Source organism: Luteimonas viscosa (assembly GCF_008244685.1).
Lineage (GTDB): Bacteria > Pseudomonadota > Gammaproteobacteria > Xanthomonadales > Xanthomonadaceae > Luteimonas > Luteimonas viscosa.
Window position 1 is genome coordinate 915,793 of sequence record NZ_VTFT01000001.1, and the last position, 56,028, is coordinate 971,820.

Annotated in this window: 51 protein-coding genes and 4 pseudogenes (2 of these 55 cut by a window edge); 15 read left to right on the plus strand and 40 right to left on the minus strand. The window is 68.2% G+C overall.

The window, feature by feature from the left end:
• Positions 1-263 carry the 3' portion of a lipid-A-disaccharide synthase N-terminal domain-containing protein gene (locus tag FZO89_RS04175; protein ID WP_149102073.1) on the plus strand. It extends 106 nt beyond the left edge of the window, so only the last 263 of its 369 coding nucleotides appear in the window; its start codon lies beyond the left edge, outside the window; its stop codon occupies positions 261-263.
• 89 nt (positions 264-352) lie between these two features.
• On the opposite strand, the gene FZO89_RS04180 is transcribed toward FZO89_RS04175, so the two are convergent.
• The 5 genes and pseudogenes from FZO89_RS04180 to FZO89_RS18440 form a co-directional block, all read right to left on the minus strand.
• The gene (locus FZO89_RS04180; RefSeq protein ID WP_222928085.1) at positions 353-685 is read right to left on the minus strand and encodes a thioredoxin family protein; all 333 of its coding nucleotides are present in this window, start codon (positions 683-685) and stop codon (positions 353-355) included.
• Complete coding sequence (locus FZO89_RS04185; protein ID WP_149102074.1) at positions 682-1,083, minus strand: host attachment family protein; 402 nt, start codon at positions 1,081-1,083, stop codon at positions 682-684. The genes FZO89_RS04180 and FZO89_RS04185 overlap by 4 nt, the downstream gene beginning before the upstream one ends.
• Before the next feature lie 281 nt (positions 1,084-1,364).
• Positions 1,365-2,264, minus strand: a pseudogene (locus FZO89_RS04190) (manganese catalase family protein); the annotation flags it as partial.
• Between the two features lie 315 nt (positions 2,265-2,579).
• Complete coding sequence (locus FZO89_RS04195) at positions 2,580-2,768, minus strand: hypothetical protein (RefSeq protein WP_149102076.1); 189 nt, start codon at positions 2,766-2,768, stop codon at positions 2,580-2,582.
• 12 nt (positions 2,769-2,780) lie between these two features.
• On the minus strand, positions 2,781-2,942 hold the full coding sequence (locus FZO89_RS18440) for a hypothetical protein (RefSeq protein WP_187471036.1): 162 nt from the start codon (positions 2,940-2,942) through the stop codon (positions 2,781-2,783).
• A 447-nt stretch (positions 2,943-3,389) separates the two neighbouring features.
• Between FZO89_RS18440 and FZO89_RS04200 the strand changes: the two genes are divergently transcribed.
• A complete protein-coding gene (locus FZO89_RS04200) occupies positions 3,390-4,652 on the plus strand; it encodes a tetratricopeptide repeat protein (protein ID WP_149102077.1) in 1,263 nt (420 codons plus the stop codon).
• 36 nt (positions 4,653-4,688) lie between these two features.
• On the plus strand, positions 4,689-5,018 hold the full coding sequence (locus FZO89_RS04205; protein WP_149102078.1) for a DHCW motif cupin fold protein: 330 nt from the start codon (positions 4,689-4,691) through the stop codon (positions 5,016-5,018).
• A gap of 89 nt (positions 5,019-5,107) precedes the next feature.
• Here the strand turns inward: FZO89_RS04205 and FZO89_RS04210 are convergent, their stop codons facing one another.
• The gene (locus FZO89_RS04210; protein WP_149102079.1) at positions 5,108-6,538 is read right to left on the minus strand and encodes an MFS transporter; all 1,431 of its coding nucleotides are present in this window, start codon (positions 6,536-6,538) and stop codon (positions 5,108-5,110) included.
• A 405-nt stretch (positions 6,539-6,943) separates the two neighbouring features.
• On the opposite strand from FZO89_RS04210, the pseudogene FZO89_RS18735 reads away from it, so the two are divergent.
• The 4 genes and pseudogenes from FZO89_RS18735 to FZO89_RS04225 form a co-directional block, all read left to right on the plus strand.
• A pseudogene (locus tag FZO89_RS18735) lies at positions 6,944-7,346 on the plus strand (PAS domain-containing protein); the annotation flags it as partial.
• Between the two features lie 68 nt (positions 7,347-7,414).
• Positions 7,415-8,344, plus strand: a pseudogene (locus FZO89_RS04215) (sensor histidine kinase); the annotation flags it as partial.
• The gene (locus FZO89_RS04220) at positions 8,341-8,706 is read left to right on the plus strand and encodes a response regulator (RefSeq protein ID WP_149102081.1); all 366 of its coding nucleotides are present in this window, start codon (positions 8,341-8,343) and stop codon (positions 8,704-8,706) included. The pseudogene FZO89_RS04215 and the gene FZO89_RS04220, both read left to right, overlap by 4 nt.
• Positions 8,707-8,762: 56 nt before the next feature.
• A complete protein-coding gene (locus FZO89_RS04225; RefSeq protein WP_149102082.1) occupies positions 8,763-8,957 on the plus strand; it encodes a hypothetical protein in 195 nt (64 codons plus the stop codon).
• A gap of 27 nt (positions 8,958-8,984) precedes the next feature.
• Here FZO89_RS04225 and FZO89_RS04230 read toward each other — a convergent pair whose 3' ends face one another.
• Both FZO89_RS04230 and FZO89_RS04235 read right to left on the minus strand, forming a co-directional pair.
• Positions 8,985-10,667: an ATP-binding protein gene (locus FZO89_RS04230; RefSeq protein WP_262378519.1), complete on the minus strand. Its 1,683-nt coding sequence runs from the start codon at positions 10,665-10,667 to the stop codon at positions 8,985-8,987.
• The gene (locus tag FZO89_RS04235) at positions 10,654-12,168 is read right to left on the minus strand and encodes an ATPase domain-containing protein (protein ID WP_149102083.1); all 1,515 of its coding nucleotides are present in this window, start codon (positions 12,166-12,168) and stop codon (positions 10,654-10,656) included. Before FZO89_RS04235 ends, FZO89_RS04230 begins: the two co-directional genes overlap by 14 nt.
• A 355-nt stretch (positions 12,169-12,523) precedes the next feature.
• On the opposite strand from FZO89_RS04235, the gene FZO89_RS04240 reads away from it, so the two are divergent.
• The 3 genes from FZO89_RS04240 to FZO89_RS04250 all read left to right on the plus strand — a co-directional run bounded on the left by FZO89_RS04240 (position 12,524) and on the right by FZO89_RS04250 (position 14,752).
• Positions 12,524-13,255: a hypothetical protein gene (locus FZO89_RS04240; protein WP_187471037.1), complete on the plus strand. Its 732-nt coding sequence runs from the start codon at positions 12,524-12,526 to the stop codon at positions 13,253-13,255.
• Between the two features lie 76 nt (positions 13,256-13,331).
• The gene (locus tag FZO89_RS04245; protein WP_149102085.1) at positions 13,332-13,811 is read left to right on the plus strand and encodes a transporter substrate-binding domain-containing protein; all 480 of its coding nucleotides are present in this window, start codon (positions 13,332-13,334) and stop codon (positions 13,809-13,811) included.
• Positions 13,808-14,752: a cation efflux transmembrane domain-containing protein gene (locus FZO89_RS04250; protein ID WP_149102086.1), complete on the plus strand. Its 945-nt coding sequence runs from the start codon at positions 13,808-13,810 to the stop codon at positions 14,750-14,752. Before FZO89_RS04245 ends, FZO89_RS04250 begins: the two co-directional genes overlap by 4 nt.
• Before the next feature lie 160 nt (positions 14,753-14,912).
• Here the strand turns inward: FZO89_RS04250 and FZO89_RS04255 are convergent, their stop codons facing one another.
• From FZO89_RS04255 to FZO89_RS04265, 3 genes are all read right to left on the minus strand, one after another.
• Entirely contained in the window at positions 14,913-15,221 is a 309-nt protein-coding gene (locus FZO89_RS04255; protein ID WP_149102087.1) for a hypothetical protein, read from the minus strand.
• 130 nt (positions 15,222-15,351) lie between these two features.
• Positions 15,352-16,677, minus strand: coding sequence for a DUF2254 domain-containing protein (locus tag FZO89_RS04260; protein WP_187471038.1), 1,326 nt, complete (start codon positions 16,675-16,677; stop codon positions 15,352-15,354).
• Positions 16,678-16,857: 180 nt separating this feature from the next.
• Positions 16,858-17,493, minus strand: coding sequence for an HD domain-containing protein (locus FZO89_RS04265; protein WP_149102089.1), 636 nt, complete (start codon positions 17,491-17,493; stop codon positions 16,858-16,860).
• A 221-nt stretch (positions 17,494-17,714) separates the two neighbouring features.
• Between FZO89_RS04265 and FZO89_RS04270 the strand changes: the two genes are divergently transcribed.
• Positions 17,715-17,963 (plus strand): hypothetical protein, encoded by a 249-nt coding sequence (locus FZO89_RS04270; protein WP_149102090.1) that lies wholly within the window; start codon positions 17,715-17,717, stop codon positions 17,961-17,963.
• A 46-nt stretch (positions 17,964-18,009) separates the two neighbouring features.
• Here FZO89_RS04270 and FZO89_RS04275 read toward each other — a convergent pair whose 3' ends face one another.
• The 7 genes from FZO89_RS04275 to FZO89_RS18740 all read right to left on the minus strand — a co-directional run bounded on the left by FZO89_RS04275 (position 18,010) and on the right by FZO89_RS18740 (position 23,191).
• Positions 18,010-18,243, minus strand: coding sequence for a hypothetical protein (locus tag FZO89_RS04275; RefSeq protein WP_222928086.1), 234 nt, complete (start codon positions 18,241-18,243; stop codon positions 18,010-18,012).
• 103 nt (positions 18,244-18,346) lie between these two features.
• Positions 18,347-18,853 carry a YciE/YciF ferroxidase family protein gene (locus FZO89_RS04280; RefSeq protein ID WP_149102091.1) on the minus strand — a complete coding sequence of 169 codons (507 nt, stop codon included), beginning with the start codon at positions 18,851-18,853 and terminating at the stop codon, positions 18,347-18,349.
• Positions 18,854-19,157: 304 nt separating this feature from the next.
• Entirely contained in the window at positions 19,158-19,691 is a 534-nt protein-coding gene (locus FZO89_RS04285; RefSeq protein WP_222928087.1) for a glycine zipper domain-containing protein, read from the minus strand.
• Positions 19,692-19,902: 211 nt separating this feature from the next.
• Entirely contained in the window at positions 19,903-21,441 is a 1,539-nt protein-coding gene (locus FZO89_RS04290; protein ID WP_149102093.1) for a peptidoglycan-binding domain-containing protein, read from the minus strand.
• A 12-nt stretch (positions 21,442-21,453) separates the two neighbouring features.
• Positions 21,454-21,975, minus strand: a complete 522-nt coding sequence (locus FZO89_RS04295; RefSeq protein ID WP_149102094.1) for a hypothetical protein — start codon at positions 21,973-21,975, stop codon at positions 21,454-21,456.
• Between the two features lie 119 nt (positions 21,976-22,094).
• The gene (locus tag FZO89_RS04300) at positions 22,095-22,595 is read right to left on the minus strand and encodes a hypothetical protein (RefSeq protein WP_149102095.1); all 501 of its coding nucleotides are present in this window, start codon (positions 22,593-22,595) and stop codon (positions 22,095-22,097) included.
• Positions 22,596-22,870: 275 nt separating this feature from the next.
• On the minus strand, positions 22,871-23,191 hold the full coding sequence (locus FZO89_RS18740) for a hypothetical protein (RefSeq protein WP_149102096.1): 321 nt from the start codon (positions 23,189-23,191) through the stop codon (positions 22,871-22,873).
• Between the two features lie 265 nt (positions 23,192-23,456).
• On the opposite strand from FZO89_RS18740, the gene FZO89_RS04310 reads away from it, so the two are divergent.
• The 3 genes from FZO89_RS04310 to FZO89_RS04320 all read left to right on the plus strand — a co-directional run bounded on the left by FZO89_RS04310 (position 23,457) and on the right by FZO89_RS04320 (position 28,177).
• Positions 23,457-26,273: a PAS domain-containing hybrid sensor histidine kinase/response regulator gene (locus tag FZO89_RS04310; RefSeq protein WP_262378520.1), complete on the plus strand. Its 2,817-nt coding sequence runs from the start codon at positions 23,457-23,459 to the stop codon at positions 26,271-26,273.
• A 334-nt stretch (positions 26,274-26,607) separates the two neighbouring features.
• Positions 26,608-26,961 carry a response regulator gene (locus FZO89_RS04315; protein WP_262378521.1) on the plus strand — a complete coding sequence of 118 codons (354 nt, stop codon included), beginning with the start codon at positions 26,608-26,610 and terminating at the stop codon, positions 26,959-26,961.
• Positions 26,962-27,379: 418 nt separating this feature from the next.
• Positions 27,380-28,177 carry an alpha/beta fold hydrolase gene (locus tag FZO89_RS04320; protein WP_149102098.1) on the plus strand — a complete coding sequence of 266 codons (798 nt, stop codon included), beginning with the start codon at positions 27,380-27,382 and terminating at the stop codon, positions 28,175-28,177.
• A 901-nt stretch (positions 28,178-29,078) separates the two neighbouring features.
• Here FZO89_RS04320 and FZO89_RS04325 read toward each other — a convergent pair.
• From FZO89_RS04325 to FZO89_RS04380, 12 genes and pseudogenes are all read right to left on the minus strand, one after another.
• On the minus strand, positions 29,079-29,969 hold the full coding sequence (locus FZO89_RS04325; protein WP_262378522.1) for a ribonuclease H-like domain-containing protein: 891 nt from the start codon (positions 29,967-29,969) through the stop codon (positions 29,079-29,081).
• A 206-nt stretch (positions 29,970-30,175) separates the two neighbouring features.
• Positions 30,176-32,518: pseudogene (locus FZO89_RS04330) on the minus strand (DEAD/DEAH box helicase); the annotation flags it as partial.
• Positions 32,519-32,905: 387 nt separating this feature from the next.
• Complete coding sequence (locus tag FZO89_RS04335) at positions 32,906-34,912, minus strand: BCCT family transporter (RefSeq protein ID WP_149102101.1); 2,007 nt, start codon at positions 34,910-34,912, stop codon at positions 32,906-32,908.
• Positions 34,913-35,782: 870 nt separating this feature from the next.
• A complete protein-coding gene (locus FZO89_RS04340) occupies positions 35,783-37,108 on the minus strand; it encodes an HNH endonuclease (RefSeq protein ID WP_187471039.1) in 1,326 nt (441 codons plus the stop codon).
• Positions 37,109-37,316: 208 nt separating this feature from the next.
• Positions 37,317-37,613, minus strand: coding sequence for a type II toxin-antitoxin system RelE/ParE family toxin (locus FZO89_RS04345; protein WP_149102103.1), 297 nt, complete (start codon positions 37,611-37,613; stop codon positions 37,317-37,319).
• Between the two features lies 1 nt (position 37,614).
• Complete coding sequence (locus tag FZO89_RS04350) at positions 37,615-37,899, minus strand: type II toxin -antitoxin system TacA 1-like antitoxin (protein ID WP_149102104.1); 285 nt, start codon at positions 37,897-37,899, stop codon at positions 37,615-37,617.
• 239 nt (positions 37,900-38,138) lie between these two features.
• The gene (locus tag FZO89_RS04355) at positions 38,139-38,627 is read right to left on the minus strand and encodes a hypothetical protein (RefSeq protein WP_149102105.1); all 489 of its coding nucleotides are present in this window, start codon (positions 38,625-38,627) and stop codon (positions 38,139-38,141) included.
• Between the two features lie 654 nt (positions 38,628-39,281).
• Positions 39,282-39,983: a restriction system modified-DNA reader domain-containing protein gene (locus tag FZO89_RS04360; RefSeq protein WP_149102106.1), complete on the minus strand. Its 702-nt coding sequence runs from the start codon at positions 39,981-39,983 to the stop codon at positions 39,282-39,284.
• Positions 39,984-39,992: 9 nt separating this feature from the next.
• On the minus strand, positions 39,993-40,886 hold the full coding sequence (locus FZO89_RS04365; protein ID WP_222928088.1) for a nuclease-related domain-containing protein: 894 nt from the start codon (positions 40,884-40,886) through the stop codon (positions 39,993-39,995).
• A 28-nt stretch (positions 40,887-40,914) separates the two neighbouring features.
• Positions 40,915-42,867, minus strand: a complete 1,953-nt coding sequence (locus tag FZO89_RS04370; protein WP_222928089.1) for a DNA methyltransferase — start codon at positions 42,865-42,867, stop codon at positions 40,915-40,917.
• A complete protein-coding gene (locus FZO89_RS04375; protein ID WP_149102107.1) occupies positions 42,864-45,497 on the minus strand; it encodes a DEAD/DEAH box helicase family protein in 2,634 nt (877 codons plus the stop codon). The genes FZO89_RS04370 and FZO89_RS04375 overlap by 4 nt, the downstream gene beginning before the upstream one ends.
• Before the next feature lie 162 nt (positions 45,498-45,659).
• Positions 45,660-46,535, minus strand: coding sequence for an AraC family transcriptional regulator (locus FZO89_RS04380; RefSeq protein ID WP_149102108.1), 876 nt, complete (start codon positions 46,533-46,535; stop codon positions 45,660-45,662).
• Between the two features lie 86 nt (positions 46,536-46,621).
• Here FZO89_RS04380 and FZO89_RS04385 point away from each other — a divergent pair, with 86 nt between their 5' ends.
• Entirely contained in the window at positions 46,622-47,167 is a 546-nt protein-coding gene (locus tag FZO89_RS04385; RefSeq protein WP_149102109.1) for a carboxymuconolactone decarboxylase family protein, read from the plus strand.
• 517 nt (positions 47,168-47,684) lie between these two features.
• Here the strand turns inward: FZO89_RS04385 and FZO89_RS04390 are convergent.
• From FZO89_RS04390 to hflC, 10 genes are all read right to left on the minus strand, one after another.
• Positions 47,685-47,993, minus strand: a complete 309-nt coding sequence (locus FZO89_RS04390) for a type II toxin-antitoxin system RelE/ParE family toxin (RefSeq protein ID WP_149102110.1) — start codon at positions 47,991-47,993, stop codon at positions 47,685-47,687.
• On the minus strand, positions 47,990-48,229 hold the full coding sequence (locus FZO89_RS04395) for a type II toxin-antitoxin system ParD family antitoxin (RefSeq protein ID WP_149102111.1): 240 nt from the start codon (positions 48,227-48,229) through the stop codon (positions 47,990-47,992). Before FZO89_RS04395 ends, FZO89_RS04390 begins: the two co-directional genes overlap by 4 nt.
• A 141-nt stretch (positions 48,230-48,370) precedes the next feature.
• Positions 48,371-48,880, minus strand: coding sequence for a hypothetical protein (locus FZO89_RS04400; RefSeq protein WP_149102112.1), 510 nt, complete (start codon positions 48,878-48,880; stop codon positions 48,371-48,373).
• 14 nt (positions 48,881-48,894) lie between these two features.
• Positions 48,895-50,559, minus strand: a complete 1,665-nt coding sequence (locus tag FZO89_RS18450) for a hypothetical protein (RefSeq protein WP_187471040.1) — start codon at positions 50,557-50,559, stop codon at positions 48,895-48,897.
• 15 nt (positions 50,560-50,574) lie between these two features.
• Positions 50,575-51,228 carry a hypothetical protein gene (locus FZO89_RS04410; RefSeq protein WP_149102113.1) on the minus strand — a complete coding sequence of 218 codons (654 nt, stop codon included), beginning with the start codon at positions 51,226-51,228 and terminating at the stop codon, positions 50,575-50,577.
• 176 nt (positions 51,229-51,404) lie between these two features.
• A complete protein-coding gene (locus FZO89_RS04415; RefSeq protein ID WP_149102114.1) occupies positions 51,405-52,703 on the minus strand; it encodes a type II toxin-antitoxin system HipA family toxin in 1,299 nt (432 codons plus the stop codon).
• Entirely contained in the window at positions 52,700-53,026 is a 327-nt protein-coding gene (locus FZO89_RS04420) for a helix-turn-helix transcriptional regulator (protein WP_222928090.1), read from the minus strand. The genes FZO89_RS04415 and FZO89_RS04420 overlap by 4 nt, the downstream gene beginning before the upstream one ends.
• Positions 53,027-53,116: 90 nt before the next feature.
• The gene (locus FZO89_RS04425; RefSeq protein ID WP_149102116.1) at positions 53,117-54,409 is read right to left on the minus strand and encodes an adenylosuccinate synthase; all 1,293 of its coding nucleotides are present in this window, start codon (positions 54,407-54,409) and stop codon (positions 53,117-53,119) included.
• A 603-nt stretch (positions 54,410-55,012) separates the two neighbouring features.
• A complete protein-coding gene (locus FZO89_RS04430; protein WP_149102117.1) occupies positions 55,013-55,198 on the minus strand; it encodes a DUF2065 domain-containing protein in 186 nt (61 codons plus the stop codon).
• A gap of 428 nt (positions 55,199-55,626) precedes the next feature.
• Positions 55,627-56,028 carry the final stretch of a protease modulator HflC gene (gene hflC / locus FZO89_RS04435; RefSeq protein WP_149102118.1) on the minus strand. Its footprint extends 462 nt past the window's final position, so 402 of the gene's 864 nt are visible here — the last part of the coding sequence; its start codon lies off the right edge, out of view; the stop codon is at positions 55,627-55,629.

Here is a 56,028-nt window from a genome sequence, read left to right on the forward strand (position 1 = left end):
GGCTGGTGCAGTTCGTCGCGGCGCGTAACGCCGGCGAGCCGGTCATCCCGCGCGCGTTCTGGGTGATGAGCCTGCTGGGCAGCTCGATGACGCTGGCCTACTTCCTGTTCTCCAGCAAGCAGGATGCGGTGGGCGTGCTGCAGAACCTGTTCCCCGCGTTCACCGCGGCCTACAGCCTCTGGCTCGACCTGAGAAAGACCCCGCCGCCGCGCGCGGAAGCCGATGCGGGCCTCGGCGCAGCGCCGCGGGGTTCAGGTTCCTGATTCCTGCGCGCGACGTTGCCCGCACAGGCGGCACGCGGGCTTGCGGGCCCGCCTGCGCCTGCGCGCCGGATTGCCGCGCCACGTGGGAATCAGCTCGAGGCGTCCAATGCCGCTCCGAGCGGCGCGAGGTCCTCGCGAGACAGCGGGCGCACGACGCGTGCCTGTTCCTCGCCGGCGCGCAGCAGCACCAGCGTGGGCCACAGCTTGACGCCGAAGGCACGACCCAGCGGCTTGCCGCGTCCATCCTCGACCTTGAGATGGGTGAGGCCCTCGCGCGCCGCCAGCAGGGCCTGCAGCGCCGGCTGCGCGGCGCGGCAATGCCCGCACCACGGCGCGCCGAATTCCAGCAGTACCGCGCCGGGCATCGCGTCCAGCTCCGCACGCGCCGGTTCCTGCGCCGCGAACTGCGCCTGGTAGGTCACGACGGCCGGAGCGCGCGCTCGATGTCCTCCACCGGCGCGTTGGTCAGGGTCTTGGCCAGCTCGGTCACGGTGCGCGCCAGGACCTCCTTGTGCAGCAATGGCCGCATCCGCCCCAGCGTGGTCGGATCGGCGATCAGCACCAGCGCCTCGTACTGCTGCTTGAGCGCCCCGTCGTTGAGCGCGAGCGCCAGCTGCTTGGCGAACGTGGCCTCGTCGATCTGCTGCCCTGTCGACTCGCCCGGCATGCTGCCCGCGGGGCCGTCGTCGTCCATGTTCATCAGCTCGCGCAGCTCCACCTGGTGCAAGGACAGGGAACGTTCGTCGCCCCGATTGCGGAACAGGCGCGCGCCACCGCCATCGGCGACGACGACGAGCGCTTCGGAGGGAACCATGGTCATGTGCGTCTCCACTGGAATCGGAGCACTACCTTCCGCGAGCGCGGATCAAGATGGCGTGACCTGCAACGGGACGCCGTGATCGACGGGCTGCTGCGGCACCGTGAGCCGCCCACGCCGCAAGCAAGCGCGCCCGGGCATGCCGGGCGCGCCTGCTGCCTGCCATCCTTCCGTCGGATTCAGCGCTTCGGCCTGGACTTCGACTTGCTTGCCGATGTCGACTTCGCGGACGACTTCGACTTCGTGCCCGACCCACTGCCCGCAGGCGCCGCCTCTGCGGCCAGTTCGACCTTGGAGGTTCGCGCCATCGTGCCCTCCGCCTTGCCGAGCTCGATGCCGGTCACCGGGTTGGCATCCGGCGCCGAAGTGGAACGTGCGGCCATCTCGTCCACCAGCTTCTTCTGCGCCGACGGCAGGCGCACGCTGGCCGTGCCATCGCCGCCATCCACCGCAGTGAACTGCGCCGGATCACTGACGTAGTCGAAGTTCTCGTCGCTGTTCCACGGGCCGCGCATGTCGCCCTCGCCCTGCGAGGCGTTGACGTACATCTCCTCGAACTCCGGCATGCCGGCCAGCTTGCCCGGCGGGAAATTCGGCTCGATCGCGTACAGCGCCTTCTCGAACGACTTCTGGTGCGACATCTCCCGTGTCATCAGGAACGCCAGTGCCTCCTTCACCCCGGGATCGGCGGTGACGTTGATCAGGCGCTCGTAGACGATCTTGGCGCGCGCCTCGGCCGCGATGTTGGAACGCAGGTCCGCGGTCGGCTCGCCGATGCTGTCGATGTAGCCCGCGGTCCACAGCTGGCCACCGGAATTGATCAGCGCCGGCCCGCCGCCGTACAGCACCTGGGTGAGGTGTGAATCGTTGCCCGCACCCTGCAGCGAGCGGAACAGTTCGCCTTCTTCCTCCACCGCCTCGGCCAGGCGACCCTTGGCCCCCTTGTTGAGCATGCACACCAGCGAACCGATGACCTCGAGGTGGCTGAGTTCCTCGGTGGAGATGTCGAGCAGCATGTCCTTGCGGCCCGGATCGTCCTCGGCCAGGGCCTGGGTGAAGTAGCGCATCGCCGCGGCGAGTTCGCCCTGCGGCCCGCCGAACTGCTCGAGCAGCAGGTTCGCCAGCGCGGGATTGGGTTCGGACACCCGGACGGTGTACTGCAGTGTCTTGTTGTGGGTAAACATGTGTCGATTCCTTGCCGTGAGTGTCGTGAGGCTTGTCGTGGGAAAGTGGGATGGAGGGTGACGGGATCGGACGGATGCGCAAGCGCCGGAGCGCGCGCGGCCCGTCGTTGCCTGGCGGAAACCAGTCGATTCGAATGGCCGAAGCGTGCACCCCCCGGAGTGGCGGATCGCGACCGGATCCATGGCGCAGGGGAACGCAGTGCAGGCCGTCGGCCTTTTTTCAGCTATCGGGGGCGATGGCCCCCGCGGCGGGTGTGCGCCATTCGTGCGCTGCGGTTGCCGCATCTGTCGTTCGAGGGCGCCTCGCCTTCATCTTCATCGCGGCTCCGGTGGCGGCTGCTTCTCCGGTTCGGGAGGTGCGTGGCGCTGGGTGCCGCCGTCGTGGATCGGCATCCGCTCCTTGCCGAAGGGCGACCAGCTGTTGCGGTCCCCGCTTCCATGCGGATAGGACCGCTGCTCGCGCGCTGCGTCGCCGTCGGGGCCCTGCTTTTCGTTGCTCGCCATGGCGCTTTCGTCTCAATGCCCCTGCAGTTCGGGATCGCGATCGGGACCCGAACCGGGATCCTGCCGCGGCTGCTGGCCGGGCGGTTGCCCGGGGTCGCGTCGTGGCGCGTCCTTGTGGTCCGGCGCGTCCGGATCCGGCTGCTCCGGATCATGCTTTCCTTGGTTGTGGGTCATCTGCATTCCTCCTTGCCGGCCGTCGTTCCCGAAGCGCTACCGTGGACCTGCTTTCATGCAGGACGCGTGAGGGGAATTCAGCAACCTGAGTACTGCGACGGCATGCGAGCCCGACGCGGCGGTGCGCCGGTGCGCCGGTGCGTCGTATTGCAGTGCTTGCGCCCGCGAACACGCGATGGCGCAAGTGCCAGCGGCGAGCGGACGCGCAACAGCACCACGGCAGAGACCGGAAGACGCCGCCGCGCAGAGAGGACGCGCAGCGGACGGCCGCGGTCTATCGTCGTCCCTGCCATCCGCCGGAACCGCGATCCCACCCCCGTGGCGCGGCGCCGATGCGACCCGTTCGCAGCAGGCCATCCCGGCCGGCCGGCCACCCTCGACCGCGTCCTGCCCCCGACAGGGTGGCGGGCGCCTTTCCGCACGTTGCAGAGCACCCCGATGACCAACATGCACTATCCCCACCTGGCCGCGCGCGGCGCGATCGCCGGACTGCTGTCCCAGTCCCTGGAGAGCTTCCTGGGCTTCTTCGGCGATCCGCTGGCGCCCCTCGCGCAAGCCATGGAACTCGATCCCGACCTCGCCGAAGCGCGCGTGCTGCGCGCCTGGATGCTGATGACCGCCGGCGATGCCAGCCTGGTGCCGATGGCGCGCGAAGACGTCGCCGTCGCGCGGCGCTCCGCCGCCGGCACCCGGCTGTCTCTGCACCTGGACGCGCTGGAGCGCTGGTGCGGCGGCGACTGGCGTGGCGCCGCGCGGGCCGTGGAGGACATCAACCTGCAGTTCCCGCACGACGTGCTGGCCCTGCTTGTCGGCCACTTCCTCGACTACTACGTCGGCGACGCACGCACCCAGCTGGTGCGCACCGAACGCGCGATCGCGCAGTGGGATCCGCAACGGCCCGGCTGGCATGCGGTACTGGGCATGTACGCCTTCGGCCTGGAGGAGAACGCGCGATACCGCGAGGCGGAACGCTTCGGCCGCATGGCGGTGGAGGTCGAGCCGCGCAATGCATGGGCACAGCATGCCGTGGCGCACGTGCTGGAAATGCAGGGACGTCCGCGGGACGGCATCGCCTGGATGGAGTCGAACCCGCACTGGCAGGCCGACAGCGGCCTGTCTCCGCACAACTGGTGGCACCTGGCCCTGTTCCACATGGCCCTGGGCGACCTGGAGCGGATCGTCGCGCTCTACGACGGTCCGATCACCGACGGCGTCGAGCCCCGGCCGCTGCCCCTGCACGACGCCAGCTCGATGCTGTGGCGGCTGCGCCTGCGCGGACAGCCGCTGGGCGACCGCTGGAACGAGCTCGCCGACCGGTGGGCACCCTACGCCGACGAGCAATGGAGTGCGTTCAACGACTGGCACGCGCTGATGGCCTTCGTCGGCGCCGGCCGCGGCGACCTGGTCGAACGCAAGCTGCGGGCGCAGGCAGACGCGCAGGCCCGCGGAGACTACCGCACCGGGCTGGCCGATGCCGGCCACGCCGTGTGCCGGGCGATCGTCGCGCACGGCAACGACGACCACCGCCGCGTGGTCGAGCTGCTCCGGCCCATCCGCGGCCAGACGCATCGGATGGGCGGCAGCGTGGCGCAGCGCGACCTGGTCGAACTCACGCTGATGGATTCCGCGCGCCGCTCCGGCCAGCGCATGCTCGCCGACGCGCTCGAGGCCGAACGCCACAACGCGATGCAATGGCGTGCCGCGGCCTGACCCGACCCCGCCTGCGGCGGCACCCCGGAGACATGCATGCGCCTGACGCCCTTCCCCTTCTGCGCCACCGACTGGCAGGCGTTGCCCGCCACCCGCTTCCCGGGCGACCGCGGCTGGGCGGACGTGCGCATCCAGTCGTTCGCCGACATGTGCATCCGCCTGATCGAGTTCAGCGCCGGCTACGTGTCCGACCACTGGTCCGCGAAAGGCCACGTCGCGGTCTGTCTGGACGGCGAGCTCGAAACCGAACTCGATGGCGGCCGCTCGATCGTGCTGCAGCCGGGCATGACCAGCCAGCTCGGCGACCGCTCCGGTCGCCATCGCTGGACGACCGCCGGTGGCGCAAGGGTGCTGGTGATCGACTGAGCGCGGGCGAGGTCGGCTGCGTTGCCTGCCCACGCGGGGGGCCGGGCGACCGCACGCCCCACGGGCCGTGGCATCGCCCGGCATGCGCCTCACCCCTGCGGCCGCGACTCCACCTTCGGCTCCGCCACCTCGCGCCCCGCCTGCGCGTGGCCGGCCATTTCCGCGCCGGCACCCGGCGCGAGCCTGCGCATCTGCCAGGTCGAGACCACCGAGATCAGGCCCACGGTGAGGAAGGCGAAGGTGAAGTTGATCGGCGCCTCGTCCGGCCGGCCGCTGAGCGTGCCGGCCAGGCTCAGCGCGAAGCCGCCGATGGTCACGCCCAGGGCGAGCGCGATCTGCTGCGCCATCGCGGCCAGGCTGCTGGCCTGGCTCATCCGCGCCTGGTCGATGTCGGCATAGGCGATCGCGTTGAGGCTGGTGAACTGCAGCGAGCGCAGGAAGCCGCTGGCCAGCAGCACGCCGACCATCAGCGGATACGGCGTGTCGGCGCGGAACAGGCCGAAGCCGCACAGCATCAGCGAGGCCGCCAGCCCGTTCCACACCAGCACCGGGCGGAAGCCGAAGCGGTGCAGGATGCGCGGCGCCACCACCTTCATCACCATCGCGCCCGCGGTCGAGGTGAAGGTGACCAGGCCCGACTCCAGCGGATCGAGCCCGAACGACAGCTGCAGCATCAGCGGCAGCAGGAAGGGCGTCGCACCGATGCCGATGCGGAACAGCGAACCGCCCACCACCGCCGTACGGAAGGTGGGCACGCGCAGCAGGTCGAGCCGCAGCAGCGGCTGCGGATGGGTGCGCGCATGCCACGCGTAGGCCGCGATCAGCCCGGCACCGGCCAGCATGCACGCCGCCAGCACGGCGCCCGGCACCAGCCCGCGGCCGATCGCCGAGAGTCCGAACATCGCCAGCGCCAGCCCGCTGGCCGACAGCAGGAAGCCGCGCACGTCCAGCGGCCCCACCGCCTGGCGCAGCTCCGGGATGTGCCGCCACGCCAGCCACATGCCCAGCAGGCCCATGGGGATGTTGATCAGGAAGATGAAGCGCCAGTGCGCGTAGGTGGTGATCGCGCCGCCCAGCACCGGCCCCAGCATCGGGCCGAGCATGGCCGGGATGGTGAGCCAGCTCAGCGCGCGCACCAGTTCGGACTTCTCCACGCTGCGCAGCAGCACCAGCCGCCCCACCGGCACCATCATCGCCCCGCCCATGCCCTGCACGAAGCGCCCGGCCACCAGCTGCCCCAGGCCGTCGCTGGCCGCGCAGCCGAGCGAGCCGAGCAGGAACACCGCGATCGCGGCGATGAACACGCGCCGCGCGCCGAAGCGGTCCGCCACCCAGCCGCTGACCGGGATGAACACCGCCAGCGCCAGCATGTAGGTGGTGATCGCCAGCTTCAGCGCCACCGGTTCAACGCCCAGGTCGGCCGCGATCTGCGGCAGCGAGGTCGAGATCGCCGTCGAGTCCATGTTCTCGATGAACAACGCGGTGGCGACGATCAGCGGAAGCAGGCGTTTGGGAGACAAGTGCGCGCGCGTGCCGGAGGGAAGCCCGCCATTGTCGCGTTCCGGGCGGCCAGGCGATGTGAGCGATGCGCGCGAGGCGGGCGCAGCCCTTCGCGGCCTTTCCCTCACCCCTGCCCCTCTCCCGCAAGCGGGAGAGGGGTTCGACCCGGCCTTCCATCCTGCCGGATGTTCGAACGCTCCCCTCTGCTGCCGCCCGGAAGGGGGTTTGCGACGGTTCCCTGCTCCCGCCTGGCGGGACCCCGCCGCGTGATCGGAGTCGTCGGAGGCACGGCTTCGCGCTTGCCGCCATTCGCGGACTAGTGCCTGGAATGAACGCGCCCTTCACCGGCAGCGAGGCAAAAGCCATTACATTCCCTCTTCGGTTTTTCCGCTTTCAGACAGGGGGAGCGCGTTGTGGACGGCCCGATGCAGCCGGGGAACGGGACCAGCGAGGCCGACGGGATCACCGAAGGCGCGAGGCTGCGCCTGTACGAAACACTGCTGGCCGCCACCCCGGACCTGGTCTACGTGTTCGACCTCCAGCACCGCTTCATCTACGCCAACGAGGCGCTGCTGACGATGTGGGGCCTGGACTGGGACGAGGCGATGGGCAAGACCTGCCTGGAGCTCGGCTACGAGCCCTGGCACGCGGCGATGCACGACGAGGAGATCGAGCGCGTCATCGCCACGCGCGCTCCGATCCGCAACGACGTCCCGTTCCGGCACAGCACGCTCGGCTGGCGGATCTACGACTACATCTTCATGCCGGTGCTGGGGCCCGATGGCCGGGTGGAAGCCATCGCCGGCACCACCCGCGACGTCACCGACCGCAAGCGCCAGGAGGAAGCCCTGCGCCAGAGCGAGCAGCGCTTCAGCGCGATGGTCAACGCCACATCGGACCTGATCTACCGGATCACGCCGGACTGGCGCCAGGTCGCCGTGGTCGGCGGGCGTGCCGCCGGCAAGCTGCCGCGCGGCGATCTCAGCGGCTGGTCGGCCGAGCGCATCCATCCCGAGGATCGCGAACGCGTGGCCGAGGCCATCCGCCGCGCGCGCAATTCGCTGATGCCCTACGAGATCCAGCACCGGGTCGAACTCGCGCCCGGCGAATGGTCCTGGATCGCCGCCCATGCCGTGCCCCTGCGCGAGGAGAGCGGCGAGGTGGCCGAATGGTTCGGCGCGGCGACCGACATCACCGACCGCAAGCGCAACGAGGAACAGCTGCAGCGGCTGGTCGACGAGCTCAACCACCGGGTCAAGAACACGCTGGCCATCGTCCAGGCGGTGGTGTCGCAGACGTTGCGCAACTGTTCCGACAAGACGCTGGCGACGGAAATGGTGGAATCGCGCCTGCGGGCCCTGGCCGCCACCCATGACGTGCTGACGCTGGAGAAATGGAAGGGCGCCAGCGTCGAGGAGATCGTGCGCACCGGTGTCTCGCATTGCATGGACATCGAGCCCGGTCGCTTCGACACGCAGGGGCCGGAGGCCAGCCTCGATCCCCGGCGGGCGGTCGCCCTGTCCATGGCGCTGCACGAACTGTGCACCAACGCGGTAAAGTACGGTTCGCTGTCCGTGCCCGGGGGCGGCGTCCGCATCCGCTGGACGCGCCAGGGCAATGGCGGTGGAGAACTCCTGCTGGAGTGGCAGGAGCACGGCGGACCGGCGGTCGAGCCTCCCACGCGCAGCGGATTCGGCTTGCGACTGCTCGAACGCGGCCTCGGACACGACCTCGGTGGCGAGGTCACCCTCGCCTTCCCGCCCGAAGGCGTGCGCTGCCGCATCCGCACCCTGCTTCCCCACGACACCACGCGAGACACGCCATGACACGCAGAGTCCTCATCGTCGAAGACGAATCGCTGCTGGTGATGGTGCTCGAGGACCTGCTGCCGGAACTCGGCTACCGGGTGGAGGCGACCGCGCACTCGGTCGACACCGCGACCCAGGCGCTGGAGCGCCACGAGCTGGATCTCGCCATCCTCGACATCAACCTGTCCGGCGACAGCTCGTTTCCGATCGCCGATGCGCTGGCCGCGCGCGGCATTCCGTTCCTGTTCGCCAGCGGGTACGGCCAGGCCATCCTGCCGGAGCGCCACGCCGGAGCGGTGCTGGTGCAGAAGCCCTTCGGCCTGCGCGAACTGGAAGAAGCCCTGGCCAACCTGCCGCAACGCGAGCAGGCCGCCCCGTAGGGCGTAGCCGCAACCGCGATGCTGCAGCCCCCGGCAGCCCCATCGAAGGCACCCGCATGACGCCCCTCGACAAACCCCTGCGTCGCGAACTGCAGATCGACGACCAGCCCTACACCCTCACCCTCGATCCCGAGGGGCTCAAGCTGGTCCGCAAGGGCCACCGCAACGGCCTGGAACTGCGCTGGCGCGAACTGGTCAGCGGCGACGCGGCGTTGGCCACCGCCTTGCGGGCATCGCTCGAAGCGCGCTGAACGCGGCGGAGCGCACGGCTCGCGCCTTCAGGCTTCCCTGGCGAACGCTGCCAGCTGCTGCTGCACCGCCGTGCGCAGTTCCTCGATGGCGTAGGGCTTGCGCAGCACCGGGATGCCCAGTGCCACCGCTTCGCTTCCAGTGGACTCGGCGAAGCCGCTGGTCAGCAGCACCGGCAGTTCCGGCCGGCGGCGCCTGAGTTCCTTGGCCAGCTCGATGCCGTTGGTGTCGCCGGGCATCATGATGTCGGAGAACACGAGGTCGATCCTGCGACCGTCCGCCAGCGCGCCCAGCGCGGCCTTCGCGCTCATCGCGTGGACCACGTCGTAGCCGATCGCGCGCAGCATCTCCTCCACCAGGGTCGCCACCTCGGCATCGTCTTCCACCAGCAGGATGCGGTGGCCCGGCGCCGAGGCGGGGCCGTCGGTCGCCGCATCCCCGCCTGCCCTGGCCACGCCCTGGCGCGACCGCGGCAGCAGCAGTGTGATCGTGGTGCCCTGCCCGACCACCGAATCGATCGTCACCCGCCCGCCGGACTGCTTGGCGAAACCGTACACCTGCGCCAGACCGAGGCCGGAGCCCTTGCCCACGTCCTTGGTGGTGAAGAACGGTTCGAACGCGCGCTCGCGGATCTCGTCGGTCATCCCGGCACCGGTGTCGCGCACCGAAAGCCGCACGAACTCCCTGCCCGGTCCGGGACCGTCGCCGCCCTTGACCACGTTGCGGCCGGCGATGGTGATCGAGCCGCTGCCGTTCATCGCGTCGCGCGCATTGACCGCGAGGTTGAGGATCACCAGCTCCAGTTCGCCCGGATCGACGAACACCGGCCACAGGCCCGCGGCGAGTTCCACCGCCACGTCGACGTCGCCGCGCAGGCTGCGGTCGAGCAGTTCGCTCATGTTGCCGATCAGTTCCGCCAGGTCCACCGTCTCCGAACGCAGCGCATGGCTGCGCGAGAAGGTCAGCAACTGGCGCGTGAGCGCGGCGCCGCGTTGCGTGGCCTGGCGCATGGCCGACATGAAGCGCGCGCGGCGCGCCGGGTCCTCGTGACGCTCCAGCATGTCCAGGCCCGCGGTCACCACCATCAGCAGGTTGTTGAAATCGTGCGCCACGCCGCCGGTCAGCTGGCCCAGCGCCTCCATCTTCTGCGCATGGCGCAGCGACTGCTCCACGCGCACGCGTTCGGCCATCTCCTCGCGCAGCCGTTGGTTGACGTGGCGCAACTGCTCGGTGCGGTGCTCCACCTGCACCTCCAGGTTGGCGGCAGCGGCATCGCGCGCGTCCAGCAGCACGCGGATCTCCAGCTGCCGCCTGCGTGCGCGCAGAGCGGCCTGCAGCACGCTCACCAGGGTGATCGGCTGCACCGGCCGCTCGATCAGGGAGACGTTGCCCAGGCGCTCGATCATCTGCTGCCGCCAGGCCGCCACCTTGGGGTGGTCACGCAGGGTGGTGAGCATCACGAACGGCAGGTCGGACCAGGGCGGCTGGCGGCCCACCCAGTCCACCAGCGCTTCGGACTGCTGGCCGAACAGGCCCTCCTCGGCGACGAACACCGCCGCCGCGTCGTCCAGCCCCGCCAGCAGGCAGGCGTAGTCCGGGCAGATCCGGGTCTCCATTCCGCCACGATGCAGCAGGTCGGCCGCGGTGGTGGCGTCGCGCCCGGTGGGGGCGAAGACCAGGATGGTCTGGCCGTTGGCCTTATCCCGTTGCACCGTAGTTCCGATCCAGCAGGGGTTCTTCGCTGCCGGTGTAGACGGGCGTTCCGGTAAGGATGCCGCTGAAATCCTTGAGCGGCGGACCCACGACCAGCCCGTTCCTGCCCAGCTGGAACTCGCGGATGGTCTGTTCGTGCCAGCCGCTGCGCTTCTTCACCACCGACAGCGCGCGCCGCACCTGGCCGGCGTGCTCGAAGTAGCGCAGCATCAGCACCGCATCGCTGAGGTAGCTGATGTCCAGTGGCGCCTCGATCGGTCCCACCAGCCCATGCTGGGCCAGCACCAGGATCGTCAGCACGCCCTGCTGCGCGAGATAGGTGAGCAGCTCGTGCATCTGCAGGATCAGGAAACGCCCGTCCGGCATCGCATTGAGATAGCCGTTGAGGCTGTCGATCAGCACCACGCGCACGCCGTCCCTTTCCACGCGCCGGCGCACGATGGCCGCGAATTCCCCCGGCGACATCTCGGCCGGGTCGATCTGCTGGAAGACGACCAGCCCCTGGTCGATCGCCGCCGACAGGTCGAGTCCCAGCGCCCGCGCCCGCGCCTCGATCGTGCCGCGCCCCTCGTCGAAGGCGAAGATCGCACTGCGCTCGCCCCGTTCGGCCGCCGCGATCGCGTAGGTCAGCGCCAGCGAGGATTTGCCCACGCCCGCGGAGCCGATGAACAGCGCATTGGTGCCGCGCTCCAGTCCACCGCCGAGCAGCTTGTCGAGCGCGGCATTGCCGCTGGGGGTGAATTCGCCGGAGAACTCGGTGTGGTGCTCGGAGGCGACCAGCCGCGGGTAGACGTCGATGCCGCCCTTGCAGATCCTGATGTCGTGGAAGCCGCCGCGGAACTCGATGCCGCGCATCTTCACCACGCGCAGGCGCCTGCGCTCGGCGCCGTAGTCGATCGCCAGTTGCTCCAGCAGGACCACGCCGTGCGAGATCGAATGCAGCTGCAGGTCGTTCTCCGCAGAGGTCATGTCGTCGAGCAGGACCACGGTGCAGTTGCGGTTGGCGAAGAACTGCTTGAGCGCCAGCACCTGGCGCCGGTAGCGCAGCGAACTCTGGGCCAGCAGCCGCAGCTCCGACAGGCTGTCGATCACCACCCGGCTGGGGTTCGAGGCGGTGACCCGGTCGAGGATCAGGCGGGTGGTTTCGCCGAGCTCGAGTTCGGCGGGGTGCAGCAGCGTGATTTCCTGGCTCTGGTCGAGCGTGGTCTCGGGCGGCACCAGTTCCACGATGTCCACGCCAGCCAGGTCCCAGTCGTGGCGGCGGGCCACCAGCTTCAGTTCGCGCTCGGTCTCGGACAGGGTGATGTACAGCACCCGCTCGCCCTGGCGCGCGCCCTCCAGCAGGAACTCCATTGCCAGCGTGGTCTTGCCCGCGCCGGGCCGGCCTTCGTAGAGGTACATGCGGTCGCGGTCGAGGCCGCCGCCGAGGATGCTGTCGAGCCCGCGGTTGCCGGTCGACACACGCTGGTTCTGGTTGTCCGAGCCGTCTGAAGGTGACATGCAAACCATTCCTTTCGCTTCGACTCGGGCGGCGATCCAGCAGCGTCGCCGGGCGGCACGGTGTCGCAGGGTGGCCCGCTCTCCCGCGGGCTGTGTGCCTGCCGCCCGGCGAGCCGAATCGGGCGGCGTGTGGGTACAGGTTCGTGTACGCGATCGACTATGAATGGGCCTGCGTGAAAGCCGCATTGAGCGCGTCGCGCCGCCTCAGCAGGGGTTCACGCCGCTGACGCAACACGGGTCCACTCGCGTTGGTTTTCATCCGCTCTTCACGAATTCTTTGTTGCATTCGTTCTCTTGCCGGAGGCGGTAGAGCCTGCTTGCAGCGCCCGCCACGCATCCGGCTGCGGCGGCAGCCATGCGCTCGCGGACACCGGGCATCGGAGACAGCGTTTATGCAGCTGAATCGGGCCCGTACGCGTTTTCACGACGCCGTGGCGAGCAGCGGCCCACTCTTCATGCCCATCGGTTCGCAGCGCATCGGAGCACAGTCGTGGACGTCAACTCCATGGAAGAATCCTTCATCCGCGTCCATCGGGACCACGATTCCCGTTCGCCCGAACTTTCCGATTCCGCCGCCGTCGACACCGGGCCTGCCACCGATACGGCGACCCCCGGGGCGGCGACGTGGTCGCTGCATGAGTCCGTCCCTGCCGGCCATGATGCGGACACCCAGGACATCCGGATCGACCGCACCGACGCGTTCGTCATCCGGCAGGCCCGCATCGCGTCGCCGGCCGACGACGTCGCCGACGCCGTGCATGCATCCACGCTCCTGGACGACTGCGTGTCCGAATTCACCCGTCGCCTCCAGGCCTGCATGGCGCTGACCGACGACGAACACTTCCGGACGCGGGTTCTCGCCGACATCCAGGCGCTGAAGACGCGTTGCCGGCCCGAGGACGCCTTCCGTTTCGAGCTCAAGGCCGCCCGCGTACTCGCGGAGTTCGGGTTCACCGCGTGGCCGCTGGCATCCGACACGCTGGCGCCCTCGCAGGCGCACGGGATGGCGCCCGTCGTCGACGCACCGGCGACCGGGGACGACGCGGCTCCGCAACCGGATCCGCAGACCGGCGCCCGGGCGGTCTGACGGGGATTGCGTGGGACTCCGCGGCGCTCTGCGCCACGGCGACAGCCTGTTCACGCGACAACGTCCATAAGGCCGCATGGCCGGATTCACCCCGCTCTTCGCACCCGCACTCGCGACCCTGTTCGCGCTGTCGGCGTGCGACCGCTATCCGCGCGATGCCGACGACCTCACCGCGCAGGCGGCCGACGCCGGCATGCGCGTCGGCGCCAGCCACGACCCGCCCTACGTGCAGGTGTCGGCAGACGGCGGCGTCACCGGCGTGGAAGCCGAACTGGTCCGGCGCTTCGCCGATGCGCACGGCTATCGCGTGACCTGGGTGCCGGGCGGCCACGACGCGCTGATGCGCGATCTCGAACGCACCCGGCTGCACGCGGTGATCGGCGGCCACCATCGCAAGTCGCCGTGGAAGCCGAAGGTGGGCTGGTCGCGACCGCTGCACCAGCGCGCCACGGAAGATGCGCCGCTGCCGGAGCGGCAGATCGCGCTGCCGCCAGGCCAGTCGCAATGGCACCTCGCCTTCGACCGCCACCTCGTCCGGCACGAGGGCGCGCAATGAGCATCGCCAGGCGCCCACCGTCCCGCGCACTGCCGGCGGAACAGCAGCACGCCCTGCGTCGCGCCGAACGCCTGTGCGGATGGACGCTGCTGTGGATGTCGCTGGTCTCGGCGTTGATGTACTTCGCGATGGGCGGTTCGCAGGCGATGAAGACCGCGCTGATCGAGGACCTGCTGAGCCTGGTGCCGCCGATCGCCTTCCTGGTCGCCAGCCGCTTCCGCCGCAAGGGCGTGGACCACGAGTACATCACCGGCCGCGAGCGCGCGTTCGACGTGAACTTCCTGATCTCCGCGGTCGCGCTCACCGGCGTGGGGCTTGCGCTGGTGTACGACGGCCTGCACACCCTGCTCAGCGCCACGCGCCCGGTGGTGGGCACCGTGGTGGTGGCCGGGCACGTGGTCTGGCAGGGATGGGTGATGATGGCCGCGCTGGCGGTGTCCGCGGTGCCGCCGATCATCCTCGGCCACAAGAAGCTCGCGCTGGCGAAACAGCTCTCGCTCAAGCCGCTGCACACCGACGCCGACATGGGCAAGGCCGACTGGATGACCGCGGCCGCCGGCATCGTCGGCGTCGCCGGTATCGGCTTCGGCCTGTGGTGGGCGGATGCCGCCGCCGCGCTGGTGATCGCCGGCAGCATCCTCCACGACGGCGTGAGCAACCTGCGCGGCGCGGTACGCGACCTGCATGATGCCCGCCCGCAGCAACTCGACCGCAGCGACCCCGATCCGCTGCCCGCCCGCCTGTGTCGGGAGATCGCCGCCCTGCCCTGGATGGAAGGCTGCGGCGTGCGCCTGCACGAGGAGGGCTTCCACCTCTCGGGCATCGTGCTGCTGGGCAACCGCAACCTCACCGCGGCGCAGGTGGAAGAGGTCCGCGCGATCGCGCATGCCATCGACTGGCGGCTCGACCAGATCGACGTTTCGCTCGACACCCCGGCGTAGTCGCGACATCGCGACGTCGCCGTCGTATCGCGCGAACCGCCCGGTGACCGCCGTTTCCCTCGCATCCTCGCCCACCGTATCGCCAGGAAGCTGGCGCGCTTCGACCGACGCTCGCTGCACTGCCCGGCTTTCGCCTGCGGCTTCCCTTGCCTCCCGCCCCCTACAACCGCTCCACCGCACTGGCGCGTATCAGCACCTCGTCCTGCCGGAACCGCTGCTCGAGCGCCTCGCGGTAGGTCGCCCACCAGCCATGGTCGACATGCGGCGCCATCACCTCGAACAGCACCACCTCGTCGCGCTGCACCGCGCCGCCGTCGTCTTCCCATGCGCCCACCGCGGGCGCCCGCAGGAAGGCGGTGACGCCGCCGAAGCGGTCTGTGAGCTCGCCGCGGACGGTGTCGTACAGATTCTTGGGGAAGGCCTCGCCCTCGTTGTCGTACAGCGGAAGGAACAGCTGGATCAGGTGCATGGGGGTGCCCACTCGGTCGCGGATCGGCGCCCGCACACCATGGCATGCGGCGCGTGCGCGCAGTGTTGCGACGGCCCCCTTCTGCGGCTTCCGCGCGCGCCGCATGGCGCGCGATGGCGGTGGCGACTGTCTAGCCGCCGGCCAGGTGTGCGTCGCCCGCCAGTTGCGCTTCGATCCGTTGCCGCGCGTCGCTGCACGAGGCGGTACGCCGCGCCACCTCCGCCACCATCTCGCGCTTGTGGTCGAGCAGCCGCCGCCGCCGCGGCGAACCGGTCACGCGCCTGGCCTGCGCGATCGCCCGCAGCATCTGCAGCAGCATGGTGGTGTTGCCGTGCGCGTTCTCCAGGATCTGGTCGAAGGTCAGCCCCAGCAGGCGTTCGAACCCGGGACCCGCCGGCAGCACGCGCAGGATGTCGCCGTCGCGCATCGGGCGCGGTTCGATGTGGCGCCCGGCGAGGCGGCGCAGGATCAACGACAGGTAGTCGAGGCTGGTCGCCGCGGTGGTGGTGTCGTTGATGGCGGGCGACAGCGCCTTGAGCGCCACGTCGACCAGCTGGCGGATGCCGAAGGCCACGTCCTGCTCGATGGTGCGGTAGGAATCGATGGCGAACAGGCCCGCAAGGCGACGCATCGCCTGCGCATCGGGCGGGCGCTGCGCGCCGATGCTGGCGACGGCGAGATCCGGGCCGGCGAAATCGCCGAGGTGGCATTCCATGCGTACCACCACGTCGTGCTCGCGGGCGAATTCCAGCAGCGCCTGGTACTGCACGCGCTCGACATACCCCATGTGCGTGGCGTGCACCGGGTACCAGTGCAGGCCGCCGCCGGCATCTCGATCCAGTGGTGTTTCTTCTCCCACCAGCGCATCGGGGAAGACGGTGTCGATCGTGTCCAGGGTGTCGACGGCGATGCCATGGGTGATCGCGCCCGACTGGATGGACGCGGCCACGTGGTGGATGAAGAACACCAGGAACGCCACCGCCACCAGCGCCAGCAGCAGGCCGGCGGTGGCGGCGACCAGCGGCACGAAGCCCTCCGCATCGCCATCGCTGCCGGTGATGGTTCGCATCACGCACAGGCAGTAGGCGAACACGCCGAGGAACACGCCCAGCACCACCTGGTTGCCGCGGTCGCGCATGAAGTTGCGCAGCACGCGCGAGGTGTATTGCGTGGACGTCTGGGCGAGCGCGACGATGGTGATCGAGAACACCACGCCCGCCACCGTGACCATGGAACCCGCGACGGTGGCCATCAGCTCGCGGGCGCCGTCGGCGCCGACCGCGAACATCCACGGCCAGTATTCGCCCGGCGCGCTGCCGAGCCGGTGGTCGAGCGCCACCAGCCCCAGCGCCAGGACGATCGACGCCAGCACGATGCATGCGGGCAGGAACCAGAAGCTCGACCGCAGGCTGATCGCCAGCTTGCTCAGGGTGGCGCTGGACAGGCGTGTGGGCACGGGATCTCCTCGAAGGCACATGGAGGGTCGCGGGGCGGCCGTGCAGGGAACGCGAAGCGGGGGCGCACGCCCCCGTCGGCAAGCGCGCGTGCGCGGGCGCGCGGCGCGGCGCCGCGGCAAGTCGATGACGGAACGACCGCAGCGCATGCCCGCGGGCGGGAAGACCCTCGCGGGTGCGGCCTAGCGCGCCAGGTGCAGGCCGAAGTCCTCGCTGGCGCCAGCGCCGGTCGCGGCTGGATGGCCCAGGGGCGCGGGCCCCAGGGCATGGGCCGCATCGAACAGCGCCTCCAGCCCGGCGTGGGTACCGCGCAGGCGATCGACCACGGCCGCGGCCCAGTCGAAGTATTCGCGGCGGCGGTAGGCGGGCCAGTCGGCCGGCGGAAACTCGGCGAGGTCGCGCAGGTTGGCGATCTTGTCCGCCAGTTTGATCAGACGGGCGCCATGCGGCACCTGCGCGGCGTGCTCGACCTGCAGGCGCTTGCGCTCGGCCCTGGGCAGCGTCTTGTCGTCGGAGACGGCCTCCACCAGGCGCAGCACGGCGTCGCCGAAGCGCCGACGCAGCGTATCGCGGCCTTCGCCGCGACTGGCCTGGCCGTCGTCGCCACAGCAGTCTTCCAGGTAGTCGTGCAGGGCCGCGGCACAGAGCACCTCGGCATCGTCGATACCCGCCTCGACGGCGAGGATCCGGACCAGGGCGACCGGGTGGTTGATATACGGCGTGGCATCGACGTCCCTGCGTCGCTGCGCTCGATGGGCGTGCGCGGCGAACGCGATGGCGTCGACGACGCGGGCGAGTGGTGCGTGGTGTCCGGTCATCGAGGAGCCTTGTGGTCCGAGCCCAGAATGCCCGGGCAGTGTCGCAGGAGGAGAGACGGCGGGCGCCTGCCGGGCGCGGGCCCCGCATGGCCTCGCAGCGGAGCGCCTGTCTGAACAACGACGGGCCCCTGTTCATCCTGCTGGCGCCCGGGTGGCGCTAGATTTGCTTTGCCACAGGGGGCGAGCCCGCCTGTCGTGGTCCGCATCCGCATGGAGTTCCCGTGTCGTTTTCCCTCTTCGAGTGCCAGGACGGCACGCTCATCGTCGTGCCCCGGGGCCTCACGCCGCCGCTCGCCGCGTACAAGGCGCATGGCGAGTTCGTGCACCTAAGCGACGAGTGCCAGCACCTGTACGACACCGCGCTCTGGGACGAGATCTCCCGGGAAGTCGATCGCACGCTCTACAAGGTCGTGCAGCCGGAGGTGGCGCTGCGCATCTTCGACGTGCCGGACCGGCAGCGGACGGACTGATCGCCGCGTCCCGCGCAGACCACGCTGGCGGCGTGGCGGATGCCCGCTAGGACTTCCTGCGCTGGTCGCCCCGGTCTCCCTGCCCGGCCGGCACCGTGGTCTTCGCCGACTTGCGCACATCCTGCGACAACGACCTGCCCACATCGTCGCTTTCCTTGATGCGCCCGTTCTCGTCGCGACGGATATAGCGCTTGTCGCCGTTGGGCGCGATCAGTTCGCGCTTGGCTGCCGACGACGTCGACCTGCCGCCCTTGCCTGCACCGCTGCTCTTCATGGCCATCGGGGAAACTCCCTGAGTGATCCGGAGAAAGGGCGCCCCCTGAGGGGCGCCCGTTGGGCCCGGCGCGCCGGCGGGTGCCGGCGATGCGACGGGCCTGGCGCGATCAGGCGGCCTTGGTGTCCATCTGCGCGCGCTCGTTGCCGCCCTGCTCGGCCAGCATGGTCAGCTTCTCGTCGGTCGCCTTCTCTTCCTTGAGGGTCTCGAGCAGGAGCTTGAGCGCATCGCGCTGTCCCTGCTGCTTGGCGAGCGCGGCGAGAGTGCCGTAGGCGGCGATCTCGTAGTGCTCGACCTTCTGCGCGCCGCCGATCAGCGCGGCATCGCGCAGCGGGCCCTTCTCGATCGAGTCGATGACGTCCTTGCCCTCCTCGACCAGGCCTTCCATCGCCGCGCACTTGATGCGCTTGAGCTTGATGCCCATCAGCTCGACGATCTGGTCGATGCGCTCGATCTGCACCTGGGTTTCTTCCAGGTGGGCCTCGAAGGCCGCGACCAGCCTGGGGTTGTCGGCCGCGCGTGCCAGCCGCGGCAGCGCCTTCGACATCTGCTTCTCGGCGCTGTAGGTGTCGGACAGTTCGTGGATGAACAGTTCTTCGAAATTCTTGACGGACATGTCGATGGCTCCAGTGGATGTCGGGGGATTCCCTGGACTGCGGCCGCTACGGTGCGTGCCGGCACAGGGGAGTGAAGCACCTGGTGGAAATGGTGAAACGGGGTGTGGGTCGTGTCGAAACCTCGGCAAACGCAGCGTCATCTCACGCGCAGTGCATCCTTCGCGGAGTTCGCCGGATGCGATTTGCATTGCCGGTCACTACGCGTTCGTACTCTGGCGTTCGCCCTGCAATGCAGCGGAAACGAGGGTGGCATGCACGAGGCCCCGCGGACGGGGCCTCGCGTGTTCTCCGGCTGATCCGCGGTCAGCGCCCGTCGCCGTCCGCATCGCCGGGCAGCGCGCGTTCCACGCGGTGCCAGGCAGCGCGGGTGGCGTCGCGTGCCTCGTTCCATTCCAGGCGCGAGTTGCCGCGGCCGCGCTCGTACTCGGCGCGCAGCTCCGGCTCGGCCTCGTCGAAGCTGCGGTCGGCATAGCGCTCGCGGGCTTCGTAGCCGGTGCGATACGCCGGCGCGTAGTCGTCGTAGCCGAACTGCTGGTTGTGGTACGGCTCCTTGGTGTAGTTGTCGCGCCAGTAGGCGTCCTCGACGGTCGGATTCACCTTCTCGCCGGCGGCCTTACCGCCCAGGCCACCCACCACCGCACCCGCGGCGGCGCCGACCATCGTGCCCACGGGCCCCGCGACCGAACCGATCGCCGCGCCGGCGACGCCGCCTGCGGCGGCACCGAGGCCGGTGCCGACGGGATGCGCGCCGGGCGTGCCGGTGATGGGATCGCGGTTGGCGTCGTTGTTCGGGTCCTGCCTGGCGTCGCGATGGAGGTCGCGGTTGTCGTTCGTCATTGCCATGCTCCTTGATTCGGCTCGATGCCGGGCGTCAAGGTGCGCGCCGCGCCGTGAGCGGCGCGTGTTGCGGAAGAACAATTTTCTGAACGCCGCGCGCGCACATTTAGCCTTGTGCAAACGGCGTGTGTTCGGCGTTGCGAATGTGTTGCCGGCGCCCGTGGCTTCAGCCTTCGCCCCTGTGCGGGGATGGGTCACCGCACCACGTGGATCACCCCATTGCGTGGGGCTGCTGGTGTGCCGCCGCGACTGCCGTGGATTCGATCGCGCGATGCCCCTGCGGCGACGTGGCCGCTTGCATGCCAGCGAGCGCTTCGGCCTTGCGGTAGCTGTCCTCGCACGGGGTGGCGACGGCGTCGGCCGTGCGTACGTGCGTCCAGTTCGCGGCAGGATCGGCGGAGGCGTACGGTCCACGGCGCTCCATGTGTACCAGGGCGCCCGCCGGCAGCGTGGCCGTGGCATCGTTGAGGACGAGGGCGATCTCGTCCCTGCCGGAGAACCCGCATTCCTTCGCCTTCGCCAGCAGGCTGGCGCCCAGGCGCTCGCTGGCCGTGTCCCAGTCCTTGCCGACCGCCCGGTCGAGTCCGCGCACGCCCGCGCGGATCCGCAGCAGCAGCGCGTGATCGGGATGACCCGGATGCGCGGGATCGGGAGCGCGTTCCGGCAGACGCGCGGGGGCATGGCCGGGATGTGCATGGTGGACCGGCGCGCGTTGCGTCCGGGCAGGATCGACCGGATGGCCGGCATCCGGAAGCGGTTGCCAGGGACGCACGGTGTACGCCGGATCCAGGCCCTGCCGGACGTCGCGGAGGACCTGAGGCACTGCGTTCGCGAGGTCGGGATCCGGCGCGGGCCGCAACGGCCCCAGTGGCCTGTCCAGGTTCACGCGCAACGCCAGCTGGACGGTGGCGGGATCGATGTCCCCGGTGCGCGGGATCCGGTGGTCCTGCTGGAACGCCAGCAACGCGCCCTGCATGTCGGGCCGGTACACGCCATCGATGGCGATGGGCCGGTCGCCGGCGGCGCGGTAGCCATCCGCCACCAGCGCACGTTGCACGGTGGCCACGGGTTCGCCCGATTCTCCGAGGCGGAAGGTGGCGTCGTCGATTACTGGCTGTGCGGTGACGCCAGCGCGATGCGCTGCCTCGACGGCGAGCCGTCCACTCGCCAGATCGTCGACATAGTTCCTGAAGTTCTGGTAGTGACGCGTGTCCATCTCGATGTGAACGTGGATGTGCGTTCCCGGTGCAAGACGCAGGCCCTGATTGTTCTGGGTGCCGAGCGAATCCCCGTAGGCAACGTCATCGCCTGCAGCCACTGCAATAGGATTGAGATGGCGCACGCGCGCAACCACTTCTCCCCCCCGCCGATCAAGGAGCTCCACCAAGCCGTTGGCGCGATCGACCCGGCCAACGTGGCCGGCAATCGGTGATGGCACGTCAAGCTGCCGACGCCCATCACGCTCAAGGATGAAATCCTTGATGAGCAACACCTGGTCCTGCTTCAGCGTGCCGTACTCGTCGGTCCTGGCGGTCTCAACCTCTTGATAGGCGCCGCCAATGAACGCATGCGAGCGAGTAGCGGGGCGCTCGACACCTAGAATTTCGCCATCCGCCATCTGGGCGTCGGCATTCGCGCGCGGATGGTGTGTCACCAGATCCTCGAACCCCGTGACGTCTTCGTTGCGCGCGCCTCGCTCATCGAATACGAACTGCCGTACCGTATAAGCCGTCCCTGGCCCGTTCGACATGGGTGTCTCCCCTTACTCGCACTTCCTGTATTGCCGGGCCTGCGTGCCATCTGTCACGACAAGGCTATCGCCAGCGAGGACGAAGATCCGCACCTGCTCCGTGACCTGGCTGCCGAGATACGTTTCGGTCGACACAATGCGCCACGCAGTCGGCGCATCCGAAATCTGTTCGATTCGAACAGGCATATCGAAATGTTCGTACCCATGAAGCATGCCGGCCTCGATCCGGATGGGCGAATCGCTGTCTTCGTTCACTGGCAACCGGCACGGCCGGGGACCGAGATCCCAGATACCGAAGAGCTGGGGAGGGAAACCGGGAGCCAGGCCGACGCCATCGCTTGCGGCCGGTCCGGACATTGCGATGTCCGCCGAATGGCGCGGATCCCGCGAAGCAGGGGCAGCATTCGCTGCTTGGGGTGGGGTCGCCGCCGCGCTAGTGGCCGCAAGCGTTGCGACCCCATCGCCGAGACCCGACGACGCGCCATTCGCACAGCCTGACGGCATCAGCATCCCGACCAGCAGCGCCAAGGTCATGCAAGGACGGTCCATCGTCACTCTCCTCCGTTGCTGCGATCCATGCTAGGCGCCCCGGGGCAGGATGTCATCCCTTTGCCGTTGGGACAGGACATCCGCACGGATTCGGCCGGCATTTCCTAGCCACATCGGACGTAGACAACCTCCCGGTCGCCCGTACCGATGAGCAGCCTCTCACCCTCGAGCTCGAAGACCACATCTTCCCGACCTTCGTACTCACCGGTTCCGGGGCTGAAGGCCGATGTAATGCGCCACGTTGGGGGGCGATCCACCACGACCTCCACGCCGAGCGCCCTGCTGGTGTTCTCGTACTGCGCCAGCACGTCGGCGCTGATAGACAGGAAGCTCTCGCCGTCGTAGTTGATCGGGCAGCCTGCATCCTGCTCTGTCCATTCCCCGCGGATCGCCTCGGGATACTCCGCCCACACGTGCGTATCGGCGAGCGGACCGGCATCGTCGACAGGAGTGCCGGCTGGAGTCGCGGACGCTGTGGAAGACGCGGGGACCGCGGCGGCGTCGCGATCTGCTCCATCCTGAGCCGGAGCCGCTGGCCCGGTGCACCCAGACGCCAGAAAAACTGCCAGGAAGAGTCCTGTCCGGTAAGCAGCCATCGTCTTCATCCCTGAGCCGAATCGCAACTGTGATGCGATCCTGCCCCTGTCAGGGACGGCCGTCAATCAGGTCTGGGGTCGCCGGCACTTCCCGCCGCTCGGACACTGCCATGCCAATCGCATGCAGGCCTGCTTGTGCTGCGGAATCCGGCAGCGGGCCTGCGCAATCCGGCTGGCGACACTTGAACACTCGCTGCGCGCCGGTGCGTGGCACGTCAGGTCAGGTGGGTGTTCCGCCTCGACCACCCATAGCGATCTCCCCTGCTCGAAAGAACACCCAGCCCTCAGCCGCGCAACTTCAGCGTCGGATGCTCGTCCAGGGTGCCGTCTTCGCGGATCACCACGTGGCGGGTCTCGTCCTTGTCGAACAGCACCGGGATCGGGGCCTGGAACAGGGGGCGGCGGACGAAGGCCAGGCGCCAGCGGAAGATTTCCATGGCTTCGAGCGTGGTCAGTTGCGCGGGCGTCAGGCCGTCGCGCAGCGCGACCGGATCGCACGCCGGGGCACGCTTGCGGCGCTCGGGGGTGCGGGTGGGCGCGGAGGACGCGGTCGACGACCAGGGGCCGGCGACGACGGTGTTGGCGCGTTGTTGGCTGCGTTGCATCAACGGGACTCCAGGACGGTCCATGCAGGGCGGGACACTGCATACACGCCCGAGGAAGGACGTGTACGCGTCCACCGCCATGCAAGGGCCGTGCCGGAAACCCACAGCCAGCGCCCGAGCTGCGGCGACCCGGCCGGATTCCTTCACGTCGCGGGAGAAGCAAGGGGGAAAGCCGCTGGTCTAGACTGCCCGCATCGCCACGCCCCGCAGCAGGTCCGTCGCCGCATCGCGACACGGCACGTGGCCCTTCCCAAGCGAGGACGCCGTGCCCCCATCGCACGACAGCGACAGCGAGACACACGCCACCCGCGACGCCGAGCGCGTGCAGATGGCGATGGCGGCCGGCGCGATCGTCGGCACCTGGTTCTGGGACGTGGCCCGCGACCGCCTGAGCGTCGACGAAGCGCTGGCCCACGCCTTCGGTCTCGACCCCGCGCTGCCGCGCGAGAACCTGCGGCTGGAACAGGTCGTCCACACCGTCCACCCCGACGACCAGGCGGAACTGGCCGAGGCGATCCGCGCGGCGCTCGCGCGCGGTGGACGCTACGTGCACCAGTACCGCGCCCGGGGCGCGGACGGCGGGTACCGCTGGCTGGAGGCGGTCGGCCGGGTCGACCTCGATGCCGGGGGCCGCGCCGTGCGCTTCCCCGGCGTGCTGATCGACATCGGCGAGCGCCGCCGGCTCGAAGCCGAGCGCGACCAGGCCCGCAGCCTGCTCGACTCCTTCATCGAGGCGGTACCGGGCGTGGTCTACGCCAAGGACCGCCAGGGCCGGCTGCTGATCGGCAACCGCGGCACCACCGAACTCATCGGCCGGCCGCCGGAGGCCTACATCGGCCGCACCGATGCCGAAGTGCTGTCGGACCCGGTGCAGGCGGCCGCGGTGATGGCCGCCGACGCGCGGGTGATGGACAGCGGCCAGGCCGAACAGCTGGAAGAAGCGGTGAACTTCCCCGACGGGCGCCGCGCCTGGTGGCTCTCGACCAAGGCGCCGCTGCGCGACGAAGCCGGCGCCGTGGTCGGCCTGGTGGGCACCTCGCTCGACATCACCGCGCGCAGGACCGCCGAACAGGGCCACCGCGAGATCGAGGAGCGCTACCGCCTCGCGGCGCAGGCCACCAACGACGCCATCTGGGACTGGCGCATGGCCGACGGCCACGTGATCTGGAACGAGGCGCTGCGCACGCTGTTCGGCCACGACATCGCGCAGACCAGCGCGCACTGGTGGCTCGAGCACATCCATCCCGGGGACCGCGCGCGCATCGACGCGGAGATCCACGCCGTGATCGACGGCGGCGGCAGCGCCTGGACCGGCGAATACCGCTTCCGCCGCGCCGACGGCAGCTACGCCTCGGTGTTCGACCGCGGCACCGTGCTGCGCGATGCGGGCGGCGCACCGGTGCGCATGATCGGCGCGATGCTCGACCTGAGCGCACGCAGGCAGGCCGAGGCCGTGCTGGCCGAACGCGAGGAACGACTGCGCCTGGCCACCGACGCCGGCGATCTGGGCTTCTGGGACGTCGACCTGGTGCACGACCAGTTGGTCTGGCCGGCGCGCACCAAGGCCATGTTCGGCATCCCGGCCGACGTGCCGGTGTCGATGCGCGACTTCTACGAAGGCCTGCACCCGGACGACCGCGAAGCGACCAGCGCCGCCTTCGCCGCCGCCGCCGATCCGGCGCGGCGCGCGCTGTACGACGTCGAATACCGCACCGTCGGCAAGGAGGACGGCATCGTGCGCTGGGTCGCCGCCAAGGGCCGCGGCCTGTTCGAGGACGACCGCTGCGTGCGCGTGGTCGGGGTGGCGATGGACATCACCCGGCGCAAGGCGGACGAGGCGCGGCTGAAGGAACTCAACGAACGGCTCGAAGCGCGCGTGGCCGAGGAAGTGGCCAGCCGCCTGCAGGTGGAGGAAGCCCTGCGCCAGGCGCAGAAGATGGAGGCGGTGGGCCAGCTGACAGGCGGCATCGCCCACGACTTCAACAACATGCTGGCCACCGTGATCGGCCCGCTGGACGTGCTGGCGACGCGCCTGGGCGACAGCGATCCGCGCACCAGGCGCTACATCGAACTGGCCCTGGACGGCGCGCTGCGCGCCGCGCAGCTCACCCAGCGCCTGCTCGCGTTCTCGCGCCAGCAGCCGCTGCAGCCGGTGGCGCTGGATCCCAACCGGCTGGTGGCGGGCATGTCCGGCCTGCTGGCGCATTCGCTGGGCAGCAGCGTGCGCCTGGAGACGGTGCTGGCCGGCGGCATCTGGTGGATCCATGCCGACGAGAACCAGCTCGAGAACGTGATCCTCAACCTCGCCGTCAACGCGCGCGACGCCATGCCCGATGGCGGACGGCTCACCGTCGAGACCGCCAACTGCGACCTCGACCATCGCTACGCCGCCGACAACGCCGGCGTGCAGGCCGGCCAGTACGTGCTGATCGCCGTGACCGACACCGGCGCCGGCATGACGCCCGAAGTGATGGCCAAGGCCTTCGATCCGTTCTTCACCACCAAGCAGGTCGGCCGCGGCACCGGGCTGGGACTCTCGCAGGTGTACGGCTTCGTCAAGCAGTCCGCCGGCCACGTCAAGATCTATTCCGAACTGGGCCAGGGCACCACGGTGAAGGTGTACCTGCCGCGGCTGTTGCGGCGTCCGCAGCAGCAGGACGCGAACCCCGCGCGCGCGGCGTCGGCGCTTCCGCTCGGCGAGGCGCGCGAGGTGGTGCTGGTGGTGGAGGACGAACCGGCCGTGCGCGAGTTCTCGGTGCAGGTGCTGGAGGACCTGGGCTACCGGGTGCTGGAGGCCGGCGGCGCCGAGGCCGCGCTGCGACTGCTCGATGCGCACCCGGAGATCACCCTGCTGTTCACCGACGTGGTGATGCCCGGCCTCAACGGACGCCAGCTCGCCGACCGCGCGCGCGAAACGCGGCCCGACCTCAAGGTGCTGTTCACCACCGGATACAGCCGCAACGCCGTGGTCCACAACGGCGTGCTCGACCCCGGCGTGCACCTGATCGGCAAGCCGTTCACCGCCGAAGAGCTGGCCCAGCGCGTGCGCGCGGTGATCGACGGGCTGGCGCCGCTGCGGTAGGGGCGTGGCGGGGTGCGTGGGGCGGGCGGCTGGCGAGGGGGCGAGGGTCCCGGGTGCGCTGCGCTTACCCGGGCTACGCAGGAAGGCACCGCCGGCGCACCGACCGGCCCCCGTAGCCCGGGTAAGCGCAGCGCACCCGGGAACCAGCGTGGCCGCACGGGCGCATCGTGCCTGCCCTCTCCGCCCGGGAGTGCGACGCCCTCCCTGCCCGGCCTGCGTCGACGGACCCGTCACATCGACGTGCGGGATCATGCACCCCCCGCGGGTGCATGCCGGGGAGCGTCGCCCCTCCCGGGCACGGCGGCCGCACCCGCCTCCTGCACGGGACGACACGATGCGCAACCAGGCAGTGCTGTTGGTCGACGACGAGTCCGCCATCGTGGAACTGGTCGGCGGCGAACTCGAGGACCTCGGCTACCACGTGGTCACCGCGCGCAACGGCGTCGAAGCCCTGGACCACCTCGCGACCGACCGGGTGTTCGACGTCATCGTCAGCGACGTGAGCATGCCCGACGGCGTGTCCGGCGTGGACGTGGCACGGCGCGCGCGCGAACTGCAGCCGCAGGCCCGCGTGATCCTCTCTTCCGGCCGCCCGAGGGCGCAGCTGCCGGACATCCCCGAGGCGACGGATTTCCTGCCGAAACCCTACCGGCTGTCGCAGCTGCTGCAGCTGCTGAAGTCCGCGTAGCAGGCCTCGAGGCCGACCTCCTCCCGTCACCCGCAGGCACGCCGGGCCCGCGTGCATGGGCCACGCGGCGTTGCGCCGCGGCGCCGCCGACCCGCCGCTCGCGCCCGTTCACGACCCGCGCGCGGTGAACGACTCGCGGCGGTCCGGCGGCGTATCGGCCGTCGGGCTGCTTGGGGTCCCGCACCTCCCGGCCGGCGCACCGGAAAACCCCGCCGGCGCCCCCGCGACGGCCTGTCCGCACACGCCCCCCGCCGGCAAGGTCCTGATGCGCCAACAGCTGCCCGCGCCTCGCAACCGATACGTCAGATCAAATTTTCCGGACGAACCGTGATTCGTCGTCCCGCTCACGCCGGCAGAGTGTCCCTCACCAGCCGGCGCCCTTCGCCCGGCGGCCACCACCACCACCGAGGACACCGCCATGACCCGCATCTTCCCCACCCTCCTGGCCGCCGCCATGGCCACCACCCTCGGCGCGCAGGCGCAGGCCGCCGCACCCGCGGCCGGTGCGGACGCCGAACCCGTGCGCAACATCGTGCTGGTGCACGGCGCCTTCGCCGACGGCTCCGGCTGGCGCGGCGTGTACGACGACCTCAGCGCCCGCGGCTACCGCGTGAGCATCGTGCAGAACCCGCTCACCTCGCTGGCCGACGACGTCGCCGCCACCCGCCGCGTGCTCGACCGCCAGGACGGTCCCGCGATCCTCGTCGGCCATTCATGGGGCGGCACCGTGATCACCGAGGCCGGCGTGCACGACAAGGTCGCGGGCCTGGTCTACGTGTCGGCGCTCGCCCCCGACGCGGGCGAGACCACCGCGCAGCAGTACCAGGGCTTCGCCGCCACGCCCGAGTTCGTGATCGACGTGCACCCCGACGGCATCGGCTACCTCAACGGAGAGAAGTTCAAGGCCGGCTTCGCCCACGACGCCAGCGACAAGGACGCCGCCTTCCTGCGCGATTCGCAGGTGCCGATCACCATGGCCGAATTCGAAACCCCCGTGCAGCACGCCGCGTGGCGCAGCAAGCCCAGCTGGGCGGTGATCGCCACCGAAGACAAGGCCTTCGACCAGGCGATGCTGGTGCACATGGCGCAGCGCATCGGCGCGCAGATCAGCTACGTCAAGGCGAGCCACGCGTTGTACTTCACCCAGCCCGGGGCGGTGGCGGAGGTGATCGACACGGCGGCGAAGGCCGCAGCGACCACGCTGACCAGCAAGTAAGCCAGCCCCCACCGCCCGCCGGCGCCCCCTTCCACCCGTAAAGGGCGCAATGCCTCGCGAAGCGGGGGAAGGAACAGCACGCTTTCGCAACGTCGAGCACCTTCCTCCCGCTTCGCGGGAGCTATCCCTTCTCCCGTTTCACGGGAGAAGGTGCCCCGAAGGGGCGGATGAGGGCAGCGACGTGGCGCCGGACAGGGCCCCCTTCCGCCTTCACCTTCCACCAGTGAAGGGCGCAATGCCCCGCGAAGCGGGCAGAAGGTGCAGCTTCACCTTCGCGGCATCGAGCAGCTGCCCTTCTCCCGCTTTGCGGGAGAAGGTGCCCCGAAGGGGCGGATGAGGGCAGTGACGTGGCGCCGGACAGCGCCCCCATCCGCCTTCGGCACCTTCCACCCGTGAAGGGCGCAATGCCCCGCCAAGCGGGGGAAGGAACAGCGCACCTTCGCGGCATTGGCCACCTTCTGTCCTTCCCCCGCGAAGCGGGGAGAAGGTGCAGCGTCACCTTCGCGGCGTGGAGCGCCTTTCCCTTCTCCCGCTTGTGGGAGAAGGTGCCCCGAAGGGGCGGATGAGGGCAGTGACGCGGCGCCGGACAGCACCCCCATCCGCCTTCGGCACCTTCCACCCGTGAAGGGCGCAATGCCCCGCGAAGCGGGGGAAGGAACAGCATCAGCTTCGCGACGTGGGGCGCCTCACGTTGTCCATCCCCCGCGCAGCGGAGAAGGACTCCGGAATGGCAGACTGGGCTTGCATTTCTCCTGTCAGGGATTGCCGGCTTCGCCGTTGCGAAGCTCTTCTCATTGTTCGGGATGACGAACCGGGCTTCCGGCATTCCCCTGGCCGAGATTCCTCACTGCGTTCGGAATGACAGGTCGGTCTTCTTCAGCATCCCCATGCTCGTTTCCCCTCAGCCCGGCTGCGATGCAAGCTGCGCCTGCGCGTGGAAATGCACCAGCAGTCCGGACAGGCTGCGCAGGTCCTGGGCGTTGTGGTCGCCGACCCGTCGCAGCTTGTCGGCGCTGCCGCCTCGCAGGTAGTTCAACCAGGCCGCGGGAGCTTCCGATCCGGGCAGGTCGTCTTCGCGCACCACGCCGAGCAGTTGCCGCTCCACCGTGGCCAGGCGGCAGTTCTCCCAGACGCCGCGGTAGCGTCGGCGCACCGGATGCAGCAGGTCGATGTGGTCGCGCCCGAACACCGGATCGGCGAGCCGCGCCAGGGTGTAGCGCGTACTCAGCAGCGGGCGGTCGTAACACTTGCCGTTGTAGGACAACAACACCGTGCGCGGTTCCAGCCAGCGCGCGAACTCCTGGAGCATCGCCTGCTCGGCGCCCATCGTGGTCATCAGCAACTGGCGGATGCGCAGGCCGCCGTCGCGCCAGTCGCCGGCGCCGATCATGAAGGCGCGCGTGCCGGTGCCACCCGCGAGGCCCGTGGTTTCGGTGTCGAAGGCGAGGATGCGGTGGGTCTCGATCCCGTCGTGATCGAACGCGGTGAGGTTGAGCGCCGTCAGGTCCAGGCGCTCGGGCAGGCGTTCGAACGGCACCCACTTCTCGATGTAGCGCAGGCCCGGCGCGAGTTCGATGCCCTCCAGGCTGCGGTCGAAACTGCGCACCGGCGGCAGCGCGCGCGGGCGCAGGCCGAGCAGTTTGCGCAGTTGCGCCACCTGTTCGTCGGCAGTCTTCCCGCGTAGCGCAGCCGGCAGCGACACCTGATCACCAGCCGTCTGCCCGCGCAGCGCACCGTGCGGCGCGACCCGCTCACCAATCGCGTTCCCGCGCAGCGCATTGAGCGGCGCCATCCGCTCGCCAGTCGTCTCACCGCGAAGCGTATCGGGCGGCATCATCCGCTCGAGGGTCGTCGTCCGCCGCGGCAATGCGGGCCGAGCCAACGATCCGTCAGTAGTCGTACCGCGCGGTGACGCGGGCGGCGCAACGGGCGCCGCCGTGGGTGGGACCGCCCCGCCCGCCTGCTGCCGCAATCCCGCCAGGCGCTTGGCCAGCACGCTCAAGCCGCGTCTCCCAGCAGTTCGAGCACATGCACGCCCGCCGCCTTCACCGACTTCCCCGCCGCCTCGCTGCTGGCCAGGATCGGCCCCACGCACGCGGGACAGCCATGCGCGCAGGGACACGAACGGATCAAGCCCAGCGCCTGCTGGCGCAGATCTTCCCTGCGCTCGAACAGCGGCAGCGACAACCCCACGCCACCGGGATAGTTGTCGTAGAGGAACAGCGTGGGCGTGAATCCGCGCGCCGCCTCCACCATCGCCTCGCCGCTCTCGCCCGACCGGATCATTCCGCGCCCGGCCTGGTCGGCAGTGGCGAACCACGCACCATCGCCGCTGCCCACCGCCTTCTGCAGGTCGCGCCCTTCCGCCATCACGCAGACCATCGCCACCAGGTGCAGCGCATACGCCGCCGACAGGAAACCATCCAGCGCATCCTGCCGGCTGTCGAAACGCGCATCGAGCACACGCTGCGGCAGCTGCCACCAGCACGCGGTGGTGTGCAGCTCCTGATCCGGCAGCGTGACCGGCCCGTAGCCGATGTTCTCGTGGGTGTGGAAGCGGATCTTCTTGTAGCCCGACACCCGCCGCAGCACATGCACCTCACCATGATGCGCACTGCCCTGCCCGGCCGGCGCGCCGTCTGCCTCGTCCAGCACCTTGAGCTTGGTGTAGTCGATGGCATCGGTGTAGTAGTCCACGTTGGTCTGCTGCACGTAGGCCTTGCGCCCCTCCCAGTCGAGGCGCTCGACCTGGTAGGGCTCGGACTGCACCATGTGGATCGCGCCCTCGTACAGCGTGAGCGCCGCGGCCGAATAGTCGACCTCGGCGATGATGGTCTGGCGCCCGTTGGTGCGGTCGACCACCACGAAGTTGCCGTCGGCCACCGAGCGCAGGTTCACCGCCTGCGCGGGATAGCTGTCGGCGATCCACTCCCAGCGCTCGCCCTCCTGGTGCAGCACGCCGCTCTCCACCAGCACTTCGAGCCATGGGCCCGGATCCACCGGGCCGAACGCATCGCCGGCCAGGAACGGCAGCTCGAAGGCCGCGCAGCGGATGTGGTCCATCAGGATCAGCGGCTGGTCGGGCTGGATGCGCGCCTGCTCGGGCGTGGCGCTGGCGAAGAACTCCGGATGGCGCACCACGTACTGGTCCAGCGGCAGGCTGCTGGCCACCAGCACGCCGATCGACGGCTGCTGGCGCCGGCCCGCACGCCCGAAGCGCTGCCAGGTCTGCGCGATGGAGCCCGGATAGCCGTTGAGCACCACGACATCCAGGCTGCCGATGTCCACGCCCAGCTCCAGCGCGGAGGTGCTGACGATACCGTCGATGCGACCTGAGCGCATCTCGCGTTCCACCTCGCGCCGCTCGGTGGGCAGGTAGCCGCCGCGATAGGCGCGGATGCGTCGCGGCTTGCGCGGATCGTGGTCGAACACTTCCTTGAGGTACTTGGTGAGCACCTCGACCATCAGCCGCGACTGGCAGAAGACCATGGTTTTCAGGCCCGACTTGATCGCCATGCGCGCGATGCGGTTGGCCTGCGACCGCGCCGACGCGCGGATGCCGAGGTCCGCATTCACCACCGGCGGGTTCCACAGCAGGATGTGCTTGTCGCCGGTGGGCGCGCCGCTCTCGGTGATCGCCTCCACCGCGTCCTCGATCAGCGCACTGGCGTGCTGCGCGGCATTGCCGATCGTGGCCGAGCACAGCACGAACTGCGGCTGCACCCCGTAGAACGCGCACACGCGCTTGAGCCGACGGATCACGTTGGCCACGTGCGAGCCGAACACGCCGCGATAGGTGTGCACCTCGTCGATCACCACGTAGCGCAGGTTCTCGAAGAACTGCGCCCACTTGGTGTGGTGCGGCAGGATCGCCTGGTGCAGCATGTCCGGGTTGCTGACCACGATGTCGCCATTGAGGCGGATGGCCTGGCGCGCATCGCCGGGCGTGTCGCCATCGAAGGTCGCCGCACGCAGCCCCAGCGCGCCGGCGGCATTGAGTTCCAGCAGCTCGGCCACCTGGTCCTGCGCCAGCGCCTTGGTCGGGAACAGGTACAGCGCCTTCGCCCCCTGCTCCAGCGCCGCACTGACCACCGGCAGCGTGTAGCACAGCGACTTGCCCGACGCCGTGGGCGTGGCCACCACCACGTTCCGCCCCGCCCGCGCCGCCTCCCAGGCCTGCGCCTGGTGCGAATACAGCGAGCGGATGCCGCGCGCCTGCAGCGCCGCCTCGAGCGCGGGCGGCAGGTCCCGCGGCAGCGGCCGCAGGTCGGCCGCCTGGCCCGGGATGGTGAATTGCCCGGTGACCCGGTCGGCATAGCGATCGGCCAGGCGGCGCGCCAGCTGCCCACCGGACGGAACGGGCGCCGGCAGCGGCCTGGCGTGGAGGATGGCGTTCATGGGCCTGCCCTGGTTGGGCGGGCCAGTGTTGTGGCGGGCAGTCTCACCAGGTGAGCCTGGCCGGCAAACAACCACCACCGACGCACGTCCCCGCCGTAGCCCGGATAAGCGCAGCGCATCCGGGACCTTCCCCCCATGGCGCGAATCAGCGCTCCCTCATGACACCTTGCCCATCCCCCGGATGCGGCCTGCGGCCTTATCCGGGCTACGGCGCTCTTCCCCGTCAAACAAACCCCGCCGCGGGCGCAGCGCGTCGCACACACCAGGTTCCGCGAACCGCTGCCATCCGGCTGGCGTGTGCATTGCACGCGTGCAGCGGACGGCACCCTCTCAGCGCACCGCATCGAGAAAGTGGAGATGCCGCTCGTACTGGTCGAGCACGTCGTGCAGCAGTTCGTCGCGGCTCCAGCCCATCACGTCGTAGTCCTGGCCGCCTTCGCGCAGGTGCACTTCGGCCCTGAAGAACCTGTCCGCGTCGCTGGACGGACGGCGTGGATCGCGCAGCATGAACTCGGCCGGTTCGTAGGCCACCGGGCGCACGGAGTAGAAGAAGTCCATCTCCGCCCCGTGCCCCACCTCCAGCCAGGCGCGGCCGTCCTCGCCGCTCTCCACCCTGACCTCCAGGCCCTGCTGGCCCAGCTCGGCCGCCACGGCTTCGAGTGCCGGGCGCACCGTGCCTTCCAGGTAACGCAGTACCTCGCCGCGGGTCGGGCTCTGCATCAGCGCGCGGATGCGCACCTTCCAGTCGGCCGTCGCGTGGCCCGGCGCCGACACGCGTGCCGCGCGGATGCTCTGGCGCCTGGTCACGTCCAGCTGCATCGCGCGCAGCAGGCCCCAGGCCATCAGCAGCATGACGAAGGTGAAGGGAAACGCGCTGGCGATGGTGCCGGCCTGCAGCGCTTCCAGGCCACCGGCGATCAGCAGCGCGATCGCGATCGCGCCCACCATCAGCGCCCAGAAGATGCGCTGCCACACCGGCGATTCCTCCTCGCCCTTCGAGGAGAGCATGTCGATCACCAGCGCGCCCGAATCGGCCGAGGTCACGAAGAAGATCACCACCAGCAAAGTCGCGGCCGCCGAGGTCAGCATCGGCAGCGGATAGGCCTCCAGGAACTGGAACAGCGCCACCGAGGTGTCCGCGCGCACCGCCTCCACCAGCTCGGGCGCCGCCCCGGACATCACCTGGTACAGCGCGCTGTTGCCGTAGATCGTCATCCACAGGAAGGTGAAGCCCAGCGGCACCAGCAGCACGCCGACCACGAACTCGCGCACGGTGCGACCGCGCGAGATGCGCGCGATGAACATGCCCACGAACGGCGACCACGCGATCCACCAGCCCCAGTAGAACAGCGTCCAGCCGCCCAGCCAGCTGGTGGGCTCGTAGGCGTAGAGGTTGAACGTCATCGAGAACACGTTCGACACGTACATGCCGGTGTTCTGCACGAAGGCCTGCAGCAGGTGCACCGTGGGGCCCATCACCAGCACGAACGCGAGCAGCGACACCGCCAGCGCCATGTTGAACTCCGACAGCCGGCGCACGCCACGGTCGAGCCCGGTGAACACCGACACGGTGGCCACCAGCGTGATCGCCGCGATCAGCGCCACCTGCACGCCGACACCGACCGGCGCGTCGAACAGGTACCGCAGCCCCGAGTTGATCTGGATCACCCCCAGCCCCAGCGACGTGGCCAGGCCGAAGATGGTGCCCAGCACCGCGAAGGTGTCGACGGCATGGCCGATGGGGCCATGGATGCGCTCGCCGATCAGCGGATACAGCGACGAGCGGATGCGCAGCGGCAAGCCGTGCCGGTAGGCGAAGTAGGCCAGCGACAGCGCGACCACGGCGTAGATCGCCCAGGCATGGATGCCCCAGTGGAAGAAGGTGATGCGCATCGCCTGGCGCGCCGCGGCGACCGTGCCCGGATCGCCCACCGGCGGCTCGGCGAAATGCATGATCGGCTCGGCCACGCCGAAGAACATCAGGCCGATGCCCATGCCCGCGGCGAACAGCATCGCGAACCAGGTGGGATAGCTGTAGTCGGGCCGGCTGTGGTCCGGCCCCAGGCGGATCCGCCCCAGGCTGCTCACGCCGAGCCCCACGATGAACACCAGGAACCCCGCCACCACAAGGATGGTGAACCAGCCCGCGTCCTGCGCCACCCACGTCTTGGCGCGGCCGAACAGCACCGCCGACGCCTCGGGCGCCGCGAACGAGAGCGCCACCAGCAGCGCGATCAGCAGCGCCGTCGGGTAGAACACCGGGCCGAGGATGGCGGCGTGCCAGCGGCGTGCGGGCGGCTGGTCATCGGGCGACGGTGTGGGTTGCGGCTGCGTCATGTCGGGCTCCAGGTGGGTGGATGGGCGCGCCCCTGGCGCTCGCGGTCTGGATCGAGCACCGTCCAACCTGAAACCCCGCGTGCGACCGTCGCGTGAAGGACGTGGTGTTGCGCGGTGCACGATCGCGTCGACAGGTGATCCAGCTACCGCAGCGAAGGTATCCGCTTTCCCTTCCCCCGTTTCCACGGGGCATTGCGCCCTTCTCAGGTGGAAGGTGCCCCGAAGGGGTGGATGGGGGCGCTCTGCCCCGATCACTGTTGCGGTGACTGTCTCAGCAGCTGGAGCAAACTTCAAGTCATAACAGCTCGAACTCGATTACGTACCTCTCGCCGTCAACTTCCGAAACTCGCCCAATCAGGTCATCACGAACAGCGAACGTCTTTGGAATTTTGCTTCCATCTTCGCCCCGTTCGACCCGGGCCGGTTCGAGTGCTCGTGCGAGAACCAGGCGAACCCTGGCTCCCGTCTCATACGCGCGTATGACATTAGCTCGAAACTCCGAGTTGCCCGGCCCAGACCAACGGTCGAATCGATCGCCAAAGGCAAGTACACCGGGGGAGCGCTTACCGAGACTGTGATGCTGCCAGAGGCTGACCACGAGCGTAGTGTCGTCGACCCACGAACTGACAGACCAGTTGACGTTCTTGAGGGACGCTCCGTACCTGCGGAACGCTTCGGAGATGCCAATCTTCATATGTGCGCACCGCCATCGAATGCATACAGCCGACACTGGCCTTCAAGCACAGGATCTCCGCGAATCTGAGGCTGCCGTGGACATTGAACTTCAGAACACAGCCGCAAAGGAGCTTCGCGGGCCCCGGTTGACAGACGACACCTTGCCACGCGCACTCCCGCTAATGAAATCCAACATCAGCCCTGGAATACGTTCTCACGATGGAATCGCAGGTACTCCTTGAGGCGCGGTGAAGGCTTGCGAGTCAGGTTTGCAGGAATGGCCAGAGCCTCGCGCTCCGGGGCAGAGACGACATCAGCCACGATCATCCCGCCGTCGTCATCGAACCCGATCAAACCTGCATCAAACAGTGCGTCGAGATTGGCCGAAAGAATCAGGCCGTTGTGGGAATCCAACCGCTCCCGATTGTCCGACTTGCGCCACGGCTTGCAATGGGACGCCCGCAGTACGGCCGCGAGCCTGCATCCAGTGACCGCGCACGCATGTCCCCAGCGTCGCATGAGTTCCCTGCGGAACCTGCCCTGTCCCAACCTCGCATCGACCAGCGCCGTTCGCGTGGTCGCGGCAACCTCAGCGCGCTCAATGTCTCGAATATCCTCGCTCAATGCCACGCCGGACGTGTCAACCAGCCATAGCGCGTCGAGGGAGATGTGGTCGACGATCTCCATCCATAGCGAACCCTCGTGCTCGACGACTCCACCCAGCCTGAGGACGCGCTCACGATCGAACCCGAGGATGGTCCGTGCGTCCGTACTTTCCTTCTCGCACACCACCGCAAACGCGGCGTAGCCTGAGCGGACGAGATCCAGGTGGCGCTGACGCTCCTTCCAGCCGAGCCGGGTACTGGCATTCAAGAGCAGCACGCGAATCCATCGCCTGCCACCGCGCACAGCAATGTCCATGCTCCACAGACGAAGGAACACTCGTCTTGTGCGCTCGTCTACTGCCCCCCAGGACCAGCGCGAGTTCACAAAGGGAGCATGCAACACGTCGCGGAAAAATGCGTTGATCCCGGTGCTGCTTGTCGTGTCCCCTTCGCCAGCGTCAGAGCCGTCCTCACCGACCGCGCCCTCGTCGCGCTCGTCAGGTTCTACAGAAGAAAGGACCGGCCTGTTCGCACGCCCGTTCTCGGCTGGAGAGAATCGCTTGAAGTCGTAGTTGGAGCCGCGAAGGAGGCGCTCAGCTCGTTCAATCAGGTCGTCATCGAAATAAGGACGCCACTTGCTCTCGACAATGATCGCCTCGCAGGTCAGATCCAGGCGACCCAGCTCCCAGAGCTTCTGGAAGCCATCGGATGGAGTGCCACTGGCGAGGATGCGCTTGACGGTTTCGTACCCTCCATTGGCCTCGATCATTCCCTTGAACCGCGTCGGGTTGTACTTCAACGCCTCCGCCTGGCGGACTGCGGCGCGCAGATGCGCCGTGAACTCTTCATTCTGTCTCGCATCCATCCGCTTCCACCCCCCTCTGTACCGGCACTCGATGCCGCCTTTGGTCTTCATTGACCAATACTTCAGCAAGACTATCGCATCGAGCCGATTCCTACGGCGCTGGTAACCGCCAATTGCGCTGGCGAACCGCCGAATGCTGGCGGATGCGATCAACACGGCCGAGAATGTGTGGGCAGTACTCCGCAGAGGCGGCCGGGGCCGAACTGTCCGGGCGGCACGAGACCGATGCGCCATTTGGAGCCAGCATCCCCCCCCCCGCTCACGGGCGCGCGTAGCCGCCTTCGCGCTGCGCGCGGATCGCCAGCACAAGCGCAGTGTCGATCACCGACAGGTAGCGATACAGTGCAACGTAGCCCTGCGCATCGCGGCCGATCAGCAGCTCGCGCCGATCGTCACCTGCCGGGCGACCGATCAGCGGGTTGTCTGCAAGCACCTCCAAAGCGCTGACGATCTCGGCCACCCGGGCCTCGGCCGCTTCGACTTCGTGCTGATGGAGGTGATCAACGATCCTGTCCAGATCATCCAGTACGTCGGGCGCCAGCCGGACGAGCGCCACCTTATCGGGCCTGCTTCCTGGCCAACGGCCGCTTCGTGCCCTTCCCTGCGAGCCGCTGCATCAGCCAGGTGCGCGCCTCCTCCCAAGGGATGCTTTCCCCGGACTCGAGGAACTGCGCATAGCGCTGGTCCGCCACCGCGTGGAACTCGGCACGCTGCTCGGCCAGTGCGGCCTTCTCGGCGATGGCTTCCAGGATGAAGTTGTGCGAGGTGGTACCGGCCGCTTTCGCCGCCTGGGCGACGCGGGCCTTGAGGTCTTCGGGCAGGCGGATGGTGGTGGTGCTCATGGGAACTCCGACACGCTGCGTCCGGATCAATGTAGCACACATGTGTCACACCCAATCGGCCCCTCCCGCCTTCCCGTTTGACGGAAGGTGGCCGTCTTTCCCTTCCCCCATTCCACGGGGGAGGTGCCCCAAAGGGGCGGATGGGGGCGCTCTCTCCGCGCCACCCAATTCCCTACCCCCAAAACCAAAAAGCCCCGCCGACGCGGGGCCCCCACAGCCGATCGCGGCCCCAGTCGCGATCACCCCGCAGGCACGGATTCCGGAGTCCCGTCCACCCCCGCCGAACGCGGCGACCGATTTAACCGCTGCGACAGCAACCGCCTCAGCGCCTCCATCCCCTCGCCCTTCCCCGACACCTTCAGCACCGCATACCCCTCCAGCGCCGCATTCATCAGGTCGCTGCCCAGCGCGATCTCCGCGCCCGACATGCGCTCGTGCATGCGCGTGAGCCGCTGCAGCCGCGGGCGCAGCGCGTCGAGCGCGGCCAGGTCGCGCTGGAAGCCTTCCAGGTCGAAGTTGCGCGGCAGCACGCCCGGGTTCTCGCCGAACGCCACCGTGGCCTGGCGCACGAAGGCCTCGGACTTGGCGCCCATCTTGGTCAGCTCGCGGATCTGGTCCGGGCCCAGCGCGGCCATCCCGGCCAGCTCGGCCTCCACCGCCGCCAGCGCGGCATCCAGGCGTCCCAGCCGCTCGGCATCCAGGCTCAGGTCGATCAGGTTCTGCGACATCACGTGTCTCCTTGGTCCATGTGAAGGGAATACCGGCGCGGTCCGGCCGGCGTGGGCATTCGACGCGGGTGGGCGGACGGTGCGCTGTCGGTGTGTGGCGGGAAGAGGTGTAGGAAAACTGCCTTTCGGACGATGGGAATGGGCCGACCCCGGGCCGAGGAGGGGCGAGCGCACGCGGTCATGGGCAGGAAGCAAATGGTTTTCGGCCGGGCGCAAGTGGCTTCGGGCCGGCCGCGAGCCGGAATCATCCGGCCGCAGGTGCATTCGGGTTGCGCGCGAGCGGCTGCGGGTGGGACATCGCCGGTTGAGTCTCGCGCGCTACAGTATTCGGTTGCGCGCGACCGAAGTTGACTTGCGCGAAAGCGGATTCCGGTCGCGCCCGGAGTTCGACAGCTCCAATCTCAAGCAGAATTTGCTTGCGTGCAAGCGGCGCCGGCTCGTGCGTGAGCGGATTTCGGTTGCGCGCGAGTGAAATCTGGCGGTTGCTGTCGAAATCTCGCTTGCGAATGCCTGAGCGGCGCTTCTGGCTTGTAGGCAACGCTGCTTCTAGCCTAGGAAAGCTGCTCCGCGTCAGCCTTAGATGCGAGACCGTCCCATATTTGATGTCCCACTGAACCAACTGCCGCATCTAACGACCAGCACGCTCCGGTGCCGCTACTTCCGCAGTTCCGAAAGCCGTACCCAACCCTTACCGGTCTTTCGATACTTCCAGAATGCCCACCCGTTGATGTGACCTGCGCCTACGACAGCTCGACCTGCCGCCGAGGGAGACTCATAGAGGTCGCCTGAATAAGAAATGTAGCCGTCCTTGCGTAGGGCGGCCGTGTAGATTTTCCCCTTGTACTCGGCACGTAGCGGAATTCGCTTCTCAAGACGACCAGCGAGCACCAACGTCCCCTTCGCCGAGGCTGTAGCCTTGCGCACCTGCCTGCGGGCCAGTCCGCCACCAAACAGCGACGCATACTTCGCGGAATCATGTTGGCGAATCAGACGCGTCAAGGAACGCCTCTGATCAACCGCCCCCGGCAGGCCGCCCTTGACAAGATTTCCCTTCGGGAGAGCGATCCGCAATAACAACGATTCGAGCGGCTTAATGTGCTCGTCGGCGGACGCAAGGTACACGCTGAACTTGTCCCATCGCTTAGCGTGTCTATCTTTTTGATGCTGTTTCACCCTCGTCATCAGATTGGAGGCCAGCCCAACGTAGTAGAGGCGCTCTCCTTTGTATAAAGCGTATACACCGGCGTGGCCACGGATCATCGTGGCGATAACCTGCGGATACTCTTCCAACAACCTGCCTGACACCCGCTCGAGATACTGGGTGAATAACCCGCTCTTCATCGCCTTGGCCATCATGCCCCCTGCTTATCCCTCAATCTTTGGGAACCGCAGTGCCAGAGCCTGCGCGATGGCGCTGCGCTGCGCGGCGTCGATGCGGACGATGTTCTTGGCCATGAAGCTCGCACCGTTGCCCATCGGTGAGAATACCTTGACCTTTGCGGAACGCCACGTTTCTTCGGCTTGGTCGATCAACCAGCCTGGCAGCGCGAGCGCGGGAATGACAGGAACGTCGAAGCCCGCGTCGCGCAATGCGCGATCGAGCCAGCCTGCGTAGCGTTCGGCTTGGGCAGGCGCGCCCGCTTCCACGAAGTCGGGGAAGCGCAAAGCACGGCCGTCGAAGCTCACACGGTAGTTCTCACCCTCGACCGCTTGCTGCGGTTTGCGAAACGATTTTGTTTCCACGGCGTAGACGCCGCGCGGTGCCACGACGACATGATCGATGTTGAATCCATCGGCGGGAAGATCATGAAGCACTAAGCAGCCGTGGACCATGAGTCGGTTGAGCTGCAAGCCGGTCACTTGCTCTGCTGTCCAACCGTCGCGAACCCGCTCACGTGCGCGATAGTGCCGGATATAGGTCGTCAATCCCCACCCGAACAATACCAACGCACCTACCAAGAACATTGCCTCGACCCAGCTGACTTGAACCTCCTGCCAGCGAACACGGAACGTCAGCCAGATCATGAACATGAGTGGTAGTGACGTGACCATCATGCTGATGGACGTCAGCACTTCTGTGTCGTGATGTGAGATGCGCGCCACCAACTGCTGCCCAGGGAGATGCCCAACGCGCCGGTCTTGCAAAGGTGCGCGTCTCCGGCTCCGCCGGTGCAGAACTTTGAACGTCACCACGGTGATCAGCATCAGCAAGAACGAAAGCGCGAGAACTAAGTGCCCTGCCCACATACCCCAGCTCATCTGCCAGCCCCCTTCCCACTTTGGAACCTCATGCTCGGCAAGTCACCATCACTTCCTCACCCAGCATGTCGGTGATCTTTACCGTCACGGCGGTCTCGTCATCGGGCGCGTCCAGCGTGTACTCGCCGGCCACGAAATCGGCCTTGCGGGCAGGCACGTCAGCGTGGACCACGTTGAACACCGCACCATCGTAGGCCGTGTCGATCATCACGCTATCCACCATGGCACGCCAGTCGGCGACTTTGGCCTGGACCACGCCGGACTGCTGGGCCAAGCGCTGCAGGATGCCGGGGGAAACGAAATCCTTGATCTCCACGTGTAGCTTGCCGTCCTTCCGCTTCACCGCCACGCGGGCTGCTGCGTGTTCGTGCTGGATGAAACCGCCATACCTGGGGTCGTTGCGCAGTTCGATGACCTCGATGTGGTGGGGGTCGGTCTTCTTCTTTCGCAAGCGGTTCCACTCGGCCAGCCAAGTGTCGCTGGCCAACTCCTTGCCCAGGCAAACCACGGTGATCGCGCGATCCTCTTCTGGGCGGGCGTCCAGCTCGTTCTTGACCGCCTCCAGGTCCATCGGCGAGAGCGGATGGCCGAACGGAATGATCTTGACCAGCCGCTTGCCGAGCAGGCCATCGAAGTACGCATCGTTGCGCAGCCGTTCCACACCCAGGTACTCGCACGCCAAATTGACCGCTTCGTTGTGCTGGATAGCCAAGTCGTAGTCGTTAACGCGCCAGTGGGTGAAGCCAATTTGTGCCGGCGAAGGTGCATCGCCGTCTCCCAGCAGCTTGCCCTGCGCCGGCTTACCTTTTTCACCGGCCTGGTCTGCCATGACAAGCTGCAGCCGCTTGGCCGTGGTCTGGATGGCGCCCTTGTTGATGTCGCAGCCGATCCAGCGGCGACCCAGCTTCTGCGCAACGGCAGCCGTGGTGCCGGAGCCGATGAAGCTGTCAAGAATCAAATCTCCGGGATCGGACGATGCACGAACGATGCGCGACAGAAGGTTCTCGTTCTTCTGCGTTGGATACCCGACCTTCTCAGAATTGAAACTCATGATCTGGATGGAATCCAAACTGTCGATCTCATAACAGTTCCACGTATCCTCGATCGGATAGCCAGCCCCGTCAGGAGCGGCGCCATCACGTCGCACGTACCCTTCCGGATAAGGAATGTACTCCTTGTTGAACGTAAAACGATCCTTGTTTTTCGAGTAGAAGAGGATCGTGTCGTGGTTTCGTATCCAGTTTTTGGCCGCCGACTTGTAGCCCGAAATCCAGCCTATGCGCCAGATGATCTCACGCTGGAAATTGCTTGCTCCGAACACCTCGTCGCAAACGACCTTGATCGCATGGACGTTCGCGCTGTCCATGTGCACGTAGATGCTTCCGTCCTCAGCAAGAAGCTCCTTCAGCAACAACAGCCGCTCGTACATGAACTGCAGGTAGTTATCGTTGGCCCAGATATCGGTGTACTGGATCTGCTCGCCCAGCGTATAGCCTTCGCCTTCGAGCTTCACCTTGCCCTTAGGGCCGCGCAATTCCACTGTGCGCACGTAGTCGGCGCCGGAGTCGAACGGCGGATCGATGTAGATGAGCTTGATCTGCCCACGGAAGCCGTTGGCCAGCAGGTGTGCCAGTACCTCCTTGTTGTCCCCGTGGTACAGCAGGCCGCCACGGCGCAGGTCGTCGGGCCAGCGCTCCCACAGCCCACTGCTCGGTGTTTCCTCCCCATAGGTTTCGACCAGTTGTGCCGGGAACGCCTGCACGCTGGCCGGGGCGCGCTTGCCCACCCAGCCCAGCATTGGGCGACCACCGGCCTTGCCGATGGCTACGGCCTGTTGCGCGCCGCGCACGCGGGCTAGCACGTCGGCACCAGCGGCAGGCGCGGGTTTGGCCGCCGTCTTACGGACTGTCTTCTTTGCCGCCTTCTTCGCAACCGGCTTGCCCGTTGCTTTCGTTGTCTTCGCGGCCTTGCGCACGCTCATCGCTTGCCCCCCAGGAATGTACGCACCCGGGCGAAGTCGTTGTTCGCCACGGCGTCGGTGTCGGTAAACAGCATTTCGTAGTCGATGCGATCAGGATTAAGCCTGGCCCATTCACGTACAGCCATCGCCTTGCGCCCGTCTTCGCCGTCGGTCTCGTCCCTGCGCAGGCGTTCCTGCTTGATCTCCACGATGAGCAGCTTGCCGCTGCCGGGCTTGCCGCCGGTGGCTGGCTTGCGCCGGATCAGGAAGTCCGGCGAGTACGGATGCCAGCGGCCGTCCACACCCTTGTACTCGACCACGAAATCGGTCTTGTCGCGGCCCAGCCCCCCGGTGAAGTACACGTCCTCGATGTCCCCCGCATCGATCCGCAGGGCATCCAGCACCTTGGCGAGGAAGTCCTTCTCCGGCAGCGAGTCGAAGTTGTACGGGCTGTAGTGGAAGCCGAAACTGCCCCCGTAATCGGCGCGGGCATCGTCCACGCACCACAAGCGGTTGGCCCTGTCCTTGCGGTAGGTGATTTCCGCGGTGCGGACGGGCTGGCCACTGTGGTCCTGCTCTTCGTTGAAGCGTTCAGGCCGCACCAGCGCAAGCGCCACTTCCATTTCCTCGGTTTCGGTCTCGTAGTGGCGCACCTGGTCCTCAAGCTGACCCGCCAGCGAATCTAGGTGGCGCAGCGGCACATCTCCGTCGCCGTAGGCAACGCGCAGTGCATCCAGCACCGCAAACAGCGGAAGCCGGTAGCGGGCGGCCAGGTCCGCGGCCGCTGTGCGGGCGTCGGTCGCTTCGATGGCGGCCTCGACTGGCAGCGCGTCACCCAGCTCGCGCATGACGCGCAGACTGCTGACCTGGGCGGCCAACTCGTAACGCTGTACGGTCAGCGCGGGATCGTCGTCCCGTGGACGCTGCAGTTCAAGCGTCTCTGGAATCCTTGTTTCCATCCGGCGCACGCGAACGATCTGCCGCTTGAGCACCAGCGGCGGGATGTCCTCCTTGAGCAGCACGATCTTCGCGTGACGCAGATTCTCACGCCCCTGCTTGAGATCGGAGAGGGATTCGCCGTAGGTCTCCTGCAACTGGCGATCGAGCACCGCATAGTTGTCTTGCGACAGGTAAATCTTGGCCTTATGCGGGTTGCCGGGCACCTGGCGCAGACAGCGCGTGGCCGCCTGCAGCACGAAGTTGTTGGAGGACTGCAGGTTGCGGGCGAGCGCACAGGCGAACAGGCTGGGGCAGTTCCAGCCTTCGGTGCCACGGTTCACCAGCAGGATGACGCGGTGCGGCGCGGTCGGGTCGTTGAGCCGGTTGAAGGCATCCACGTCGGCCTGCGGGCTGTGCGAGTGGTTGGCCAGACACTCCGTAGGCATATGTCCATTAGCCGCCAGCGCCGCCTCCACGACCGGGCGCATGGCCTCCAGGTCGTCGGTTTGCGGGAAATACAATGCCAGCTTGGCCTTGGCGCCGTTCGGCAGCGACACGCTGCCGTAGTGCTTGAGGAAATCACCGACGACTTCGGAGATATAAGGCTTGATGTCATCGCCGAAATCGTAGGCCTCGATGTTGCCGGACACGGGCTTCAGATAGCCATCCTCGATGCCCTGTGACAAGCCATACCAGTACACGACGTCCAGAAGTGGCTGCTTGTTGTAGTACGGGGTGCCGGTGGTGTTGACCACGCAGACGACATTCGTCTCGCTGGCCAGGTAGTCCACGGTCTTGCGCACCTTCTTCAACTCAGCATCCATCGACTGGCCATAGGTGTGGTGCGCCTCGTCGGAGAACACGCCCAGATGTGGCAGCTGTGCCAGCCGCTGAAGGCGACGGTTGGCCACGTCCTGCTTGAGCTGATCGGCATCGCCGGCGCCGGCAAACAGGCTGCCCAGGTCGCCCTTTCGGATGGACGCTTTCTGGATGCGGATCTTCTCGGTGTTGGTGACAACGATGTTGTAGTGGGAGCCCGGGATCACGTCGATGTCCGGGCTTCCGTCGCGGGTGAAGTTCAGTTTGACGCTGGCGGCGAACGGCTTGTGCATCCGCGGTGGCAGGATGCCGTCAAAGGGCATCGTCGCCAGCTCCCGCAGAGACTCGATGATGGTCTTGCCGGGCGCGAACACCAGCGCGTTGTGCACGAAGTCCTCGTCAGGGTATTCCTGCGCCATCGCGAACTCGGTGGCGATGATCGCGCCGATTAGCATGGTCTTGCCGGCGCCCATTGCCAGCGCAAGGATGTAGCTTGGGTAGTCCAGGTTCAGGGTTTCTCGGAGGGACTCAAGTTTGTGCTGCTTGACGAACGCGTCGTCTGTGCGGATGTGCTCGATCAACGCATCGAACCCATGCTCCTCGACATACTCGCGCAGCGCATCACTGGTCAGGCCGAGCGCCTTACGCAGCTCGACGCGACGTTGAACCAGGCTCTGGTAGAGATCGAACACACTTGGCGTGCTGCGAACCAGCCGCAGGTACCAGTAGGTTTCAAGCGCTCGCACTTGGGGAAGGCGCAGGAATGGCGGACGGCTTACATCCCTACCAGCCGCCCAATCGAGCACTTCAGCAATGGCTGGATAGTCGTCGTGTGCGTAGCCAGCAGCCCTCCAGGCGGACAATTTTTCCCCGATTACGCTGCTCAGCTGCATTGATCAATCCGGTGGCGATATGCTGCTTCATCATATTGGAAGGCGGACATTCGCGGATAGTTGTCTCGCTAGCGCTCTCAACAAGTCGAGTTGTCAGTGCGAAGCGTTCCGCGCCCAAGAGCAGCGGGACCACTGTGCCTAGACGATGCGCACGCTGACGGCTTAGACGTGCTTGCGCGGCGAAACCCCATACCGCCTCCGAAACCCCTTCGACAACGCCCCCGCCCCCGAGAACCCCAACTCGTGCGCCACCTGCTTCACCGCCCTGCCCTCGCGCAGGCGGGTGGCGGCCAGGCCCAGGCGCCAGTCGAGCACGTAGGCGGCGGGCGTGGTGCCCACGGCGTGCTTGAACGCGGCGGCGAAGGCGCTGCGCGACATGCCGGCCTGCGCGGCCAGGCGTTCGAGCGGCCAGGGCTCGCCGGGGCGCGCGTGCAGGGCGCTGAGCGCCTTGGCCAGCTGCGGGTGCGACAGGCCGGCGAGCGTGCCGTGGTGCACGCCGGACTGGGCAGGATGGTCCAGCGCCCAGCGCAGCACCTGCACCAGCAGCACCTCGAACAGGCGGCCGGCGAGCAGGCGCGAGCCGCAGCGCACGCGGTCGGCTTCGGCGAACAGCAGGTCGAGCGTGGGGCCCAGGCCCTCCACCGCCGCCAGCGGCACGGCCAGCAGTGCGGGCAGCGACTGCACGATGGGGTTGCGCTCGCCGCCGTCGAAATCGAGCGTGGCGCAGGTGAAGTCCGGGCCGTCCACCGGGGCGTTGCGGAACACGTGGTGCACCGGGCGCGCGAACAGCAGCAGGGTGGGCTCGGCGAGCGCGGTGCGCACCAGGCCGTGGTCGCTCCGGTGCTCGACCTCCATCGTGCCGCGGCGCAGCACGTGCAGGAAGGCGCGCCCGGGCACGGCGTCGAACACGTGCAGGCCGCACAGCGGGCCGGTGTAGAACAGCTGGGCGCGGACGTGGAAGCGGTCGAGGATGGGGGCGAGGCGGTCGACCGGGGCGGGCTCAGGGGCGCCTGTCTTGGACGAATCGGCAGGTTTCATGGACGGATCGGCGCCTTGCGTCCAGAACGGGCGCCTAGTCTAGCCGCAGCCGCCACTCCGGCGGCATCGAGGCCAAGGAGCCCGCCATGTCCCGCATTCCCCTGATCGACCCGGCCACCACAACCCCCGACCGCCAGGCCCTGCTGTCCGAGATCCACGCCGCCTTCGGCGCCACGCCCAACATGTTCCGCACGGTGGCTAATTCGCCCGCCGCGCTGCGCGCGATGTGGGGCGCGTTCGGCGCGCTGGGCGGCGGCGTGCTGCCCGCGCGGCTGGGCGAGCAGGTGGCGGTGGCCATCGCCGACCGCAACGCCTGCGAGTACTGCCTGGCCGCGCACACCGCCCTGGGCCGCAAGGCCGGCGCCAGCGCGCAGGAGATGAGCGAGGCGCAGGACGGCCGTTCGAGTGATCCGAAGACGGCGGCGGCGCTGCGCTTCGCGCTGGCGGTGGTGGAGCGGCGCGGGCAGGTGGAGGCGGACGAGGTGGAGGCGCTGCGGGTGGCGGGGTTCGACGACGGGGAGATCGTCGAGCTGCTGGCGCATGTGGCGTTGAACCTGTTCACCAATTACGTGAACGTGGCGCTGGGGGTGCCGGTGGATTTTCCGGGGGTGCGGTTGCGGAAGGCTGCCTGAGCCTTGCGACTGCCGGATGCCTGGCTTTCCTTCCTCCGCTCAGCGGGGGAAGGTGCCGGAGGCGGATGAGGGCGCGCCGAAGGCGCGAAGACGACTTCAGTGCTGCGCGCAGCTAATCGGCAGCGGCGCCCGATGCCGTAGATTTTCCGGGGGCGAGTGAGCATCCGCGCCTTCGGTGTGCCCTCATCCGCCCTGTCGGGCACCTTCTCCCGTGAAACGGGAGAAGGGAAAGCACAGCGTTCCGCGCCTTCGGTGTGCCCTCATCCGCCCTGTCGGGCACCTTCTCCCGTGAAACGGGAGAAGGGAAAGCACAACGTTCCGCGCCTTCGGGGCGGGCCCTCATCCGCGCTTCGGACCTTCCGCCGGTGAAGGGCGCAATGCCCCTTGCAACGGGCGGAAGCAACGGCGGAGGCCGCCTTTCGTCTTCGCGGCGGATCGCCTCAGGCGCGTTCGGCACTTTCCCCCTGCGCAGCGGGGGGAAGGCAGGGCTGCCCGCAGGATGGCTTCGCGCTCCGGGCTATCCCATCCATGCGGGAATATCGCGTTGCGCATGCAGGACCCGCCACACGTCCAGGTGGGCGTCGCGTTCGACGTAGAAGATCAGGTAAGGAAAGCCCTTCAGCGGCCAGTATCGGAGGCCGTCGATCTGCAGCGGCACCGAATAGCGCGGCGAACCTGCTGCGGGGTGCCTGCCCAGGTACGACAGGGCGGTCTCCACCGCATCCAGGAAACGCTCGCCTGTACGCAGATCGGCGTTGTCGACATAGCAGACGGCGGCATCGGCCACGTCGCGTCGCGCGGCTTGGCGCCATGCCAGCGGTTTCACTTCGCGGCGTGCTCGCGCAACCCGGCCCGCATCTTCTCGAAGGTCTGTGCGGTGGCCGGTTCGGCAGGGCCCGAGTTGAGGCCGTCGAGCAACATCCCCCGCAACGCTTGGACATCGCGCTGCTTGCGGATCAATTCGCGAAGGTACTCGCTGCTGGAGCCGTAGGCATGTGCGGCCACCTGCTCGTCCACGAACTGTTTGAGCTCGTCCGGCAGGGAAATGTTCATGGTGGCCATGGTGGGCTCCTATGGCAAAGATTGCCAAGAGTGTGCCTGCTGGCTGGATGGCCCGCAAGCGCCCCGTTCGGGACCGCCAGGCCCGCTGGTGGGAATGGACGGACCGGTGCCGACGCGCGGATCGGGGTGCCAATGCCCGCACTAGTCGGCGGTGCCGTCCACCAGCACGTACTCCCGACCGCGACTCCTCCAGACCGGGGCCTCCGGGTCGAGCTGGATGCAGGGGCGGCCGCCGCAGGAGGTGATCTCGACCTGTCGGGCGGCGCGCTGCACTTCGGCCGACACCTCGGCGGCATCGGCGCGGGCGCGGGCATCCTGCAGCCGTGTGTACTCGTGGCCGAGCAGCACCAGGAAGCCGAAGACCAGCAGCGCCAGGCCGACGCTGATGGCCGCCAGCCACTGCCATGCCCGGCGCACCGCCGGACGCAGGGCGAGTTCGGTGCGGGACTGGTGGTCTAGGAACAGGCGCGCCATCGCCTGCCGGAACTGCGCTTCTTCCGCGTTGCGGATGGCGGCCAGGTCGCCAGCGGCGGCCTGTGCGTGCTGCACGCGATCGGCCGCGTGTTGCGCCTGCGTGGCCTGATGGTCGGCGGCCCGCTCGAGCCGTTCCACCGCCAGCATCAGCCGGCGGATGACATCCGTGTCGTTCATGGCCCCTGCTCCGTCTAGCGTTCCATCGCGTGTTGCGGTGCCTGCGGGGCGGGTTGCGCGAACTCCGCCATGACGTGGCGCGCCTGCGTGGCGGGCGCGTCCGCTGACCATTCTTCTCGCGGCGGGCGCGGTGCCTGAAGCGCCTCGGCGTCCTGCGCGCGGCGGGCTGCATCGTCCAGACCACCCGGCCACAGATGCTGGCCTGCTTCGGAGCGCAGGAAGGCCCGCTGCACGCCACGCGCGGCGGCGTCATCGCGCGCCTGCAGCGCATCGATCCAGGCATCCACGACGGGATCGCCGCTGGCGCCGATGCGCGCGTGGTTGGCGACCGGGACGTGGCGGTGGTCGTGGCCCATGCTGGCGTCCTGGGTGTGGTGGAACCGGCCCGGCATGGCCGGCGTGTGGCTGGTGTCGAGGTACGGGCGCGGCGACCGGTTCGCGCCGAGGTCCAGCCCTTCGCGTTCGATCAGGTCTTCCTTCAGGCCGAGGCCGGCCATGTCGATCGCGATCTGCGGTCGCGCGCCGCGGATGCGCACGTTGGCGCGATCCTCGGCGGCAACGATCCGCTCCAGCGCCCAGGTACCGTAGTAATTCGTGTAGTCGGCAGTCGCGGTGGGCCGCCCTTCCCCGAGCGCCACCGGCCGCTGCCCGGGCTGGGCGTGCAGCGGCGAGGGGCGATCGAAGTAGTGCCGCCCCATGGCGGCGATGTTGGCGGGTGTCGCGCTCAGGCTGCCGTCGGGGTTGAAGGTGAGGCCGGGGTTGATGATCGCTTTCGAAGGATCGGACGGATTGCGTCGGATGAAATCCAGCACGCGATCATTACGGGTGTCGAGCATTAGCGCGAGCCCGTCGTCATGAGGACGTGCCTGCCTTTGCCTGTCCAGCAATGCATTCCAGCCCGCGATCTCCGCCTTGGCTTCGTCCACCCGGCCAGCTCCGATGTATGCGCGGAGCTCATCGGTGTAATCATGGATCGCGCTGCGCTCGATCGCCTGTCGACGCACCTGATCCAGGAATGTCAGCGTCGCCTGGCTTTTGGCCGCGTTGTTGAAACCATGCTGGATCTCATGGCCCAGCACGAAGGTGAGGTCGTGAGCGTTGTACGTGCCGCCGGGGTTACCGGGTGTGCGGCTCTGCAACGCCGCCGGCGGGAGATTGATGCCCTTGGGAGTGCCGTCGGCCGTGCTTCCGTCATAGGTGGCTCCGGCGGCCATGCCGTTTCCCAGCAGGCTGAAGTGCTGCACGTGCGATCGTGCAACGGCGGACTTGAGTTGCGCTGCGAGTGCAGGCGAACCGTTGAAGGTCGCCTGGAGGTTACCAACCATGTCTTGCGTCACGGCTTGCCGCTGCGCCGAAGCATCCTGCCAGGTCTTGTGCGCGAAATCGGCGATGAGTGCCTGGACACCGACCACTGCATCGAGATCACGATCGCGAAAGCTGGCGGCAGGCAGTTCGATCAAACCGGCGCGCTTGTCGTAACTGCCAATGAGCGTTCCATTGTTCGAGTCGACTGCGAAACTTCGAAGTCGTCCGGAAGCGGCCAGCCCATTGAGAAGGTCCAGACGATCCGGGTCGGCCATCACTGCCGCGCGCAAGTGACTGTCCTGAGCAGAGGTGAGGCCGCCCTGCGCACGTGATTGCCTGAAGACTGCTTCGAGATGCGGATTCGGCACGGCCATCCTTGGCCTCCTGTGTCAGCTCAGTGTTCCGATGGATTCCACGCAAAGGCGGCCGGAATTTCCGTTCTCGAGTCTTGGAATGATCGAGAGGGTGATATCGCCCTTGTAATAGCGCACCGAACGCAGCTCACCGATCTCACCGGGAACCGGGGCGTCGCGGTACCCCATCGACAGCAACGCATTGTGGTAGGCATCAAAGTCGAGGCTGCACGCCTCCGCCATGTCGGCCCAACGTTCCTCCTCATTGACGAAGGACAGGTCAATCCCCCGGGCGTTGGACGATGCTCCGGGAATGTAGCTGACGACATAGCGCCATCCACCGCCCAGATCATCGCTGGCGACGCCTCCCCGCGTCCCTTCGGACTTGGGGACGATGCGGACCCCCATCACCTCGTTGATGCGCTCCAAGGTCAGCTGTTCGCGCGACTCCAGGCTCCCGATGAGTTTCAGGAAGCGCTGTCCGATCTCTTCGGGGGAGAAGCTCAACTTGTCCGCAGGGCGTGATTCAGGCGCGTCCATGGCCTCGGCCTCCTGTGCCGTCGTGGAAGCGGGTGCGGGCGTGGAATGGGCGCAAGCAGCGGTGGCGAGGGTGAGCATCGCGGCCGCCAGCAAGGGCCGGAGACGGCGGATGCCGAAGCCATCGGGGCGGTTCCATCGCGTCATCGTCATGCGTTCCATCGCAAGGCCGGGCCCCAGCATACCCGTCAATGGGAGCGCGGCAAACCATGGGGCCGGGAGAGTGCGGCTGGGGGTGGTTCCGGGAAAGGGAGGTGCCTGCGCGACTGCGATTCCCCGCGCATTCGCCCACCCTCCTGCAACGATTTCCCGATCCGGTTTCCGACCGCTCAGAACCGCAGCCGGTGGACGGCACCGATCTGCGTGGCCTGGCGTTCGTCGACACCCGCCTCGCGGGCAAATCCCGGCCACTGGGCCACCGTTGCGAGCACTTCCTCCAGCAGCTTCCCGTCGCGCCCGCGCTTCAGGCCCGCGACCGCAGCACAGGCCTTGAAGTCCTCGCGCGTGAAACCGTTCCGCTTGCCGTTGAGGGTCATCTGGTGGGTCGCGGTCCAGGCGCCGTCGGGGTTGTAGCTGTAGCTGACATCGAACGCGGGGGCCAGCGACCAGCGGCCCGCCATGTCCATCAGGAAGGCGATGTTCTTGACGTGGTCGTCCTGGTTGCGTGCCACCACGTTGAACAGCATGCGGCGAAACTGCTGCTCGATCGCCGCCATCGGCAAGCCGAGCTGGCGGATCACCAGGAAGGCCTGTTCGTAGGAATAGGCCCCGGGCAGGTTGTAGTCGAAGTGCGCCAGCGCACCGAGCGACTGCATGTGCAGCTTCATGCCGTCGTCGAGGCGATCGAAGCGGCGGGTCATGAAGTGGCGGCGTCCGTTCTCTTCCAGCAGCCGGCACTCGCTCATGTCGATCCCGGCCGCCTTCGCCATCAGCGCGTAGGCGAATTCGATGGCGCCGTAACCGAGCGGATCCAGCAATTCCTTGTCCTTGTTGCCCGACACGCCGTCGAACTTCAACAGCCAGTGGCTGAACCCCGGATCGGCAGGCACCTGACCCGAGCGCACCTCGTTGGTCTCCGGATTCCAGGCGATCAGCGCCTTGGCGCGCGCGCCACCGGCCGAGGTGCCCACGCGCAGGATGTCCTGCAGGGCCTTCTGGCGGGACGGGCGTTCCAGGCTTGCCGTCAGGCCTTCGCGATGGGTGAGGATGTCGGAGGCCAGCGACACCAGAGCGGCCATGTCCAGCGCGCTGGCCTTGCGCGCGCGTGGCCCGTGCACGGGCCTGAATTCGAGTGCGCCCATGCCGCGCGCGCCGGTGTAGCAGAGGCGTTCGACGGCGTTGAAGTCCTGCGGCGAGCGACCCTGCGTCGCCAGCCACTGGTCGATGAGCGCGTTGCCGAAGCGATCGGGCAGCGAATCGGCCAGCAGGCCGGGCAGGCCGTGGAAGGTCCGCGGCGCCAGTTCCGGAAAGGTGTAGATGCGCGGCCGCAGCGGCATGTGCAGCGGCGACAGTTCGATGCCGCTGCCCAGGAAGGCGGGCACGTATTCGAACGCGGCCGCTGCAGCGCCTTCTTCCAGAGAGACGGCGCCGATGGTACGGCCCCAGAGCTGGACTTCGGCGACGGTCATGGTTCCCAGACCCAGCGCTTGGGCCTGCCATCGTCCGGCGCCCCGTCTTCCGGTGGACCGGACGCACGCTTCCGGGTCTGCCGCTGCTGCGTGAGCTGCGCCACGGGACTTGCCACCGGCTCGGGCAACAGCCGCTCCAGCCCCTCCTCCAGCCCCAGGACGCGGCACACCCGCAGGAAGCTGGTCAACTGGCTGGACGTGGCCCCGGCCTCCAGGCGTTCCACCGTCCGCTTCGAGACTCCGGCCTGCTCAGCCACCTCCGCCTGGGTCAGGTTCAAGGCGAGGCGCAGCTGCGCCAACCGGTCGCCCAGTTGCCGGAGCATGGCAGATTCCGACACATAGGTGCTCATAATTCGCCAAACATGGCGAATAAAAGCAGAAAAGTCAACTAATTCGCCATTTATGGCGAATTGTCAGGCGAACGGATCCTGCAACACGATCGTGTGATCCCGATCCGGGCCGGTGCTCACGATCGCCAGCGGGCAGCCGGCCAGTTCCTCCAGCGCGCGCAGGTAGGCGCGGGCCGCGGGGGGCAGCTTGTCCCAGTCGGTAATGCCGTGGGTGTTTTCTTCCCAGCCGGGGAATTCGAGGTACACGGGCGTGCACTCGTCCCAGCCCTGGGCGTCGAGCGGGGCGTACTCGGTGCGCTTGCCGCGGTACTCGTAGGCGATGCACATCTTCAGCGACTCCATGCCGTCGAGCACGTCGAGCTTGGTGATGCACAGGCCGCTGATGCCGTTGATGGCCACGGCGCGCTTGAGCGCGACGATGTCGATCCAGCCGCAACGGCGCGGGCGGCCGGTGGTGGCGCCGAATTCCTGGCCCTTGCGGCGGATCTCCTCGCCCACTTCGTCGTCGAGCTCAGTCGGGAACGGGCCGCCGCCCACGCGGGTGGCGTAGGCCTTGCAGATGCCGAGCACGTAGTCGATCGCGTCCGCGCCCACGCCGGTGCCGGCGAGCGCGCCGCCGACGGTGGTGTTGGAGCTGGTGACGTAAGGGTAGGTGCCGTGGTCGATGTCGAGCAGCGAGCCCTGCGCGCCTTCGAACAGCACCTTCTTGCCCTGCTTGCGCAGGTCGTGGAGGATGCCGGCCACGTCGGACTTCATCGGCTGCACGTAGTCGCCGAATTCCAGCGCCTCGTCGAGCATTTTCTGGAAGTCGACGGCTTCGGCGTTGAGGTATTTGGTCAACACGAAGTTGTGGTAGTCGAGCGCGGTGCGCAGCAGTTCGGCCAATTGATCCGGGTAATGCAGGTCGGCCACGCGCACGCCGCGGCGCGCCACCTTGTCCTCGTACGCCGGGCCGATGCCGCGGCCGGTGGTGCCGATGGCCTTGCCGCCGGCGGCCTTCTCGCGCGCCTGGTCCAGGGCGATGTGGTACGGCATGATCAGCGGCGTGGCCGGCGAGATCTTCAGCCGCGAACGCACCTCCACCCCGTTGGCCTCGAGCTCGTCGATCTCCTTGCGCAGCGCGGCGGGGCTGAGCACGACGCCATTGCCGATCAGGCACAGCGCGTCGGCGCGCAGGATGCCGGAGGGGATCAGGTGCAGCACGGTCTTCTTGCCGCCGATGACCAGGGTGTGGCCGGCGTTGTGGCCGCCCTGGAAGCGCACGACCGCGCCGATTTCCTCGGTGAGCAGGTCGACGATCTTGCCCTTGCCTTCGTCGCCCCACTGGGCACCGAGCACCACCACTGACTGACCCATTACCGCACTCCTGGATTTCGACATGGAAGCGCGGCGTCCGCCGCGCGGCACTTGGTGACCGGGGCCGGTCTTCGCGCCCGCTGGCGCATCAACGCGACCCCCGCACAAGGAAAAAGCCGGGGACCGTCTCTCGAGGAAATCGGCCCATCCGGCTTTTGCGCATTATCCGGGTTTTGGGGGGTGGGGGCCAGTTGGTGGCTTCTCTTGCTGTTCCTTCCCCCGCTCCGCGGGGCATTGCGCCCTTCTCGGGTGGAAGGTGCCGAAGGCGGATGGAGGTGCTGTCCGCCGCCACGTCACTGCCCCCACCCGGACCTTCGGGCGGCGGCGCGGCTGGAGGGCGCAGCCGCCATGTCAGCCGCTGGATGCTACGGGGCAACACTGTCATCCCGAGCGCAGCGAGGGATCTGCCGCAGCGAGGGATCTGCGTGATCGGGCAAATCGAGCCAGACCCCTCGCTGCGCTCGGGATGACAACATTTCTCTCCGATCACGAGGACGACGTTGCCCTGCGCCCGGGATGACAGCAGGGATCTGCACTCAGGATGACAGCACGTCGCCGTGCTCCCGGGCGACGGCAGGACCCTGCGATTCGCGATGCGACGCGTCAGCTGCGGACGAAGTACAAGGCGGCCAGGCCGAGGACGAGGACGGCGCCGCCGATGGCGCGCAACTGTCGGTCGGGGACGGCCAGCATCTGCTCGACGGCGCGTTTCCAGCCGCCGGGGGCGACGAACAGCATCAGGCCCTCGAGGACGGCGACGAGGCAGAGGGCGGCCCAGAGGTCTTGCATGGCGGGGTCCTGGTGGAGGCGTCGGGAATGTGGCGCGGAGTGCGATGGGACGATGGCCCTGCCCCCCCTTTTTCGCTCGCGAGGCTACGTGCCCGTCGGGTGGAAGGTAAGGGTCGAGATGTTGCCTTCGCGCCTGCGGCGCGCCCTCATCCGCCCTTCGGGCACCTTCTCCCGCAAGCGGGAGAAGGGACAAGTGCCCCCTCTTCCGCTTGCGGGAGCAGGGACAAGCGCTCCCTCTCCCGCTTGCGGGAGAGGGTTGGGGTGAGGGTGCGGGCAGCGATGCGACTGCCGCGCCTGCGGTGCGCCCTCATCCGCCCTTCGGGCCCCTTCTCCCGCACGCGGGAGAAGGGACAAGCGCGCCCTCTCCCGCTTGCGGGAGGGGGTTGGGGTGAGGAGGCGGCGAGGGCGCGGCGAGGGCGCGTGCCGGCTCAGCGGTCGCTGCGCATGTATTGCAGGAACGGGTCGTCGCGTTCGAGCACGATCACGCCGTTGCCGTCGGCGAACGAGGCGCGGTAGGCCTCGAGGCTGCGCTGGAAGGCGTAGAACGCGGGGTCGCGCTGCGCGGCTTCGCCGTAGATGCGGGTGGCTTCGGCATCGCCCTCGCCTCGCAGCTTCTGCGCGTCGCGCTCGGCCTCGGCCACCAGCACGGTGCGTTCGCGGTCGGCCTGGGCGCGGATGATGCGGGCCTGCTCCTCGCCCTCGGCGCGCAGGCGGCTGGCCACCTGGCGACGTTCGGCGCGCATGCGGTCGTAGACCTGGGCGATGACGTCGCTGTCGGTGGGCAGGTCGATCTGCTTGAGACGGATGTCGATCACGCGCATGCCCAGCGT

Excerpts from the sequence above, each read along its gene's own strand:
- FZO89_RS04185 (WP_149102074.1), bottom strand. The coding sequence starts at position 1,083 with ATGACCATGGTTCCCTCCGAAGCGCTCGTCGTCGTCGCCGATGGCGGT.
- FZO89_RS04195 (WP_149102076.1), bottom strand. The coding sequence starts at position 2,768 with ATGGCGAGCAACGAAAAGCAGGGCCCCGACGGCGACGCAGCGCGCGAG.
- FZO89_RS18440 (WP_187471036.1), bottom strand. The coding sequence starts at position 2,942 with ATGACCCACAACCAAGGAAAGCATGATCCGGAGCAGCCGGATCCGGAC.
- FZO89_RS04200 (WP_149102077.1), top strand. The coding sequence starts at position 3,390 with ATGCACTATCCCCACCTGGCCGCGCGCGGCGCGATCGCCGGACTGCTG.
- FZO89_RS04205 (WP_149102078.1), top strand. The coding sequence starts at position 4,689 with ATGCGCCTGACGCCCTTCCCCTTCTGCGCCACCGACTGGCAGGCGTTG.
- FZO89_RS04220 (WP_149102081.1), top strand. The coding sequence starts at position 8,341 with ATGACACGCAGAGTCCTCATCGTCGAAGACGAATCGCTGCTGGTGATG.
- FZO89_RS04225 (WP_149102082.1), top strand. The coding sequence starts at position 8,763 with ATGACGCCCCTCGACAAACCCCTGCGTCGCGAACTGCAGATCGACGAC.
- FZO89_RS04235 (WP_149102083.1), bottom strand. The coding sequence starts at position 12,168 with ATGTCACCTTCAGACGGCTCGGACAACCAGAACCAGCGTGTGTCGACC.
- FZO89_RS04240 (WP_187471037.1), top strand. The coding sequence starts at position 12,524 with ATGCGCTCGCGGACACCGGGCATCGGAGACAGCGTTTATGCAGCTGAA.
- FZO89_RS04245 (WP_149102085.1), top strand. The coding sequence starts at position 13,332 with ATGGCCGGATTCACCCCGCTCTTCGCACCCGCACTCGCGACCCTGTTC.
- FZO89_RS04250 (WP_149102086.1), top strand. The coding sequence starts at position 13,808 with ATGAGCATCGCCAGGCGCCCACCGTCCCGCGCACTGCCGGCGGAACAG.
- FZO89_RS04255 (WP_149102087.1), bottom strand. The coding sequence starts at position 15,221 with ATGCACCTGATCCAGCTGTTCCTTCCGCTGTACGACAACGAGGGCGAG.
- FZO89_RS04265 (WP_149102089.1), bottom strand. The coding sequence starts at position 17,493 with ATGACCGGACACCACGCACCACTCGCCCGCGTCGTCGACGCCATCGCG.
- FZO89_RS04275 (WP_222928086.1), bottom strand. The coding sequence starts at position 18,243 with ATGGCCATGAAGAGCAGCGGTGCAGGCAAGGGCGGCAGGTCGACGTCG.
- FZO89_RS04280 (WP_149102091.1), bottom strand. The coding sequence starts at position 18,853 with ATGTCCGTCAAGAATTTCGAAGAACTGTTCATCCACGAACTGTCCGAC.
- FZO89_RS04285 (WP_222928087.1), bottom strand. The coding sequence starts at position 19,691 with ATGACGAACGACAACCGCGACCTCCATCGCGACGCCAGGCAGGACCCG.
- FZO89_RS04290 (WP_149102093.1), bottom strand. The coding sequence starts at position 21,441 with ATGTCGAACGGGCCAGGGACGGCTTATACGGTACGGCAGTTCGTATTC.
- FZO89_RS04295 (WP_149102094.1), bottom strand. The coding sequence starts at position 21,975 with ATGACCTTGGCGCTGCTGGTCGGGATGCTGATGCCGTCAGGCTGTGCG.
- FZO89_RS04300 (WP_149102095.1), bottom strand. The coding sequence starts at position 22,595 with ATGAAGACGATGGCTGCTTACCGGACAGGACTCTTCCTGGCAGTTTTT.
- FZO89_RS18740 (WP_149102096.1), bottom strand. The coding sequence starts at position 23,191 with ATGCAACGCAGCCAACAACGCGCCAACACCGTCGTCGCCGGCCCCTGG.
- FZO89_RS04315 (WP_262378521.1), top strand. The coding sequence starts at position 26,608 with ATGCGCAACCAGGCAGTGCTGTTGGTCGACGACGAGTCCGCCATCGTG.
- FZO89_RS04320 (WP_149102098.1), top strand. The coding sequence starts at position 27,380 with ATGACCCGCATCTTCCCCACCCTCCTGGCCGCCGCCATGGCCACCACC.
- FZO89_RS04325 (WP_262378522.1), bottom strand. The coding sequence starts at position 29,969 with ATGGCGCCGCTCAATGCGCTGCGCGGGAACGCGATTGGTGAGCGGGTC.
- FZO89_RS04335 (WP_149102101.1), bottom strand. The coding sequence starts at position 34,912 with ATGACGCAGCCGCAACCCACACCGTCGCCCGATGACCAGCCGCCCGCA.
- FZO89_RS04340 (WP_187471039.1), bottom strand. The coding sequence starts at position 37,108 with ATGAAGACCAAAGGCGGCATCGAGTGCCGGTACAGAGGGGGGTGGAAG.
- FZO89_RS04350 (WP_149102104.1), bottom strand. The coding sequence starts at position 37,899 with ATGAGCACCACCACCATCCGCCTGCCCGAAGACCTCAAGGCCCGCGTC.
- FZO89_RS04355 (WP_149102105.1), bottom strand. The coding sequence starts at position 38,627 with ATGTCGCAGAACCTGATCGACCTGAGCCTGGATGCCGAGCGGCTGGGA.
- FZO89_RS04360 (WP_149102106.1), bottom strand. The coding sequence starts at position 39,983 with ATGATGGCCAAGGCGATGAAGAGCGGGTTATTCACCCAGTATCTCGAG.
- FZO89_RS04365 (WP_222928088.1), bottom strand. The coding sequence starts at position 40,886 with ATGAGCTGGGGTATGTGGGCAGGGCACTTAGTTCTCGCGCTTTCGTTC.
- FZO89_RS04370 (WP_222928089.1), bottom strand. The coding sequence starts at position 42,867 with ATGAGCGTGCGCAAGGCCGCGAAGACAACGAAAGCAACGGGCAAGCCG.
- FZO89_RS04375 (WP_149102107.1), bottom strand. The coding sequence starts at position 45,497 with ATGCAGCTGAGCAGCGTAATCGGGGAAAAATTGTCCGCCTGGAGGGCT.
- FZO89_RS04380 (WP_149102108.1), bottom strand. The coding sequence starts at position 46,535 with ATGAAACCTGCCGATTCGTCCAAGACAGGCGCCCCTGAGCCCGCCCCG.
- FZO89_RS04385 (WP_149102109.1), top strand. The coding sequence starts at position 46,622 with ATGTCCCGCATTCCCCTGATCGACCCGGCCACCACAACCCCCGACCGC.
- FZO89_RS04395 (WP_149102111.1), bottom strand. The coding sequence starts at position 48,229 with ATGGCCACCATGAACATTTCCCTGCCGGACGAGCTCAAACAGTTCGTG.
- FZO89_RS04400 (WP_149102112.1), bottom strand. The coding sequence starts at position 48,880 with ATGAACGACACGGATGTCATCCGCCGGCTGATGCTGGCGGTGGAACGG.
- FZO89_RS18450 (WP_187471040.1), bottom strand. The coding sequence starts at position 50,559 with ATGGCCGTGCCGAATCCGCATCTCGAAGCAGTCTTCAGGCAATCACGT.
- FZO89_RS04410 (WP_149102113.1), bottom strand. The coding sequence starts at position 51,228 with ATGACGATGACGCGATGGAACCGCCCCGATGGCTTCGGCATCCGCCGT.
- FZO89_RS04415 (WP_149102114.1), bottom strand. The coding sequence starts at position 52,703 with ATGACCGTCGCCGAAGTCCAGCTCTGGGGCCGTACCATCGGCGCCGTC.
- FZO89_RS04420 (WP_222928090.1), bottom strand. The coding sequence starts at position 53,026 with ATGCTCCGGCAACTGGGCGACCGGTTGGCGCAGCTGCGCCTCGCCTTG.
- FZO89_RS04425 (WP_149102116.1), bottom strand. The coding sequence starts at position 54,409 with ATGGGTCAGTCAGTGGTGGTGCTCGGTGCCCAGTGGGGCGACGAAGGC.
- FZO89_RS04430 (WP_149102117.1), bottom strand. The coding sequence starts at position 55,198 with ATGCAAGACCTCTGGGCCGCCCTCTGCCTCGTCGCCGTCCTCGAGGGC.